Raw genomic sequence first — 53,206 nt, 5'->3', positions numbered from 1 at the left:
CATCGACCTCCTGGCCCAGCCCTCCATCAGCTATCGCCTGCGCATGAAAGAGCAGGACATCCCGCTGGCCGCCTTCGAGCCGGCCTTCCGCATTGCCGAACTCAGCCAGCCCCTGTGGCTGGTGGCCAGCAAGAACAGCGACCCGCGTTTTATCGAGCAGCTGCGCCGCTGTCTCGACAAGCTCAAGGCCAATGGCCGCTGGCAGGCACTGCAACAGACCTATCAGTTGGATACAACCGCCAAGCTGCCCAACTGAGTTCAGATCGCCGGATAACGCGTCGCCAGACTGCGCCACCAGTCATCGAGCAAGGCCTGCTCGTGACGCAGATCGCGATACAGCCGGATCTCCATAGCCAAGGACCACTCCTCGCCGCCGGCCGCCAGCAACTGGCCGCTGGCCAGCTCGCGCTGCACGGTACTCTGCGGCAGAAACGCGAGTCCATGCCCTTCCAGTACCAGCGCCTTTTGCACCTCGGCCATATCGGTTTCGAAACACTCCTGCAGCGCACAGGCTGCCGGTGCCCGCTGCAGGATCAGCTCGACCATGCGGCGCAGATAGGCATTGGCCCCATAGGCAATAAAGGGCAAAGGCGCGGCGGCATCGCCCGGCAGACACCAGCGCGGCCGGCCCCCGTCCACCACGCTATAGGGGCGGAACACCTCCTCACCCAGCAAGAGGCCGGCATAACGGCCTGGTGGCAGCTCGACCGGATGGCGCGGATGGTGGTAACACAGCAGCAGATCGGCCTGGCCTTCGGTCAGCGCCAGCACGGCATCGTGCACATTATGGGTCAGCAGCTGCCAGCTGATGCCGGCCAGCGCCGGCTGCTCGCGCGCCAGCCAGCCGGGCACGAAACCGAAAGACAGGGTATGCGGCATGGCCAGTGTCAGCTGCTCCTTGCCGGCTTGCAGGCCGCGCAACTGGTTGCGGGTGGCCGACAACTCGCCCACCAGCAATCTGGCCTTGTCGCGCAGCATCTCGCCAGCCGGCGTCAGCCGCGTCGGCCAGGTGGTACGGTCGATCAGATCCGCTCCCAGCCAAGTCTCCAATGCCTTGATACGGCGCGAGAACGCCGGCTGCGTCAGATGCCGCAGCTCGGCCGAACGGGTAAAACTGCCGGTTTCGGCCAATACCAGAAAGTCTTCCAGCCAACGCGTATCCATCACAGCCCCCGGCAAGTTTGATGGCGCATGCTAACGCAAGCCACAAGAAAAAACCGCCCGGTAAGGGGCGGTTTTGCTCTGTCGATCAAGCCTGCTGGCTGACCGCAATGCCGTGCGGCACGTCTTCGCGGCGTGGCTCGGGATCGATATCGTCGTCCTCGTCCAGCTGCGGCTGGGCAGCACCCAGTTGCTTCTCGCTCTTGGCTACCACGCAAGAGGCAATCGCATTGCCCAGTACATTGGTTGCCGAGCGGCCCATATCCAGGAAGTGATCCACGCCCAGCAACAGCAGCAGGCCGGCTTCCGGAATATTGAACTGCGCCAGCGTCGCGGCAATCACCACCAGCGAAGCACGCGGTACACCGGCCATGCCCTTGGAGGTCACCATCAGGATCAGCAGCATGGTGATTTCCTGCGACAGCGTCAGGTCGATGCCGTAAGCCTGGGCAATGAAGATGGTCGCGAAGGTGCAATACATCATCGAGCCATCCAGATTGAACGAATAACCCATAGGCAGCACGAAGCTGGCGATACGGTCGTTACAACCGAAACGCTTCAGGCGGTCCAGTGTCTTCGGATAGGCGGCTTCGGAACTCGCGGTCGAGAAAGCCAACAGCGCCGGCTCGCGAATCGCGGCCAACAGCTCGAGCACGCGACGGCCGAGGAACAGCGAACCCATCGCCAAGAGCGCAATCCACAACAGGCCCAGCGACAGATAGAACTGCGCCATGAAGCTGCCGTAGGTCGACAGAATGCCCAGACCCTCTTTCGCCACCATGCCGGCAATCGCGGCAAACACGGCAAACGGAGCAAAGTTCATCACATAGCCGGTGACTTTCAGCATGATGTGCGCCACGGCGTCCATCGCGTCGATCAGGCCCTTGGCCTTGTCGCCAATCGCGGCAGCGGCACTACCGAAGAACAGCGAGAACACCACGATGGCCAGAATCTCGTTCTTGGCCATGGCTTCGAAAATGCTCTTCGGAATCAGGTGGCTGATGAAGTCCTTCAGCGTCAGCGCGCCCTTCTCGATGCCCGAGCTGGCGGTCACCTCCGGAATCGGCAGGCCCAGGCCCACGCCCGGCTGCAGCATGTTGACCATGACCAGGCCCAGCAGCAGCGACACCAGCGAGGCGGTCAGGAACCACGCCATCGCCTTCATGCCGACGCGGCCAACAGTGGCCGAGTCGCCCATGCGGGCAATGCCCACCACCAGGGTGGCGAACACCAGCGGCGCGATGATCATCTTGATCAGGCGCAGGAAGATATCAGTCAGGATGGAGAGCTGATCGGCAAACGTCTTGATTGCCTCGGGGCCGCTCGCCATCTCACGGTAGCCAAATCCGACAATGACACCCAGCAGCATGGCCAGCAGGATCATCGCGGTCAGTTTATTTATTTTCATAGAGAGGTTTCCCTGTATTGCACGGTGAAATCCTCCTTTGTAGTCGGGCTCGTGCGGTCTTTGCCGCTTGCGAGGGGCAATAAATTAGCAAAAGCCGTGCCAATATACAAATTCACATATCAACAATGCAGAAACCACTGTCAATACAGACACTTGCCAAAAGCATGACCTGCCCGGCCGCCTGCGGCCAACATCGCCACTGATCGGCAATCCGTGCAGCCATGAAAAAAGCGTCCGGAAATCCGGACGCTTTTCGCTATACAGCCCGATAATTCAGCGCGCCTGCACCAGCCAGTCCGCCGTTGCCTCGGCCGCCTGAAACTCGTGCACCACGGCCTGCAGCTCGCTGAAAGCACGCGGCGCATCCAGCGCATCACAGGCACTGCGCAGCTCGGCCAGATGCGCGGCCAGCGTGGGCTGTGGCAGGTGATACTCCTGCGCCCGCATGATGCGCGGGTGATTGGTCGGCAACACGTTGTCGCCGATCAGCAGCTCCTCATACAGCTTTTCGCCGGGGCGCAGGCCGGTGCAGCGAATCTCGATATCCCCCAGCGGGTTGGCCGCATCGCGCACGGTCAGGCCGGATAGGTGAATCATGCGTCGTGCCAGATCGATGATCTTCACCGGCTCGCCCATATCCAGCACAAACACATCGCCGCCCTCGCCCATCGCGCCGGCCTGGATCACCAGCTGCGCCGCCTCGGGAATAGTCATGAAGTAACGGGTGATGTCGGTGTGGGTGAGCGTCACCGGCCCGCCGCTGGCAATCTGCTGGCGGAACAGCGGCACCACCGAGCCAGAGCTGCCCAGCACATTGCCAAAACGCACCATCACGAAACGGGTGTGACTGCCGGCCGCATGCCGTGCCTGCAAGGTCAGCTCGGCCAGCCGCTTGGTCGCGCCCATCACATTGGTTGGCCGCACCGCCTTGTCAGTCGAAATCAGCACGAAAGTCGCCACACCGGCAGCCTCCGCCGCACGGGCGCAAGTGTCGGTGCCAAAGGCATTGTTGAGAATGCCGGCCACCGGATTGTGCTCCACCAGCGGCACATGCTTGTAAGCCGCCGCGTGGTACACGGTCTCGACGGCAAAGGTTTGCATGATGGCCGTCAGCCGCGGCAAATCGGCCACGCTGCCCAAGAGCGGCACCCGCGGCACGCCGGGCGCGAGCTTGGCCAGTTCCTGGTCAATCGCATACAGCGCAAACTCGGTCAGCTCGAACAACACGATGCGGCTCGGGCGTTGGCGCACGATCTGGCGACACAGCTCGGAGCCGATCGAGCCACCCGCACCGGTCACCATCACCACCTTGCCCTTGATGTTGGCCGCAAGCAGCGCCTCTTGCGGCGGTACCGGATCGCGCCCGAGCAGATCGTCGATCTCCACCTGACGCAGCTCGTCCACCCGCACCTCGCCCGATACCAGATCAGCCATGCCCGGCAGGCGCTGGATGGCGATGTGCAAAGGCTCCAGCTGCTCCAGAATCTGCCGTTGGCGACCGGCTGCCACCGACGGCATCGCCAGCAGAATCACCTCGGCCTCGGTGTCTTCCACCAGTGCGGCCAAGGTGGCCGGGTCGTGCACCATCAGCCCGCGGAAGGTGCGGCCCCACAGCTGCGGGTTATCATCGACAAAAGCCATCGGCCGGTAGTCGCGCCCCGCCTGCAAGGCCGCCATCAGCTGCAAACCCGCCTGCCCCGCACCGTAGATGATCACCGGCCGGCGCGGCGCATCTATCGCGTCGATCCGGCGCACGAGGCCACGCAACAAGAAGCGGCTGCCGCCGATATAGGCCATCGCGAACACCCAGAAAATCACGATGGAGGTGCGCGGGAAAGCATTGATGCCGGCCATCAGCAAGATCGCCATCAACACCAGCGTGGCCAGGCTCACGCCGGTGAACACGGTGTAGACGATGCGGTCATCGAGAAACTTCAGCACCGCGCGATACAGACCCAGCTTGATGAACAGCGGAATCACCCACAGCGCCGGAATCACGAAGATCCACCAGTAAGGATCGAGCTTGGCATCCCAGCTGCCACCGAGGCGCAGGAATACCGCGCACCACATCGCCAGCGGCAGCAGCAGCGCATCGAGCAGCATCAGCAAAGCCATCTTGTGATGGCGGGAGAAGGAAAGCAGTTTTTCCAGCATGTGAAACCTTAATATGGCCACGAAATCAATATTCAGCGCGACACGATCTTGAGCAGCGTCGCCAGAATGATCTGCACATCCCCCAGCAGCGAATAACTGCGCGCATATTGCACGTAATAATCCAGTTTCTGCGGCAAGATTGTCCGGATATACATCTCTTCAGGGTTGGCCGCACGGCCGAGAATCTCGTTCTCGTCGATCATGCGGATCGACGCCCAGTCGGTAATACCGGGGCGTACCGACAGCACGATCTCGCGCACAGCATCCGGATAGTGCGCGACATATTTCGGCACCTCGGGGCGCGGGCCGACCAGGCTCATATCGCCAAACAGCACATCCAGCAGCTGCGGCAATTCGTCCAGCTTGGTCTTGCGCAAGATGCGCCCTGCCCGCGTGACGCGGCTGTCTGCGCCCACGGTCAGCTGGCCTGCGGCTTCGGCATTCATCTTCATGGTGCGGAACTTGTGAATGCGGAACAGCTGCCCGCCACGGCCAACCCGCACCTGGCGGAAAAACACCGGCCCCGGCGAATCCAGCTTGATCCACAGCGCAATCGCCAGCAGCAGCGGCCAGATCAGCCACAGGCCGGCCAGCACCGCCGCAAGGTCGAATAATCGCTTGAGCAGCGGCGAGCCGTGAGTCACAGCCAAGGTTGGCCGCAGCGTGTCGGGGACTTGCTTGTTATCTTGCTGATCCATCACTTGCCCAGAATCTCGCGCACCGCCGCAATCACGCGGCTCTGGTCATCGTCGCTCATGCGTGTGTACAGCGGCAGCGTGACTTCGGCCTCGAACGCCGCATCCGACACCGGAAAGTCCTCGCGCTTGAGTTCATAACCGTCGCGCCACACCGGCTGGCGATGCAGCGGAATGAAATGCACCGAGCAGCCAATGCCGCGCTCTGCCATCGCCACGATGAAATCATCACGGCTGATACCGGCTTCCGGCTTCAGCCGTACCGGATACAGATGCCAGGCGTGGTTGCTGCCCTCGTGCACCGGACGCGCCGGCAAGATCAGCGGCAAATCGGCCAGCTCCGCATCAAAGCGTGCGGCCAAGGTTTCGCGCTTTTGCAGGAAGGCATTGATCTTTTTCAACTGGTGAATGCCCATCGCCGCCGCGGTGTCCGGCATGTTGTACTTGAAGCCCGGCGCGACCACTTCGTAAAACCAGGCTGGCGTCTTCGAGGTGTAGCGGTCAAACGCATCGCGGCTGATGCCGTGCAGGCGCATGATCTTGCAGCGCGCGATGATGTCCTTGTTCTTCGACACCACCATGCCGCCCTCGCCGGTGGTCATGGTCTTGTTGGCGTAGAAGCTGAACACCGTCACGTCGGTATCCAGCGTACCGATCAGCTTGCCCTTGTAGTAAGTCGGCATCGCGTGGGCGGCGTCTTCGACAATCTTCAAACCATGCTCACGCGCAATGGCGATGATCTCGTCCATCTCGCAAGCGAGGCCGGCAAAATGCACGGGCATGATGGCCTTGGTCTTCGGCGTAATCGCGGCGCGAATCGCCTCGGGACGGATGTTGAAAGTCACCGCATCGACATCGACCACCACCGGATGCGCACCCAGATAACGCACCACCTCGGCGGTGGCGGTAAAGGTGTAACTCGGCACAATCACCTCGTCACCCGCACCGATGCCAAGCGCCTCCAGCGCCAAATGCAGGCCGGATGTGGCGGAATTCACCGCAATCGCCTCGACGCCATCACCGATAAACGCGGCAAAATCGGCTTCGAATTGCTTGGTCTTCGGGCCGGTCGTCACCCAGCCGGAACGCAGCGCATCGACGACTTCATTGATTTCTTCTTCGCCGATGTCAGGCAGGGCGAAGGGGAGGAATTTTTGTTGGGTCATTTCACTTTTTTCCATTTCGACCAGCAGCACACGCTACCGGTCACGTCTGATTGCGGCCAACCTTGGCCTTTATCCTGATACGACGGCAACCGCCGCCGCAATTTCGTCGGCCAATCCGATCGGGTTATTGATCGCCATATTATGACCGGCGGCCTTGACCACACCGATGCGAATGCCGTGCTGCGGCAATATCCTCACGTCTTCATCCGGCAAGGAGTACTCGCCGAACAGGAAGCTGCGCGGAAAGCCAAAGCCGGACAACTGCTCGCGCCAGCTTGGTGTACTTCCTGCCACCAGATCACAGGCACCAGCGTAAACCGCCAACGGATCTGCAACGCGCATGCTGGCTGCCCAACTAGGCGCACCGGCATCCGTAGCGGCACGAATCATCTCGGCATGCCCTGTAGACACATAGTCATCCACTGTCTGTGCGGCAATGCGCTTGCTGAAAAATCCGCCACCCACATCCAGATTGGCCTCTGCCAGCGTCAGGCTCAATATCTTGTCTTGCAGCCTTGCGGCCAGCATCACCGCAATAGCGCCGCCCATGCTATGGCCGAACAAATGCAATTGTTGAATATCCAGCGAGGTGAGCAAGCGGTACAAGGCATCGACCTGATTAGCCAGGGTGTAACTCGCGAGATCGGCATGATCGCTATAACCAAAGCCCGGCAGATCAATAACGATGCGGCGGTAACCCTGCAAGACCGGCTGCATTGCTACTGCTGGATAAACCAGCGATCCGGCACAACCCAGGCCATGTATGAACACGATGGCCGGCTTATCACCAGCAAAGTCATGAAAACGCAGCTTTACGCCACTGCCTGTCAGTTGAAATTCTTTCATGGTCTCTCTTTACCAGCCACGTAGCCCGTAGCCCGTAGGTTGGGCTAAGCCTGCGCGCCCAACGTTTACCGCGCACCATTCACATACTCAAATAACCCGGTGAACGTTGGGCTTCATTTCATTCAGCCCAACCTACCCCCGTCTCATCACCACCATCAAGCCACGCCAACGCTGGCCGCAACATCAACAACGCGCCCCGCCCCGTCAGACGCGAGCCGGACAAACCGTTCGCAGCAAGGGAAAAAGCCGCCGTTTGTCCGAGCGCAGCGAGTTTGGCGGCGCCTTGCTGCGGGCGGGCTTGGCCGGGAATTCTCGCGGCTTCGGGTCGCCTTTTCTTTGCTTACTTTCTTTTGGCGAAGCAAAAGAAAGTGAGCCGCCGCCGCGCGGAAAGCGGCACATCAAACAAAACCCCGGATGCGCCTGCGGCTTATCCGGGCTACGCGATCGGCAACGATGCGGCCAACCTTTACCGCGCACCATGCCCACATTCAAATAACGCTGTGAACGTTGGGCTTCATTCCATTCAGCCCAAGCTACCTGTCACATCACAACCATCAAGCCACGCCAACCTTGACCGCATCACTTCAACTTATCCGCCAGCCGCTTGCCGATCTGCTGCGTCGGCAACTCGACAAAACGGTTGATCGCCAGCGCGACAAACCACGTCACCACGATGGCCACCGCCACCATCAGCCACCACGGCAGGCCGTATTGTGCCAGTGCAAACAGGATGGCGTAACCGGCCACCGAGTGGCACACATACCAGGCATAGCTGACACTGGCGACGCGGCTAAACAGCGGCAGCGCCACCAGCTGCGGCCAACGTGCGCCCAGCAAAAACAGCGCCACACCAAGGCCGTAGCTGGAGTACAGCTCGACACTGTTCCAGCCGGTCAGCCACACGAACAGGCCCAGCATCAGGCTGAACACCAGCGCCGTTTCGACACGGCCAGCCTGAGCGGTGTGACGGAAATACAGCCAGCAGCCGGCAAACATCAGCGGGAAGTAACAGACAATGGTCTGGAAACTGTTGACCGGCGCAAAGCGGCACAGCCAGATAATCAGCGGCAGCAGCAGCCAGATCGCCCATTTGATGCGGCGGCCGCTCAGCGCAAAGGCGGTGCCCAGCATGGCGTAAAACCACAGCTCGACTTTCAGCGTCCACATCACCGGGTCAATATTTTTGCCGCCCAGCCAATCCTGAAACGCAATGCTGGCGTGGCCGATCACATCGCGCGTGCTCACCGCAAATGCGCCACCGGGCAGTTGCGCGGCCAACCATAACGCCGCCACCGTCACCGCCAGACCCGCCAGATACGTCGGGTAGATACGGAAGATGCGCGATACGGCAAAGCGCAGCGCGCCCATGCGGGTGAGCGATAGCGGAATCAGCAGGCCGGAAATCAGCAAGAACAGCCCCACGCCCACCGCGCCCAGATTGAATGGCAACACGAAGGACTCGCCCTCGTAGCCGCCAATCGCCGGCAGCTGCATGACTTCGGCGATGCGGTCGCGCCGCTGCCAGAAGGTCTGGGTGAAATGAAAGATCACCACCGCCAGCATGGCCACGCCGCGCAGGCCATCGGCAAAATCAAAACGGATGTGGGCTTGGCTCATGTCTGGCACTCAAGGTTGGCCGCAGCCTGCTTAACGCAGGCCCTGCAAAAAGCGTTTCGCCAGCACGCGGTAATCGTGCTTGGCCAAAACATAAGCCTTGCCCGCCGCGCCCATGCGGCCGCGCTCGTTTGGCGTCAGCGCCATCATGCGGGCAATCGCGTCGGCAATCGCCGCCGGGTCTTCCGCGCCGACACTGATGCCGCAAGCCGCATCGGCCACCATATCGTTGCCCGCTTCCACCGAATGCACCACCGGCTTGCCCGCCATCATGTAATCGAACATCTTGTTCGGGTTGATGCCGAAACGGTAGATAGGCAGCTTGCGCCAGCCGATATACAACGCGTCGCACTCGGCCAGAAAAGCCGGCACCGCACGCTTGGCAATGGATGGCAGGAAGCTGACGTTGGCGAGGCCAAGCTCGGCCGCCTGCGACTGCAGCGCCGCCTTGTCCGGGCCATCGCCCACCAGCACCACCTGCAGCTTGTCGGCCAGCCCGGCATTTTGCTGGACAAGCTTGGCTGCAGATAGCAGGAAGTCCAGCGCATTAGCCAGGCCATGTCCACCGGCATAGCCGAGGATGAAACGCTTTTGTGCTTTCAGTGCCGCCAAGGTTTCGCGGTGAGTATCCGGCAGCGGCAGCTTGTCGCCCTGCCATTCGGCCACATCCACGCCGTTCGGGATCACCACGTATTTTTCGGCAGCCATGCCGTGCGCCATCATGTAGTCCTTGGCGCAAGGCAGCATCGACACCACGGTATCGGCCTTGCTGTAGCCAAAGTCCTCGGCCCATTGCAGCAGGCGGATAAACGGGTGCTTGGCCGACATGCCGCCGACTTCGACCGGCGTCAGCGGCCACAGATCATGCACTTCGTACACCAGTTTGGCTCCGGTCTTACCGGCGATGAAGGACGCGACCACGGTATCCAGTGGATAGGTGGACGAGGCAATCACCACGTCCGGCCGCCACTCTTTCATATAACGTTTGCTGAGACCGAGCACGCGCGACAGGAAGCGGAAGATATTGATCACCCGCTTCACGCCATTGCCCTCATAGCGCGGCGTCTTGCACCAGGTGTAGCGGATGCCGTCGATGTCTTCGTCGGCGTAGTTTGCGGCCAAGGTCGGATTATGCTGGCGCAGGTGCGAGTAATCGGCCGCCACGATATGCACCTGATGGCCGGCCTTTACCCATTCGCGCGCCAGGTAATAAGGGCGAAACTCCATGCCGTGGCGCGGGCTGCCTGCGTAGTGATTGATGTAGAGAATGTTCATGTTATGCACCGCGCAGGGACTTTTTCCATTGCCGCAATCGCTTGCGGGCATTGCTATAGGGTGAAGATGTATTGAACTGGATCATGCGCCCCAGTGGCCATTTGTCGTACCAAGGCTGGCCATAAAGGGCGGCATCATCGTAACTTTCGATCAGCTGACGGATGCGGCTAACCACGTCGGCCAGCTGTGTCTGCAGGCTGGCAAAATCGGCAGTGGCGTAGTCGGCATAGAATTTCTGCGCCAGCGCGCCAAGCTGGTTCCAGCGGTAGCCAGTGTCGGGGAAATCCACCGAAAGGCCGGCCTGCTTGCGGGCGTGCCATTTAAGCACCAGCTCGCCCCAGCCCACCAGATACGCCAGCAGATTGCACACGCTCATCTGTGTGCCCGCCGCGTGACCGGGCAGTTCGACACGCTGGCTATCGGCAGGTGCAATATCGGCCAGCTCGGCACACAGCTTGTCGTACTCGCTGTCGATAGCGGCTAATAACGCCGTCTTGTCAGCGGGAACTGCCATCAGTCGTCCGGCTTTCATAAGACAAACGCTGCCAGTCGCGATGGGCGAAGAACAGGCCCAGCACCACAAACAGCATGAATTCGGCGACGACTTTCTCGGCCGGTGGCAGCACGCCGCTGTACGCCCAGTCGAGGCCCGGCAGCACGATGGCCAGCATCAAGGTATTGCGGGCAAGGCCATGCTGCAGGAAAAAGCGCGGACGACCGGCGGCGGCAACGGTCAGCCAGCCGCTGTATTCGTTGGCACGCATGCGCTCGAACCACTGCTGGCGCAGCACATGCCACACCGCGTAAACCGCCGCCACCAGCAAGTGGCGCAGCACGTTCAGCGGGCTGGGTTCGATATCGTTGACCGCCCAGCGCAAGGCAACAAAGCCAAGGCCCAGCAGCAGGGTAATCAGGACAAATTGTTGTGGCAGACCGCGCCAGTTCATGGGTATTTCCTTGTTTATTGCTTGAGTAAAGATTCGTTATGGCCAGCGGCCTGCGCCGCCTCGCCTTGCAGGCGCTGCCATTCGTCGTGTGCCAGAAACAGGCCGGCAGCGCTCCATACCGCGAGGCTGATCAACAGCCGCTGCAGTGTCAGCGGCTTGCCGGCAGCCAGATCCAGCATCAGCATGAAAACCGCCAGACTCCAGCCACGCAGCGGCATGCCGTACAGCAAGAGATAACGCCACTTGCCGCCTGCGGCCAACCTTTGCCAGCCGGCGTAATCATGGCGGATCAAACCATCGCGCCAGTAAGCGTAGCTGCGCAAAAACAGCAAGAGCAGCAACACCGGCAGCGCAAAACAGGCCAGATTGACCGGCCGTAACGCCGCCTCGGCAAGGCCGTAATGCAGCGACGAAAACAGCAGTGCCAACGGTGGCACCAGACAAAGTTGCTGCCACAGCGGCCAACGTTTTGTCGGCATGGCTTTGCGTTCAGGCAACTTCACGCTCCAGCTTTTGCCAGTCGTAATGGGCAAACAGCGCGCCCAGCAGCCCCATGGCCACCAGATCCGCCAGCAGGCTGCCGACACCCGGCATCACGCCGGTGGCCGCCCATTCAGCGGCAGTAATCAGATAAGCCAGCGCGAGGCCCTGCCCCAGCGCGCCGTGACGCAGCAAAAAGCGTGGCTTGCCGGCGGCAATCAGCGCCTTCAGGCCGGCGGCGTTGTCTTCGCGCAGACTGTTGAGCCAGCCTTCGCGATGCAGCATCCACCAGGCGTACACCAGCGAAATCACGATATGGGTGGCCAGCATGCCGAAGCTCAGCTCGGCGTTATCAAACAGCCAGCCCAGCAAGGCCAGCAAGGTGCCCAGCGGCACGGCGATTTTCAGCAGCGCCAGCGCGACGGTGTTCATATTCACTTGTTTTGCTCCAGTTCCAGATACAGCGCGGCCAACTTGTCGGCCTCGGCGGCCCAGCTGTACTTTGCCAGTACCGCCTGCTTGCCGGACAAGCCCATCAGTCGCGCGCGTTCGTCATCGCCCAGCAGCTCGGCAATCGCATCGGCAATCGCCTGCGGGTCTTCGGGGTTTACCAAGAGGCCGCAATCGGCGTCCTCGATAATCTGCCGCCACAGCGGAAAATCACTGGCAATCACCGGCATGCCGGCGGCCATGTATTCAAACAGCTTGATCGGCAGCGACTCGACATAACTCGGCGTCGGCAACAGCGTGACGAGGCCGATCTTGCTTTCGGCCAGCACCCGCGCCACACCGGCGCGATCGAGCACGCCCAAGTCATTCACGCGGCTCCAGCCGGCTTCGCGCTCAAGTTGAGCTTTCAGGTCCGGCTCGCTCCAGATACCGGCCAGATTCAGCCGCGTATCGGTGTCCGGCAGCGCGGCGATAATCGGCGCGATGCCGCGTGTACGGCTGATGCCGCCGAGGTAACACACCTCGTTGCGGCGGCAGGCCCACGGCGTGTCGCGCACGAGTTCGGCCAGAATCGGATAGTTGCAGACGTCGATCACTTTCTTCGCGCCGGCACGGGCGAAACGGTCGCGGATCACCGGCGTGGCGGCGACAATCGCGTCAAAGCGCCGCGCCGCGTAGTCTTCCAGTGTCTCGACGCCACGCGACACCCACGGCCGCGCCAGCTCCGGAATCCAGTGTTTGGCCAGCACCTGACGCGGCACGTCTTCGTGCACGTCGTAGACGATGCGGATACCGGCCTGCTGCAAGCGCAGCGCGGCGGGGATCAGCTCCGGGTCGTGAAAATGCGCGACATCCGGCATCAGCTGCAGCGTCTTTTCGTACACGCGCTTGACGGTGCCTGTCATGCGCGAGAAGCGGCCACCCGATTTGGGGCCGACATCATGCAGGCGCACGTCGCGGTTGATCTCGTCGCCCAGACCGTCGGCGACAATCAGATGCACCTCGTGGCCCGCGGCGGCGAGGCTCGCGCACTCCTTCACGAAGATGCGGATATCGTGGCGCGGATGCGCGCTGGTGAGATGGGCGATTTTCATTCGGTAACCTTATGGCGAGCCGGTCAGCTCGCGGTAAATCTGCGCAAAACGCGCCATATTCGGCTGGTGCAGGCCTTTGTCGGCCACCAGCTGGCGGTTAAGCCTGGCCGCAGCCTGCAGTTGTTCATCGTCGGCCGCGCGCAGCAGCTGGCTTTTCAGCGCCTCGCCCAGCCGGTTCACGTCTTCGACAATCGCGCCGTTGACGCCGTCCAGCACCCATTCGAGGTTGGCCGGCAGGTTGGACAGCACCGGCAGGCAAGCGTGCCCCATTGCCTCCAGCAGGCTGATGCTGGTGGCGTCCGAGCGCGGCACGCTGACAAACACGCGTGCGTCACGGTAGCACTGCGCCAAGACTTCGGGCGCGACAAAGCCGGTGAAGTGCACGCGTTGCAGGCCCAAGCTTGCGGCCAAGGTTTTCAAGGCTTCGGTCTCGCTGCCGCTGGCGGCAACCGTCAGCGTCCACGCGGCAAAGCGCGCATCGGCCTCGATATCGCGCCAGGCGCGGATAATCGCGTCAATGCGGTACAGCGGTTTGTGCAGGCGGCAGGACAGCACGTTCAGCGGCTTGGCGGCGATATCGGGTTCATCAGGCAAGGCATCCATGCCGAAATTCAGAACCTCCATGCGGTAGACGTCAGCCAGCTCGCGGCACACCGCAGCCATATTGAGCGAATCACTGGTAATCGCATCCGCCGCGGCAAGGTTGGCCGCGACCATCTTTTTCATCAGCCGGTTTTGTTTGGGCAGCAGCAGCACGTCCGAGCCCCACACCGTCAGCACCTGCGGGATGTTCTTGCCGGCCAGCGCCCGCCGCGCATGCCAGGCCACGCTATTGGCCTGATGCACATGGGCGATGTCGGGCTGGATCTCGTCTATCAGCTGCGCGATGCGCCGCGCGGTGCCGATGGCCTTGAGGCTGAAATCCACCTTCAGCACGCGACCAAGCTTGGCCACACGGTAGCGCTCGGGCAGCTCGCCACTGGTGACGAGGTGAATCTCGCTGACATGCGGCGCGATGCCGGCCAGATAGCGGAAGGTGTGTACCGAGGCCGAGCCGATCAGCAGCAGCTTCATGCGTCTTGCTCCAGTTCGTGTTGCAGGGCGGTGCAGAGCTTGGCCAGCTTGCGCTCCAGCGCCGCATCAGCGCCTACCGCGATATTCATCGGCAGATTCAGCACCGTTGCGGCCAACCTTTCACCGCTGGGCGCATCGCCAGGCCGATAGCCGTGGCGGTAGCTGCCAGCCGGGTGGATCACATCATCAAACCACACGCCGATATTCAGGCCGCTGGCCGCTGACAAACGTCGCGCCAGCGCGGCCTTGTCCGCCACCGGCCGTGGCAGGGCAAAGGGGTAACGCACCCAGTGCGTGTCGGGCGCATCCCACTGCCGCAAGCGTGGCAACTGCGCCAGGGCAGCGTGGTAACGGCGGGCCAGTTCGCGCTTGTGTGCCAGCACGACAGGCAGGCTGGCCAGCTGACGGCGCAGCAGCACCGCCGACAAAAGCGGCATGGCACGGGCCGGATGCGGCTCGCCGTGAATCACCTCGCCATCGCCGGAGCGGTACACCAGCCCCAACCTGCGGGTAATGGCCATGCTGATACGGCCGATTTGCGGCCAACGTGCGCTCAAGAGATGCGCTTTCAGCGTGGCCAGCAGCCGCCATTCGTCGAGACAAGGCAGCTCGGGCAAGTCTGCTTCTGGCAAGCTGCTACCGGCCGGCAACAGCGCAAAACCGCCAATGCCGCCGGTAAGATTCTTGGAGTATTCAAAGCTGAAAAATGCGCCATCGTGATAAGTGCCCAGCCACTGGCCGGTGCATTTCGAGGCAAAGCCATGCGCCGCGTCATCGACAAAGCGCACCAGCCGGTGTTTTTCGCGCAGCCAGGTCGGCACTTCGCAGGCCACACCAAAATTATGCGGCACCACCACCACGCGGGTATGGCGGCTGATGGCATCGTCCAGCGCAAACCAGTCCAGATTCAGGCTGTCGCGGCCAACATCGACAAAGCGCACCTTCGCACCGGTGGGCGGCACCTGATTGGGTACCACCACGCAGGTGAAGGCCGGAATCAGCACCTCGTCACCGGCCTGCACGCCGTGCAATTTCAGCAAGGCGGCAAAGGCGGCGCGGCCGCTGTCAAACAGCACGATGCGCGCGGCCTCGACCTCAAACAGATTGGCCAGCTCGAAGCGCAAGGCCGCACGATGGTGGCGACGGCCACGCAGCATGGCAGGCAGCGCCGACACCAGCTGCCACAGCGTCAAGGAATTACCGGTCAGCATAGCGGCTTCACCTTGCGTGCCGGTTGGCCGGCATACACCCAGCCGCGCTCGATCACGCCCTTCACCACACTGCCCGCGCCGATGGCCACGTTGTCGCCGATCACCGTGCCCGGCAGCACGATGCAGCCCGCGCCGATGAACACATTATTGCCAATCACGATATCGCCATCGACATGGCTGTGGATAAACGGCGTAGCCGACACCTCGGCCGGAATGCTGTTGCTGTGACAAAAAAACTGGCAACGCGGGCCGATGGCGACCTGATCGCCAATCTGCAAGCGATTGCGGCCGATCAGCGCATAAAAATACGGCGCGAGATGGCTGTGCGCGCCCAGCTGCAAACGGCCGGCAGCGGAGGTCAGCACATCGCCGCCCCAGTACAGCCGCGCATGTGCGCCCAGCTGCAAGGCCGCCGGCCTCACCCGCACCGACGGATTCACCCGCGCCGATGCGGCCAACCTTGCGCCGCGCAGCTGCAGCCAGATACGCCACAACAACAGCAAAATACGATCAGACATGCTTGATTTCCCTTGGCCGCAACAGGCGGAACACCCACGCCACATAGGCGGCAAAATAAATGGTCATCACGCCGGACATCACCGCCAGCGCCAGCATCGCCTCGCGGCTGGCCAGATAAACCGCAGCAAACACGGCCAGATTGACGATCACGCCAATCAGCACAAACACAAACGATGCCCGCTGGCGATTGATCACCATCGGCACCATGAAAGCCGGCCCGGCGACAAAGGCCGCCGCGAAATACGGCGTCAGCAGCGCCGCGATCTCGCCCGCGCCGCGCCACGGCTCGCCAAACACCAGCGCAAACAGCGGCCCGCCCCACAAGGCCAGCAGCGAAAACGGCACCACCGCCAGCGCCGCCAGCATCAGCAAGGCACGCTTGAGCATGCCGGATAGCAGCCGGCCATCGCCCGCCGCCTCGGCCAGATCACGAAACACCACCTGCGACACCGCCTGCCCCACCATCGCAGCCGGCAGCTTCAGCACCCGCAACACCAGCGCGTACTGGCCGACGATCGCCGCGCCGGACAAGCTGGCCAGCAATGCCAGCATCAGCGAATCCTGCAAGGCCACCACAAAGGCGTGCGGCGTGTTTACCAGCGGAAACTCGCGATAACGGCGCGCCTCGGCCAGTACTTCCGGCCGCGCAGGCCCACGCAAAAAGGCAAAACGCGCGGCGATATCGGCACGCGCCAGCGTCAGCAGCGCCAGCGCCTGCCCCGCCAGCTGCGACACAATCAAGCCGCCAGCCGCAAGGCCAGACCAGCCCGCCGCCACTTGCAGCAAGGACACACCCAGCGACTGCACCACCCGCCCCTGCGCGTTGGCCGCATAACGGCGCTGGCGGTTATTCCACGCCGTCCACGCCGCCACCCCACCGGCCAGCCACACACCAACAGGCAAAAGCGGCAGCCAGTTGGCCAGCGCCGGCGCCTTGAGCAAGGCGGCGATATCGTCATGCCACGGCCAGAACAGCAGCAGGCACAGCACCAGCAGCACGGTATTGATAGACAGCGACAACAGCATCAGCCGCGCCGCTTCCGGCTCGGTCTTGGGCAGTACCACCGCCATGTCGTAACGGCCGGTGGAGATCACCGCCAGATTGGACAGCCAGGCGACAAATACCGCCAGCACGCCAAAATCGGCCGGCGAATACAGCCGGGTAAGCAGCGGCGCAAACAGCAAGGGCAGCAACTGTGCCAGTGCCGCCCCGCTTGCCAGTGTGGCCACATGACGGGCAAAACCGCCTGCGGCCAAGCTTTGCCAGAGACTACTCAATTAAGCCAGCGCCTTCTTGACTGCCGCCACGATCGCATCCTGCATTTCTTCGGTCAGGAATGGATGCATAGGCAGGCTCATCACGCGCTTGCCCGCAGCCTCGGCCACAGGGAAGCTGCCCTCGCCCAGCCCCAGATGGGCAAAGGCCGGCTGCAGATGCAGCGGGATCGGATAATGCACGGCTGTCGGGATGCCCATTTCCTGCAGCGCCTTCTGCACCGCCTCGCGATTGTCCACTTCGATGGTGTACTGCGCATAGACGTGGGTATTACCGGCGGCAATCACCGGTACGCGCGCGACATCGGCCAGCAGCTCGCTATAACGCGCGCCGATACGCGCACGTGCCACGACTTCGGGCTGGAAGCTCGGCAGTTTGGCCAGCAGTACGGCGGCCTGGATGGTATCCAGACGACCATTCAGGCCGATCACCGGATGGTGGTAGCGGCGATCCTGGCCGTGCACGCGGATCTCGCGCATTTTCTTCGCCAGCTCGTCGTCATTGGTGAACACCGCACCACCGTCGCCGTAGCAGCCCAAAGGCTTGGACGGGAAGAAACTGGTGGTGCCGATGGTGCACAGATTGCCGGAACGCTTGCCGTGCTGGCTCGCGCCAAAGCTCTGCGCGCCGTCTTCGATCACCGGCAGATTGTGCTTCTCTGCAATCGCGTTGATCGCGCTGAAATCGGCACACTGACCGTACAGGCTCACCGGCATGATCGCGCGGGTGCGTGGCGTGATGGCGGCTTCGAGCTTGGCAGGATCGAGGTTGTAAGTCACCGGGTCGATATCGACAAACACCGGCACCGCACCCAACAGCGCAATCATCTCGCCGGTGGCGATAAAGGTGAACGGCGTGGTGATTACCTCGTCGCCCGCCTTCACGCCCAGCGCCATCAGCGCGATCAACAGCGCCTTGGTGCCATCGCACACGCCGATCGCGTGCTTGGCGCCGGTGTAGGCCGCCAGCTGTTCTTCCAGCTGCTTCACTTCCGGCCCCATGATGTACTGGCCGTGATCGAGCACCGCGTGGATGCGCGCGTCGATATCGGCTTTCAGATGCTGGTACTGCGCTTTCAGATCAATGAACTGGATGGACATATCTCAACCTTGAATCAGGATCAAACCGGCGCGCAGTGATTGCCGCCGATATCGTAACGTTGGCCGCAAGCCGCGCATTCGTGCTCGCCGATGCTGTCGGGCAGACGCTCGCCGCACTGGCACATCCAGCCGATGCGTTTGGCCGGGGTCCCGACCATCAGCGCATAAGGCTTCACATCGCGGGTCACCACCGCGCCGGCACCGATGAAGGCGTATTCGCCGATCTCGTGGCCGCAAACCACGGTGGCATTGGCACCGATGGTCGCGCCGCGTTTTACCACCGTGCGGCGGTATTCGTTCTTGCGGCTGACGTGGCTGCGCGGGTTGTTGACATTGGTGAACACCATGGACGGGCCGCAGAACACATCGTCTTCCAGCGTCACCGCGTCGTAGATCGACACATTGTTCTGCACTTTCACGTTGTCGCCGATGATCACATCGTTGCCGACGAACACGTTCTGCCCAAACGAACAACGCGCGCCGATGCGCGCCTGGCTGCAGATATGCACCCAGTGCCAGATGCGGGTGTCTTCGCCGATCTGCGCACCGTCATCGACGATGGCGCTGGGGTGGACGGTGTAGGCAGCCATCTCAGTACTCCAGCGGCAGGCAAATGCGCTTGCCGTCACGGGCCGAGCGGTACAGGCCGATCAGCAGTTCCAGCGACTTCAGGCCTTCGCGGCCATCAGTTTCCGGATCGGCTTCGCCACGCATCACATTGATCACATTGTCGTAGTACAGCGGATGACCAAAACCGTAGACGCTGGTGGTGGCGTAGCTGGCGTTCTTGATCTCGTCATCCATCGCGTGCGGCTCGGCGAATTCCCAGTGCTGAATTTCGTTGACGGCCACACCGCCGATGCGCACGGTGCCCTTCTCGCCGAGGATGGTGATCGAGCCTTCGAGGTTTTTCGGGTAGGTCAGCATGGTCACGTTCATGCTGCCCAGCGCGCCGGAGCGCCACTTGAGGCTGACCACGCCGCTGTCTTCGACTTCGATATCACGCGCCAGCGTCGCAGTGTAAGCCTGCATGCTCTCGACCGGGCCGACGATCCAGTCCAGGAGGTCAACATAGTGGCTGGCCTGATTCATGAAGGCGCCGCCGTCGTATTCCCAGGTGCCACGCCATTCGGCCTGATCGTAGTAATCCTGCGGGCGCGTCCAGAACACATTGACGTTGACCATGTAGATGCGGCCGAAGCGCTTTTCCTTCACCGCGCGCTTGAGCAGCTGCAGCGTGGCGTTGCGACGGTTCTGCTTGACCACGAACAGGCGCTTGCCGGCTTTGTCGGCAGCTTTCACCATGTCCACGCCATCCTGCCAGCGGGTAGCCATCGGCTTTTCGGTCATCACATGAAAGCCAGCCTCGAAGCTGTCAATCGCCTGTTGCGGATGCAGGCCGGACGGGGTGGTCAGAATCACCACGTCAGCTTTGCTTACCGCCAGCATGTCTGCCAGCGTGGCGTGGCCTGTCGCACCGGTGCGTGTCACGGCTGCCGCCAGTGCGGCCGGGTCGGTATCACACACGTCTACCAGCTCGCAGCGCTCGGCATGCTTTTCGATGGCGCCGAAATGGTTGGCCGCAATGCGGCCGCAGCCGACCAGCGCGAAGCGGATCTTGCGGTCGGTAATGGTTTCGTAACTGATCATGATGCTCGCAACCTCGGTTGTCTTGTGTCCGCCACCACGTGGCGCTGGCTGCCAGCCCGCATCTTGCGGCCAACTCTCGCCACAAGCCCCCGGGCAGCGGCAGCCGGTATCAAATCAGCAAGCGGTTCTTGCTGTGCAGATTGTGTTCTTTCAGGCGTTTGACGAAGTCGCCAAACTCCAGGCCGTACAGCCCTTCGAGCTGTTCGGCTTTCTTTTCCAGCTTGTCCCAGCTGGTCGGCGACGGCTCACCCTTGAAGGCAAACACCGCGACATTGCCGTGGGTGGCCGCCGGCAGCTCGATCACGCGGCCTTCGAACACCGCCAGCAGGCGCTCGATAAACTGCTGGTAACGCTTGTCGCCGCTCCACCAGTTGGTGGCAAACACGCCATGGGCGGTCAGCGCACGGTGGCAATCAGCGAAGAAATCTTCGGTAGTCAGCGCGTCGATGATCTGCAGGCCGTCAAAGCCGTCCACCATGATCACATCGGTCGATTCGCGAAACACCTTCACATACTCGGCACCGTCGGCCTCGACAATCTCGAAGAAATCGCCCTCGGGCGGCAGCTGGAAAAACGCGCGCGCCACGGCAATCACTTGCGGGTTGATGTCAACCGCCACGCTGATGGCATCGGGCAGGTATTCGTCTATCCAGCGCGCAAACGAGCCGCCACCCAGGCCGATCTGCAGGATATGGCGCGGATCGTCCTGCCACAGCAGAAAGCCCATCATCGAGCGGGTGTAGCTGAGCACCAGCTCGGTCGGGTCGTCGAGGCTCATCGAGCTCTGGATGGTTTCCGAGCCCAGATGCAGCGAACGGATGCCGTCCTGCTCGGAAATATCGACTTCCGGCATGTCTTCGACGCTATTGCGCACGCGACGGCGGAAAGGGTGGACCGCTCTATGCGCCACAGCCATCCTCCTTGTCGGCCACTTTCGGACGCGAATCCAGAATGCTGATGGTGCGACGCGGTGCGGCCAACGTTGCGCCGTCTTCGTCGTCTTCAACCATTGCTACCGGATCGCGGAATTCTTCCTTGTCGAAGGCCATATCGCCATCGGCAAACGGCGCATCGCCGGTCTTCAGGCCGACAAAGTCGAACAGTTTCGGGTCAGCCAGATGCGAAGGGACGACATTCTGCAGCGCGCGGAACATGCTCTCGACGCGGCCGGGGAAACGCTTGTCCCAGTCGTTGACCATTTCCTTCACCACCTGGCGCTGCAGATTCGGCTGCGAGCCGCACAGATTGCACGGAATGATAGGGAATTCGCGCAGATCGGCGTAGCGGATCAGGTCCTTCTCGCGGCAGTAGGCCAGCGGGCGGATCACCATATGCTTGCCATCGTCCGACACCAGCTTCGGTGGCATGGACTTGAGCTTGCCGCCGTAGAACATGTTCAGAAACAGCGTGTGCAGGATGTCGTCGCGGTGGTGACCAAGCGCGATCTTGGTCGCGCCCAGCTCGTCGGCCACGCGGTAAAGAATGCCGCGACGCAGGCGCGAGCACAGGCTACAGGTGGTCTTGCCTTCGGGAATCACGCGCTTGACGATGCTGTAGGTGTCTTCCTCGATGATGCGGTACTCGACACCGATGGATTCGAGATACGCCGGCAGAATGTGCTCGGGGAAGCCCGGCTGTTTCTGGTCGAGGTTGACGGCAACGATGGAAAAGTTGATCGGGGCCGATTTCTGCAAGCCCAGCAGGATGTCCAGCAGGCTGTAGCTGTCCTTGCCACCGGACAGGCAGACCATCACGCGGTCGCCCTCTTCGATCATGTTGAAATCATTGATGGCGGCGCCAACGTGGTGACGCAGGCGCTTGGCCAGTTTATTGCCCTCGAACTGGGCCTTTTTGGCCTTGTCTTCGGTGCTCAGGGACATCTCGCTCATGGCTTGCTGCTAAGAAATTGAAAAACCGGACATTTTAGTCGCAATCTGCCGGCCTTGGCCATGCGTGGCGGCGGCAATTCTGCAAATATTTCTGACAAGCCGGCGGCCATGCGATGGCCGCCTGCGACACTTTGTCGCATCGACGCACCCGCCCCGCTCGCCTAGCATGCGCACGCCCCGAAACCGAGATTCCCGATGAAAACCGTGCGCCTTGCCTTCAAGCTTCACCGCTATCTGTCTTATCTGCTGTTTGCCCAGCTGCTGTTCTGGATACTCGGCGGTGCGATTTTCGCCATCATTCCTTTCGATGACATTACCAAGAGCGGCAATGTCGTCGCCAAACCAGCCGTTACCCTGCCGCAGGGCTGGTCACATCAACTGGCCACCGTCACTGCGGCCAACATCAGCCAGATCAGCGCAATCCAGACGCCGGCCGGCGCAGCCTTCAAGCTCAAGGGCAAGGATGAGACCTTGCTGATCCAGGCCCGCAATGGCCAGCCCCTGCCCAAGGCCGAGCGTATGGCCATCGCCCGTTTTGCGCTGACCATCTACAAAGGCGAGGGTCAGCTTGTCGAGGTGAAACGGATTGACGAGACAGAAACCCGCCTGCTGATTGTCGACGAGTTGTATGGCCAGACCGGCGTGTGGCAGGCGAGCTTTGACGATGCCTACGGCACGCGCCTGTATTTTGACGGCAACAGCGGCGAATACCTGAAGGCACGCAATAATTACTGGGTGCTGTTCGACCTGTTCTGGCGACTGCATGTGATGGATTACAGCGCGGGAGAAAACTTCAACAACTGGCTGCTGCGCATTGCCTCGGTGCTGGCACTGCTGTTCTCGATCTCCGGCCTGATCCTGACCTGGAATGCCGCAAGGCGCGAGCTGTCACGCCAGCCGGCCAAGGCGGTGGCGCAGGCGGCAAAACAGGGCGTTTAAGGGGTCATGCCCCACTTGCGGCCAACGTTGGCCGCAAGCTCATTCCTGCCACCAGTGGCCCGCCTCGCGCAGCTGCTGCCATTCTTCGCGGCTCAGCTGCAGGCGGCAACCGACACCGGCCGCATCCGGATACACATCGGGCTTGCAGGTTTCCACCGTCACCGCCTGCACACGCAGATGGCTGAAGGCGATATCGACCAGCTTGCCCAGCAGGTATTCCTGGGTATCAAACACGCGATCGGCCACCAACTGCTGCGCGCCCAGACGCAGATAGTCATAGTCGATCACCAGACCGATATCGTCGCGCAGCGGCACCAGCTGGTCGACCTCCAGCGTGAAGTTGAAACGCATACGCTGGCGTACGCCACGTTCGAAATCGTGAATGCCGATAAAGCACGGCAGCGCCAGATCGCGCAGGAAAATCTCGGCTTTCATCAGCCCTCCACCACAAACATCACATCACGCGCCAAGGGCAGCAGGTGCTGGCCGTCGTCCACATTCAGAATCTGGCCGGTAATCTGCGCCGCTTCGGCCAGGAAGTGCACCGCTGCCGCCACCGACTCGGGCCGGGTGCCCTGCCCAAGCGCCGTCATCCGGTGGGCGCGGTCAAAGTTGGCCTGCGTCTGCTCGCCGCTGAGCAAAGTCAGCCCCGGTGCGACGGCGTTGACGCGCAGATGCGGCGCAGCCGACATCGCCTGCATGCGGATACTGCCTTTCAGCGCCAGCTTGGACAGCGTGTAGGAGTAGTAATCCGGATTCAGATTATCCAGCTTCTGGTCGAGGATATTGACCACGCTGCCGCGCGCATCATGCGCACGCAGATAATCGCCAAAGGCGGCGGCCAACCTGATTGGCGCGTGGAAGTTCACCCGCTGCTGCTGCTCGAAGGCTTCGGGTGAAAAGCTGGTGAATCCGTCTTCGACAAACAGCGCAGCGCTGTTGACGATGCAATCGAGCCGGCCAAAGTCGGCCACCACTTGCGTAATCAGGCCGGCAAAATCGACATCGGCCGCGCCCAGATCCAGCGGGTAACAACGTGCCTGCGGCAGGCTGGCGGCAAAGCTCGCCGCCTCCGTGGCCGAATGATGGTAATGCACGGCTACCGCCCAGCCGGCGGCGGCAAAAAATTCGGCAATATTGCGCCCCAGACGCTTGGCTGCGCCGGTGACCAGAACCACCTTCATGCTTGTCCTTTCGATGCTTTGACTGTCTGCGCCGCGCCGGCAGCAGCGGCAGCACAAGGAGCCCTGTTATATACTCGACATCCCCGAGACTGACAACGATCGCACCATGAATCTGCCGCAACCCTCTGCCGAAGCGCTGGCCGTCAGCCAGCAACTTAGCCTGACCATCGCCGCCGAAGTGGCGGCCAACGAGGGCTGGCTGCCTTTTTCGCGTTTCATGGAGCTGGCGCTGTACGCGCCCGGCCTCGGTTATTACAGTGCCGGCAGCCGCAAATTCGGCGAGGCCGGCGACTTTGTTACCGCACCGGAGCTGACGCCGCTGTTTGCGCAGACACTGGCGCGCCAGCTGGCCGAACTGCTGCCGCAGACCAGCGGCGAGATCATCGAATTCGGCGCCGGCAGTGGCAGGTTGGCCGCAGACCTGCTGAGCGCGCTTGATGCGCTGGGCTGCCTGCCGCGTCGCTACGCGATTATCGACCTGTCACCGGATCTGATCGAGCGCCAGCAGGCGACCATCGCCAGCCTGCCCGAGCATCTGCGCACTCGCGTCGAGTGGCTGTCCAGCCTGCCCGGACAGGTTGACGGCATTCTGCTGGGCAACGAAGTGCTCGATGCCATGCCGTGCGAACTGGTATTCCGCGACGAACAGAAACAGCTGAAGCAGCGCGGCGTCACCATCCGCGACGGGGCTTTCTGCTACGAGGATCGCGACTTTGCCGATGCCGCGCTAGCCGAGCTTGCGGCCAACCTTGTGCCGGACATTCCGCGTTACGAAAGCGAAATCAGCCTCGCCAACCGCGGCTTCATCCACACCCTGGCCGGCGTGTTGCAGCGCGGCGCGATCATCATGATCGACTACGGCCACAGCGCCGGCGAGTACTACCACCCCGAACGCAGCATGGGCACCCTGCTTGGCCACTATCGCCACCATACGGTGCAAGACCCGTTCTATCTGCCCGGCCTGATGGATCTGACCTGCCATGTCGACTTCAGTGCGGTGGCGCAAAGTGGCATCGATGCCGGGCTGGACCTGATCGGCTACACCAGCCAGGCACAATTCCTCGTCAATGCCGGCATCACCGATTTGCTGTCACATCTGGATGCCGACAATGTCAAAACCTATCTGCCGCTGGCCAAGGCGGCACAACGCCTGCTGTCGCCACAAGAGATGGGCGAAACCTTCAAGGTGATCGGCTTTGGCAAGGACATTGCCATAGACTGGTGCGGCTTTGCCGACGGCGATCGCTGCTACACGCTGTAAGCTGCACAAAAATTTCATCACAAGCGTTGACAGCCCGGAATCGCCTGCGTATAGTTCGCGTCTCCGGTGCAGACGCGCCGGTAGATGTGGCGAATTAGCTCAGTTGGTTAGAGCGACGGAATCATAATCCGCAGGTCCGGGGTTCGAGTCCCTGATTCGCCACCACACAGTTTGCGAAGTCTGATTTGTCAGATTTCACGGCGAATTAGCTCAGTTGGTTAGAGCGACGGAATCATAATCCGCAGGTCCGGGGTTCGAGTCCCTGATTCGCCACCAAAACGAAAAAAGCCAGCGCAAGCTGGCTTTTTTCATTCCTCTTTCGCATCGCCCCTCCCCTCGCACTTCAGCCCCGTTCGGCAAGTAAGCCATACTCAGCACTCACCCATCATCAGCTCTTGCACCACCACCTGCCCGGCAAATCGCACCGCGATAAACCTCGCATCAATATCATCACTTTGCGTCACGCAAGCGGCATGTTACGGTGAATAATCCGGTCACAGACTATCGCCAGCCAGGCCGAATTCCACACTTGCAAAATGACTGAAATTTTCAAAATCACGTATTTCTAACAAAATATTTAGCGATATTACACATTTTGCGGAACCATCTTTGGCTGACGGCTTCGTATCAGAAACAACTTACAGGAGACTGATATGCACGCAACCCCACTGATCTCCACGCTGGTCGGCGCGCTGCTGGCAGCCTTTGCCCTCGGCATGCTGGCCTTGCGCCTCAAGCTGCCACCGCTTTTGGGCTTTCTCTGCGCCGGCATTATTGTCGGCCCCTTTACCCCCGGCTTTGTTGCCGATGCCCACCTGGCCGCGGAGCTGGCCGAGCTGGGCGTGATCCTGCTGATGTTTGGCGTCGGCCTGCATTTTTCGATCAACGACCTCTTGTCGGTGCGCCGCGTCGCCCTGCCCGGCGCCATTGCCCAGATCGGCGTGGCGATTGCGCTCGGCTATGGCATGTCGACCTTTCTCGGCTGGAGCATGGCCGAGGGTCTGCTGTTCGGCATGGCGCTATCGGTTGCCAGCACCGTGGTGCTGCTGAAGGCACTGGAAGACCTCGGCCAGGACAATAGCGAAGGCGGCAAGATTGCCATTGGCTGGCTGGTCACCGAAGACCTCGCCACCATTCTGGCGCTGGTGATGATTCCTGCGCTGGCCGGACAGTCTGCGGCCAACCTTGGTGACACCCTGCCGGCGCTGCTGCTGACGCTGGGCAAGGTCGCCGCCTTTGTCGCGGTGATGATGCTGGTCGGCAAGCGGCTGATTCCTTGGCTGCTCGAATACATCGTTTACACCGGCAGCCGCGAGATGTTCCGCCTCGCCGTGCTCGCCATTGCGCTGGGCGTGGCCTTTGGTGCCTCGGTGCTGTTTGATGTGTCGTTTGCACTGGGCGCTTTCTTTGCCGGCTCGGTGCTGGCCGGCTCGCCCTTCAGTCATCGCGCCGCCGAAGAAGCCATGCCGCTGCGCGATGCTTTCTCGGTGCTGTTCTTTGTCGCCGCCGGCATGCTGTTTGACCCGAAAATCCTGCTGACCGATACCTGGGCGGTCCTTGCCACGCTGGCCATCGTGATTGTCGGCAAAGGCTTGGCCGCCTGGCTGTTGATGGCGCTGCTGAAACGCCCGCACGAGCAACGCTGGCTGATTGCGGCCAGCCTTGCGCAGATTGGCGAGTTTTCCTTCATTCTCGCCGGCCTCGGTCTGCAGCTGGAAATCCTGTCGGCACGCGCCCACGGTCTGGTGATTGCCGCGGCCATCCTGTCCATCTTGCTGAATCCCTTCCTGTTCCGCCTGCTGCACAAGCATTTGCCGGCCCGCCCGCCACAGTCTGCCTGAGCGCGGACCGCCCCGCCCGCGGGGCTCCGCAGCGGCCGGCACACTGTGCTAGAATCGCAAGCTATTCATTTGCCAGCGAAAACCCTGAAAGCGGTGTGTGATCCCGCGGTAATCGCTGGCCTTTATTTTTCTGGCGGCCATCGCGCAGCCAAGCAGGGCAGATACAGCAGGCATGAAAAAGGTTTACATCAAGACATTCGGCTGCCAGATGAACGAGTACGACTCGGACAAGATGGCAGATGTACTGGGCAATAGCGAAGGCATGGTCAAGACCGATAATCCGGAAGAGGCCGACGTCATCCTGTTCAACACCTGTAGCGTGCGCGAAAAGGCACAGGAGAAAGTGTTCTCCGACCTTGGCCGCATCAAGCCGCTGAAGGAAGCCAATCCCAATCTGATCATCGGCGTCGGCGGCTGTGTGGCCAGTCAGGAAGGCGAAACCATCGTCAAGCGCGCGCCGTATGTGGACGTGGTATTCGGCCCGCAAACCCTGCATCGCCTGCCGGAGCTGATCAAGAGCCGCCAGAACAGCGGCGCCTCGCAAGTCGATATTTCCTTCCCCGAAATCGAGAAGTTCGACCACATTCCGCCAGCCAAGGTCGAAGGTGGCGCGGCCTTTGTCTCCATCATGGAAGGCTGTTCCAAGTACTGCACCTTCTGTGTGGTGCCTTACACCCGCGGCGAAGAAGTGTCGCGTCCGTTTGATGACGTGCTGACCGAGATCGCCGGCCTGGCCGCACAGGGCGTGAAGGAAATCACCCTGCTGGGCCAGAACGTGAATGCCTATCGCGGCGTGATGGCCGATGGCGAGATTGCCGACTTCGCCCTGCTGCTGGAGTACGTACACGAAGTGCCGGGCATCGAGCGCCTGCGCTTTACTACCAGCCATCCGCGCGAATTCAGCCAGCGCATCATCGACTGCTACGCCAAGCTGCCGAAGCTGGTTTCGCATCTGCATCTGCCGGTACAGAGCGGCTCAGACCGTGTGCTGTCGGCGATGAAGCGCGGTTACACCGGCCTCGAGTACAAATCCATCATCCGCAAGCTGCGCGCGCTGCGCCCGGATCTGTGCCTGTCGTCCGACTTCATCGTCGGCTTCCCCGGCGAAACCGAGGCTGATTTCGAAGCCACGCTGAAGCTGGTGAAAGACATGGAGTTCGACTTCAGCTTCGTCTTCATCTACAGCCCGCGCCCTGGCACGCCTGCGGCCAACCTCAGCGACGATACCCCGCACAAGGAAAAGGTACGCCGCCTGGAGGCACTTAACGAGGTAATCGAGGCCAAGGGCTTCGAGATCAACCAGAGCATGGTAGGCACCGTGCAGCGCGTACTGGTGGAAGGCGTCTCGAAGAAAGACCCGGCGATGTTGGCCGCACGTACTGCCAACAACCGCGTGGTCAACTTCTACGGCCAGCCACGCCTGATCAATCAGATGATCGAGGTTGTCATCACAGAAGCACACCCGCATTCGCTGGGTGGCGAAGTGCTGACCATGGAAAGCGCCTGAGCATGAAAGCCCTGCTGTTACCTGCCCTGTTGCTGCTGGCCGCCTGCGCGACCACACCGCCAGTCGCGCAGATGTCCTGCCCGCAACTGGCCGAGGACATCCTCAGCACCCATGCCGCCCTGCAGCAGGCACGCAACAGCAAGGAAAGCCCGGTCAAGCTCAATATCGGCCTGGGCCGTATCATTGGTAATGGCAGTATTGCCATCGACTTCGGTGTGCCACTCGGCACACCGACGGTTGATGCACAGCGGGTGGCCGGGCTGGAAAACCGCCTGGCCGAACTCAAACGCTGGCACGCCCAGAAGGCTTGCCCGGGCAGCCAGTCCAAACCCTAAGACACAGCATGCATTGCGATTATTCCTTTCTGCCGGTAGACAATGAACGCCTGGCCCGCCTCTGTGGCGTGCTGGACGAAAATCTCAAACAGATCGAAACCGGGCTGGATGTTGTGATCCAGCACCGCGCCGAGCAATTCAGCATTCGTGGCGAACAGGCCGCCAAGGCCTTGCAGCTGCTGCAACGCTTTTACCAGCTGGCGGAAAAACGCGATCTGGCCATCAATGATGTGCAGCTGGGCCTGGTCGAAATTCGCAGCCAGCCGGAGCCTTCCGCCGCGGGCGAGGCCGAGGAAGAGCACGTGGTGCTGCACACCCGCCGCCGCGACCTCAAGGGTCGCACGCCGCGCCAGCGCCAGTACATCCGCAATGTTTTCGCCCACGACATCACCTTCGGCATCGGCCCGGCCGGTACCGGCAAGACCTATCTGGCCGTCGCCTGTGCCGTGGACGCGATGGAGCGTGACCTGATCAAGCGCATCGTGCTGGTACGCCCGGCGGTCGAGGCCGGCGAGAAGCTGGGCTTTTTGCCCGGCGACCTCGCACAGAAGGTCGACCCTTACCTGCGCCCTTTGTACGACGCACTGTATGACCTGATGGGTTTTGACAAGGTGGCACGGCTGTTTGAAAAAGGCCTGATCGAGATTGCGCCGCTCGCTTACATGCGCGGCCGCACGCTGAACAACGCCTTCATCATTCTGGATGAAGCGCAGAACACCACGCCGGAACAGATGAAGATGTTCCTGACCCGTATCGGCTTCGGCTCGAAAGCGGTCATCACCGGCGACATCACCCAGATCGACCTTGCGCGTCACCAGAAGAGCGGCCTCGTCGAAGTCGAGCGCATTCTTAACAAGGTGCGCGGCATCTGTTTCCATCATTTCCAGAGCGAAGACGTCGTGCGCCACCCGCTGGTGCAGAAGATCGTTGACGCCTACGACCAGTATCACGCCAAAGACAATGAAAAAAGCCAAGCGTAATCATGTATTGCAAAGGTTGGCCGCAAGGCTGGAGCTGACGCTCGAAGACCGCCTCGAAACCGAACAGGCGCTGCCGGAAGGCAAGCTCTGGCGCCGCTGGTGCCAGGCAGCGCTGCAGCGCGAGCATCGCAAGGCGCAGATCTCGCTCCTGGTGGTGGACGAAGCTGAAGGCCGCCAGCTCAACCGCGATTATCGCGGCAAGGACTACGCCACCAATGTACTGTCCTTCGCGCTGAACGAGGGCGATACCGTTGCAGGCTTGCCATTGTTTGGTGATCTGGTATTTTGCGCCCCGGTCGTGGCACGCGAGGCCGCCGAACAGGGCAAGAGCCTCGAAGCGCACTACGCGCACCTGGTGGTACACGGCATGCTGCATCTGCAGGGCTTTGACCACGAGGCCGACGACGAAGCCGATATCATGGAAAATCTTGAAACTGTGATCCTGGCAAAGCTAGGATATGCAGACCCTTACGCAGCGGAGAAACACTAAGCCATCATGGAAGATTCCAGTAAACCCTCGCCCAACTGGTTCGAGAGACTGCTGAACCGTTTTACCCACGAACCGGAAGACCGCGAAGAACTGGTATCCCAGTTGCACGCCGCCTTCGAGCGCAATGTGCTGGATGCCGAGTCGCTGGCCATGATCGAAGGCGTGCTGTCCTTCTCCGAGCGCTGCGTACGCGAAGTCATGGTACAGCGCAGCCAGATGGACGTGATCCGGCTGGAAGACCCGATAGACAAGGTCTTGCCGCATGTGATCGAGCTTGGTCACTCGCGCTTCCCGGTCATTGGCGAGGATAAGGATGACGTCAAGGGCATCCTGCTGAGCAAGGATCTGCTGCGTTACTGCCTGCAACCGCAACAGTTCAGTCTGGAAAAATCACTGCGCCCGGTCGTCTTCGTGCCGGAAACCAAGCGGCTGGACAGCCTCTTGCGCGAATTCCGCACTACCAAGACCCATATGGCCATCGTCGTTGACGAATACGGCGGCGTCTCCGGTCTGATCACCATTGAAGACGTGCTGGAAGAAATCGTCGGCGATATCGACGACGAGCACGATCTGATCGAATCCGAAGAAGACATCGTGCCGGTACGCGGCGGCCGCTTCCGCGTGCTGTCCACCACCTCGATCGAGGACTTCAACGAGTATTTCGAATCGGCGCTGCCCGACGATGAGGTTGACACCATCGGCGGTCTGGTGACGGCCAACCTCGGCTATGTGCCGACTCGTGGCGAAGGGCTGCAGCTCGAAGACTGGCATTTCACCGTGATCCGCGCCGACAGCCGCCGCCTGCAGGCTTTGCTGGTCGAGCGCCGCGCGGCACCCAAGGACTAATCATGCTGCAAGCCACCGCCTTGCTGGGCCTGGTGCTGGCAAGCGGTGCTGCCAGCAGCCTCGCCTTTGCCCCCTATCGTCTGTTCCTGCTGATGCCGCTGCTCTTGGCGGCACTGCTGTTTGCGGTACAACGTTGGCCGCAACGCACCTTTCTGCTCGGCTGGCTATGGGGCCTCGCCGCCTATACCAGCCAGTTTTACTGGATCTACATCAGCCTGCACGATATTGCCGGCCTGCCGTGGCCACTGGCCGGCACGCTGACCCTGCTGCTGCCCGCCTATCTGGCGCTGTTCCCCGCGCTGGCAGTCTGGCTCAGCCAGAAACTGGGCAGCGGGCAGACCAGCCGCTGGCTCTTGTTGTTTCCGGCCTTCTGGACAGTAGGAGAATGGCTGCGCAGCTGGCTGCTGACCGGCTTTCCGTGGGGGGCTATCGGCTACAGCCAGATTACCGAAAGCCCGCTGGCCGGCCTTGCCGCGGTCACCGGCATTCACGGTGTCAGCTATGCGGTGGCGCTGTCGGCCAGCCTGTTCTTGCTGATCATGCAGTGGCAGCGCAAATGGCAGCTGGCGCTGTTTGCCAGCCTGCTTGCCGGCCTGTGGAGCGGCAGTCACTGGCTGAAGCAGCAGCAATGGACCACACCAGCCGGCGAGCCGCTGAATGTCACCCTGCTGCAGGGCAATATTCCGCAGTCGCTGAAATGGGATCCGGCCATGTTCGAAGAAACGCTGGCCACTTATTACCGCATGGTGGCCACCGCCCCGCCAAGCGACCTGATCCTGCTGCCTGAAACGGCGCTGCCGGTCTTCCTTGGCGATTTGCCATCGGGCTTTCTGACCATGATCAATGGCGAAGCCGAGCGCAACAACAGTGTGCTGATCAGCGGCATTCCTCGCCGCACCCAGGATGGCAGCGGCTATCTGAATGCCGTGGTGGTGCTGAATGACCCGAGCGCACCCTACTACGCCAAGAATCACCTGGTGCCGTTTGGCGAGTTCATTCCGCTGCCGGCGATTACCGGCTGGCTGTACCGCTATATGAATATGCCGCTGTCGGGCTTCAGTCGCGGTGGCGACATGCAAGCGCCGCTAGCAGTCAAGGATCAGCGCATTGCCTTCAATATCTGTTACGAAGACGGCTTTGGCGAAGAGCTGATCGGCCCGGCGGCCAAAGCCACCATGCTGGCCAATGTCAGCAATCTGGCGTGGTTTGGCCAGAGCAATGCCATGAGCCAGCAGCTGCAGCTGTCACAGGCACGGGTGCTCGAGACCGGCCGCCCGATGCTGCGCGCCACCAATACCGGCATGACCGCCATCATTGCGGCCAACGGTGAGGTGCAGACCGTCGCCGCCCCGGACTTGCGCCAGAGCCTGAGCAGCCGCGTGCAAGGCATGCACGGGCTGACGCCGTATATGCAGTACGGCAATCAGCCGGTGCTGCTGTTCTGCGCTGCCCTTCTAACATTTGGCCTCGTCTTGCGGCTGTGGCGACATTACCGCACCGAGCGCCAGCTGGAGCGCTGACATGAAAAAAGGCAGATCCGCGGATCTGCCTTTTTCTTGCCTAGTGTCCCTGAGGGGTGCCTCAGACGTGGAAGCGCGACGCCATCTGCCGCAAATCCTTGGTCAGGCCGTTCAGCTCGTTGATAGCTTCAGACGCCCGCGAGGACGACTGGGCATTATCCGCTGCCGCCAACGCAATCTGCTCGACATGGCGGGTGATTTCCTCACTGGCATGGCCCTGCTCGCTCAAGGCCTGCGAAATATCGTTGACCACCGTCACCACGCTGCTGGCACTTTCGCGGATCTGGCGAATCGACTCGCCGCCCTGCTCGGCCAGCGCGAGGCCGGACTTCACGCGGCCAACCGCTTCTTCCATATTGCGCCGCGAGGCTTCCGAGCCACTCTGGATCTCGTTGATCATGCCGGCAATTTCCTGGGTAGCCGAGGCGGTACGCTCCGACAACTTGCGCACTTCATCCGCCACCACGGCAAAACCGCGGCCCAATTCGCCAGCACGTGCCGCCTCGATGGCGGCGTTCAGCGCCAGCAGATTGGTCTGGTCGGCAATATCCTTGATCACCTGCATAATGCTGGAGATGGTCTGGGTTTTTTCGACCAGATCGGCAATGGTGACAGCCGCCTGATCAACCGCCGTGTTGATGCGCTGCATCTCGCCAACCGCCTGCGAGATCACCTCGCCACCTTCACTCGAGGTCTTGCCGGATGAGCGCGAGACATCGCGTGCATGTTCGGCCAGCTCGGCAATCTGGCGAATGCTGGCACTCAGCTCTTCGATCGAGGCGGCCATATCGGTAGCCGAGCGGCTTTGCTGATTCGAGCTTACCGCCACCGCGTTGGCATTGCTGCTGATCTGGTTACCCATGCCGGCAAGGCGATCGCTGCTATCAACAATACCGCCGACCAGACCACGCAAATGCTGCTGCATATTGGCTACGGCAGCCAACAGACTGTCGTTATCACCCTGACGCAAAGGCACCGGTACATTCAGATCGCCCTCGGCAATCTGGCTGACGATCTGGCGCGTCAATGCCGGCTCGCCGCCCAGCTGGCGCATCACTACACTGCCGGTACGGAAACCGACCAGGATCACCACGGCCACCGCCATACCGATAACGGCCAGCAACAGCAATGCCGACTCGACAATCGCAGCCTGCACATCATCAAGATAAACACCGGTACCCACCACCCATTTCCAGCGCGGTGTAGTTGCCAGATAAGACAACTTGGGCTGCGGCGTATCAAAACCCGGCTTGTCCCAGACATACTGGGCAAAACCCTTGCCGCTGGCCTGGGTCTCGCGCTTGAACAGTTCACCCAGATTGACACCGGTCGGATCCTTGATATCGAACAGATTCTTGCCGGTCAGCTGCGGCTTGACGCCGTGGGCGACCCAGCTCCACTGGGTATCAAAGGCAAAGAAGTACTCGTTGACGTCATAGCGCATGGTATTGAGCACAGCGGCTGCCTGGGCCTTGGCCTCGGCATCAGACAACTTGCCGGCTGCGGCAAGGTCTTCGAAGCCTTTCAGTACTGTCATCGCGGACTCGGTCAGGTTGCGCACCTTGTCTTGCCTATCCTGGATCAGCGTCTGACGCTCGAAATACAAGGTAATCCCGCCAACCAGAAATAGCAGGATGGTGACCAGAATAACCTGCCATTGCAGCCGTCTTTTGAGAGACATTCCCTGTTGCTGACTCATGCGTCCTCCGCTTGCTGACAACACTTATTAATATCGTGGTCTGCAAGATGTAACAGCTTATCTACAAAGCGACAAGTAGCACTTACCCAAGACGGGAATAAAAATGCCCGGCAAATGCCGGGCAAAACCGCTCACTCAAAGGAACAGTGGACTTTATTTCATGGTCGGCATCACGAATTCGGCGGTCAGCTTTTCCGGCCAGCGCGTGGTGATGGTCTTCATGCGGGTGTAAAAGCGCACGCCTTCCGGGCCGTGCATATGATGATCACCGAACAATGAAGCCTTCCAGCCACCAAAGCTGTGGAAAGCCATCGGCACCGGAATCGGCACATTGATGCCCACCATGCCGACCTGAATGCGATGGCTGAACTCGCGTGCCGCCGCCCCCGAACGGGTAAACAGGCTGGTACCGTTACCGTAAGGATGATCATTGATCAGCTGCACCGCCGTCTCGAAATCGGGTACCCGCACGATAGCCAGTACCGGCCCGAAGATCTCCTCGCGATAGATGGTCATCTCCGGGGTGACATGATCAAACAGGCTGGCCCCAAGGAAGAATCCATTCTCATGGCCGGCATGGCGGTAGCCACGACCATCCACCACCAGTTGCGCGCCTTCGGCCACGCCCTGGTCGATATAGCCTTGCACTTTCTGTTGATGCGCACGGCTAACCAGCGGGCCCATTTCCGCCGCGGCATCATCGCCGACACCGATTTTCAATGCCCGCGCCCTTGCGGCCAACCTTGCCACCAGCTCGTCACCCACATCGCCAACCGCCAAGGCCACCGAGATCGCCATGCAACGCTCGCCAGCCGAACCGTAAGCCGCACCGATCAGCGCCTCGACCGCGCCATCCAGATCAGCATCCGGCATCACCACCAGATGATTCTTGGCACCGCCCAGCGCCTGTACCCGCTTGCCGTGACGGGCACCGGTTTCGTAGATGTATTGTGCAATCGGTGTCGAACCGACAAAGCTGATCGCCTGTACATCGGGGTGGGTCAGCAGGCCATCGACGGCCTGCTTGTCGCCATGCAAGACATTGAACACACCATCGGGCAAGCCGGCCTGCTTCAGCAGATCAGCGAGGAACAAGGCTGCTGAAGGGTCGCGTTCGGATGGCTTGAGCACGAAAGTATTGCCGCAGGCCAGTGCCACCGGAATCATCCACAGCGGCACCATGGCCGGGAAGTTGAACGGCGTAATGCCGGCCACCACGCCCAGCGGTTGACGCATGGAGTGACTGTCGATGCCGCCGCCGACCTGCTCGGTAAACTCGCCTTTCAGCAACTGCGGAATGCCGCAGGCGAACTCGACAACTTCCAACCCGCGAGTGACTTCACCCATCGCGTCAGACACCACCTTGCCATGCTCACGCGAGATGATCTCGGCCAGTTGGCGCGCATTGTCTTCCAGCAACATCTTGAATTTGAACATCACCCGCGCACGCTTCAGCGGCGAGGTCTCGGCCCAGGCCGGAAACGCACGGCGGGCCGCCGCCACTGCGGCGTTGACTTCATCATCATTGGCCAGCGGCACACGAGCGATCACCTCGCCGCTTGCCGGATTGTAGACATCAGAAAATCGCTCGCTGAGGCCAGCGTGCTGTTCGCCTGCGATCAGATGGGGAATGCTATGCATGTTCGGCTTTCGTACTGATGGTGTTGCGGCCAACCCTGGCCACAACACTATGGTTTATTCGGTTTCCTGAATCGCGGCGGCAATCGTGGCAAACAGCTGGTCGATTTCGCTTTCGCTGATAATCAGCGGTGGCGACACGGCAATGATGTCGCCGGTAAAGCGCACCAGCACACCCTTTTCCCAGCACTTCAGGAACACATCCATACCGCGTGCGCCAGCGGCACCCGGGCGCGACTCCAGCTCGATCCCGGCCACAAGGCCAAGGTTGCGGATGTCTTTCACATGACGTGTACCGCGCAAGGCATGTGCCTTGTCTTCAAAGCGCGGAGCAAGGTTCGCCGCACGCTCGAACAAGCCTTCATCACGATACAGATCCAGCGTAGCAATCGCGGCGGCACACGCCAGCGGGTGGGCGGAATAGGTATACCCGTGCGGGAATTCGATGGCGCGCTCGGCAGCCGCAGCCATGAAGGCATCGTGTATCGCCGGTTTGACAATCAACGCACCCATCGGCACAACGCCGTTGGTCAAGCCTTTGGCGCAGGTAATGATGTCGGGCAACACATCAAACTTGTTGGCCGCCCAGTCGGCACCCAGACGACCAAAACCGGTAATCACTTCATCAAAGATCAGCAGAATGCCGTATTTGTCGCAAATTTCGCGCAGGCGCTGCAGATAGCCTTTGGGCGGAATCAGTACACCGGTCGAGCCGGCCATCGGTTCGACAATCAGCGCGGCAATCGTGCTCGGATCGTGCAAGGTGGTAATACGGGCCTCGAGATCATCGGCAAACTCGGCACCGAATTCCGGTTCACCGCGCGTGAAGGCATTACGCCCCAGATCATGGGTCGAGCGGATATGGTCAGTTGCCGGCAAGGCCAGCGGGAACAGCTTGCGATTGCCGGCAATGCCGCCGACTGAAATACCGCCGAAGTTCACCCCATGATATCCACGCTCGCGACCGAGCAGCTTCACCCTGCCGGCGTCGCCACGCACGCGGTGATAGGCAATCGCCATTTTCAGCGCCGTGTCGGCGGCTTCGGAGCCGGAGTTCACAAAGAACACCTTGTCGAGACCGGCCGGGGCCATTGCGGCCAACTTCTCTGCGGCCTCGAAGGCCTTCGGATGCCCCATCTGGAACGGCGGCGCATAATCCAGCGTCGCCGCCTGTTGTTGAATGGCGGCGACGATGGACTGGCGATTATGACCTGCGTTCACACACCACAAGCCTGCGCAACCATCCAGGATGTTGCGACCGGCGTCATCTTGGTAATACATGCCATCAGCGCTGACCAGCATGCGCGGATTAGCCTTGAAATGACGATTGGCCGTAAACGGCATCCAGAAAGCATCCATTCCTTGTGTACTCATGACGAACTCTCCTCTGCGCCATGCTGATCAGATGCTGTCAATGTAGAGCGCAAACCAGTACAGTTACAGGTACAGTTAATGTCAATTCATACCAAACCGTACTGGTAAAAAAGTAGATACAGTTATGTCCCGCTATGCCCATTTACTAGACGCTAGCCAGCGCACCAAGGTCGAGCAGATCGTGCACGGCATTCAGCAGGCGATACGCGATAACCGCCTTGCCAGTGGCAACAAGCTGCCATCGATCCGCCTTCTGGCCAAAGAAATCAACGCCAGCCCGTTCACCGTCAGCGAAGCCTATGATCGACTGGTACAAGAAGGATGGTTGGCCGCCAGACAAGGTGCAGGCTTCTACGCGCAGCGCAAACAGCTAACGGCAGCCTCGGTGAGACAACAGCTTGCCGAACTGCCACTGGATAGCGACTGGCTGCTCAGCGGCATTTATCGAGGCGAGCAACAAGGTGTGCTGGCTGGTTGCGGCTGGCTACCCGCCAACTGGTACGACGAAGAGGCTCAGACGCGAGCACTCAGGAAAATTGCCCGCGAGCAGCGCATCAACATCGGCTATGGTCATCCGCAAGGCTTGCCGGCATTACGAGAATTTCTGGCAGAAAAACTGGGGAGACAGGGCCTACGCTGCCAGGCGGAAGATATTTTGCTGACCCAGGGGGCAACACATGCACTGGATCTCGTCTGCAACAGCCTGAGACTCGACAATAACGATGTGCTGGTCGACAACCCCGGCTACTGCAACCTGCTGTCAGCCCTGCGCTTTCGCGGCTGTCGACTGCATGGCGTCGACTGGAATGCGCAAGGTCCAGACTTGACGCAATTGGAACAGCTGATTCGTGAACATCAGCCCAAGGTATTCTTTACCAATCCATGGCTGCACAATCCCACGGGTGCCAGCTATGCGCCACATATCGCACATGGCGTACTCAGGCTGGCACAACAATACGGCGTGTTGATTATCGAAGACCATGTATCGGCTGACTTGCTCGAAACACCGGTGACCACCCTCGCCGCACTTGATGGCTTGCAGCAGGTAATCCACATCAGCAGCTTCAGCAAGGCAATCAGTCCGGCATTAAGAGTCGGCTATATGCTGGCACCAACACGTTGGCAAAATGTTCTGACTCGCGCCAAGATGTTGGCCGCACTGACCAGCTCCAGCTACACGGAGACACTTGCCCTTGAACTGGCCAGTGACAGCAAGTACAAAAAGCACAACAGCCGCCTGATCACCCGCATCATGCAAGCCAGCAGTGAGGCCGCCAATTTATTCGAGCAAGCCGGCTGGCAATTATTCGATAACGGTGCCAGAAGCATGTTTGTCTGGGCCAAGCCGCCAGAGGGCATCAGCATCAATGTGGCTGAAGCAAGAAAACGGCAAATCTATCTGGCGCCGGGATCTCTATTCAACTGCCAGCAACAAGAAAACAATTATTTCAGATTCAATACGGCCTACCTTAACAACCCTCAGTTCTGGCAATGGCTCAGGCAGAAATGAAAAAAGCCAGCGCGAACGCTGGCTTTTTCAGTGAAGGCTGTCGATTACTCGGCAGCTTCTTCAGCAACTACTTCACCTTCCGGACGGTCCACCAGTTCAACCAGTGCCATCGGAGCGTTGTCGCCCTGACGGAAGCCGTACTTCAGGATGCGAACATAGCCGCCGTTACGAGCTGCGTAGCGCGGGCCCAGAACGTCGAACAGTTTGCCTACGATCTCACGATCGCGAGTACGGTCGAAAGCCAGACGACGGTTAGCCAGAGAAGGCTTCTTACCCAGGGTAATCAGCGGCTCGGCAACACGGCGCAATTCTTTGGCCTTCGGCAGAGTAGTTACAATAACTTCGTGCTGCAGCAGCGAGTTAGCCATATTGCGAAGCATGGCCAAGCGGTGGCTGCTGGTACGATTCAGTTTACGATTGCTATTACGATGACGCATTGTAGTGTCCTTTATCCCGGCTTAGGGCTTCTCAAGACCAGCCGGTGGCCAGTTCTCAAGTTTCATGCCCAAGGTCAGGCCTTTAGAAGCAAGAACTTCCTTGATCTCGTTCAGAGACTTGCGACCAAGGTTCGGGGTCTTCAGCAGCTCGGTTTCCGTACGCTGAATGAGATCACCGATGTAGTAAATGTTCTCTGCCTTCAGACAGTTGGCGGAACGTACCGTGAGTTCGAGGTCATCTACCGGGCGCAGCAGGATCGGATCGATCGGCGGAGCCTTTTCAACGACTTCTTCAACTGCGGTGCCTTGCAGATCTGCAAAGATCGACAATTGATCCATCAGAATACGTGCGGAGATACGCACGGCTTCTTCAGGCTCAATCACGCCATTCGTCTCGATATCCAGAACCAGACGGTCCAGATCAGTACGCTGCTCTACACGAGCGCTCTCTACATTGAAACTGCAGCGAGCAACCGGGGAGAACGAAGCATCGAGTTGGATGGTGCCAATGGTACGGTTGTCATCGTGATTGATACGAGCCGAAACTGGCTGATAGCCACGGCCTTTCTCAACTTTGACTTCCATATCAATCTTGCCGCCTACCGACAAGTTGCAGATAACGTGATCAGGATTGATCACTTCTACATCATGTGGCAGCTCAAGGTCACCAGCCAAAACAGCGCCTTCGCCTTCCTTCTTCAAGGAAAGGATTACACTGTCACGACCATGCAGTTTAAGTACCACACCCTTCAGGTTCAGGAGAATGTCAACAACATCCTCCCGAACACCGTCAAGTGCGGAATACTCATGCAAAACGCCAGCAATAGTAACTTCGGTCGGTGCGTAGCCAGGCATCGAAGAAAGCAGAATACGACGCAGGGCATTACCCAAAGTATGGGCATAGCCACGCTCGAACGGCTCCATCGACACACGGGCGTGTGTAGCCGAAACCGGCTGCACATCGATCAGACGCGGTTTCAGAAATTCCGAAGCGCTGTTTTGCATAGTCATTCCTTAAAGTCTAGCGATTACTTGGAGTAGTATTCAACAACGAGCTGTTCGTTGATATCGCTAGACAGCTCGGAACGCTCAGGAGCGGACTTGAAGACACCTTCCATCTTCTTGGTGTCAACGGCAACCCAAGAAGGGAAGCCGATCTGCTCAGCCAGAGCCAGACCTTCCTGAATACGAACTTGCTTCTTGGACTTTTCGCGGATAGCGACAACGTCACCTGCCTTCACCTGGAAGGAAGGGATGTTCACTTGCTGACCGTTAACGGTGATAGCTTTGTGGCTTACCAGCTGACGAGCTTCGGCGCGAGTAGAGCCAAAACCCATGCGATAAACTACGTTATCCAGACGTGCTTCCAGCAGTTTCAACAGGTTTTCACCAGTAGAGCCTTGACGGCGGGCTGCTTCAGCAAAGTACTTGCGGAACTGACGTTCCAGAACGCCGTAAATACGACGAACTTTTTGCTTTTCACGCAGCTGGGTACCATAGTCAGACAGACGGCCTTTTTTAGCACCGTGCTGACCTGGAGGGGTGTCCAGCTTACACTTGGTATCAAGTGCGCGACGAGCGCTCTTCAGGAAGAGATCAGTCCCTTCGCGACGAGCAAGTTTACATTTTGGGCCAATATAACGTGCCATGTTCTCAGACTCTCCGGATTAGATACGACGTTTCTTAGGAGGACGGCAGCCGTTGTGCGGAACTGGCGTCACGTCGGAGATACTGGTAACTTTGAAACCAAGGGCGTTGAGGGCACGCACGGAAGATTCACGACCTGGGCCTGGGCCCTTGATGCGAACTTCCAGGTTTTTAACGCCGTATTCTTGGGCAACTTTACCAGCGTGCTCTGCAGCTACCTGAGCTGCAAACGGTGTACTCTTACGCGACCCTTTAAAACCAGCACCACCGGAGGTAGCCCAAGACAAAGCATTCCCTTGACGGTCGGTGATGGTGATGATTGTGTTATTAAAGGAAGCGTGAACGTGGACGATGCCATCGCTTACGCTTTTGCGTACTTTTTTGCGTACACGCACTGCTGTGTTTGCTTTAGCCATTATCTATCTTCCTTATTACTTCTTGCCAGCGATTGGCTTGCGCGGACCCTTACGGGTACGTGCATTGGTGCGGGTGCGCTGACCACGGCAAGGCAGACCGCGACGATGGCGGAAACCACGATAAGAACCCATGTCCATCAAACGCTTGATGCTCATGGTAATTTCGCGGCGCAAATCACCTTCAACGGTGAATTTGCTAACTTCTACGCGCAAGGTTTCCATTTCAGCTTCTGTCAGGTCCTTGATCTTTGCAGATGGACTAACGTTGGCTGCCGCGCAAATTGCTTTAGCGCGGGTGGCACCAATACCGTAGATAGCCTGCAGGCCGATAACGGCATGCGCATGATTGGGGATATTTACCCCTGCAATACGGGCCATTCTCTTTCCTTAAGCTTTACTAGCTTGAAAAGGTTGCGATTGTAACATACGAAAAACAGGCAAACAAATATTAGCCTTGTTTTTGTTTGTGACGAGGGTCGGTGCAGATCACACGTACAACACGGTTGCGACGAATAATCTTGCAGTTACGGCAAATTTTCTTTACCGAAGGTTGAACACGCATTTCAGTTCCTTTCTATCTGAAAAGAGCAAGTGCGACTACTTCGCACGGAACACGATTCGAGCACGGGACAAGTCATAAGGTGTCATTTCAACTGTCACCTTATCGCCTGGCAGAATACGGATGTAATGCATCCGCATCTTGCCAGATATGTACCCAAGAACGATGTGTCCATTTTCGAGCTTGACTCGGAAAGTTGCACTAGGCAGGTTTTCCAGAATCTCACCCTGCATCTGGATGGTATCTTCTTTAGCCATAAATACTGCTACCGTTTACCGTCAGCGAGCGGATACGCCCTTGAAATTGGCCTTCTTGAGCAAGCCATCATACTGGTGCGACAGCACATAAGACTGAACTTGTGCCATAAAGTCCATCGTTACCACGACCATGATCAGCAAAGAGGTACCGCCAAAATAGAACGGAACATTCCACTGAAGGATGAGGAACTCAGGAATCAGACACACCAGAGCAATGTACAGGGCACCAACCAGCGTCAATCGAAGAATGATCTTCTCGATATAGCGGGAAGTATGCTCACCAGGACGAATACCAGGGATAAATGCGCCACTCTTCTTGAGGTTATCTGCGGTCTCCTTCGGATTGAATACCAAAGCAGTGTAGAAGTAACAGAAGAAGATGATTGCAGCAGCATACAGCAGCACGTACAACGGCTGTCCCGGATGAAGCTTGTCAGCGACAGACTTCAGAAGGCCCAAGCCTTCGGTATTCCCGAACCAACCCAGTACAGTAGCCGGGAACAGAATGATACTCGAAGCGAAAATCGGCGGAATAACGCCAGCCATATTCAGCTTCAGTGGCAAGTGCGTAGACTGCCCTTGCATCACTCGATTACCAACCTGACGCTTGGCATAATTAACAAGAACTTTACGTTGGCCGCGCTCTACAAACACAACCAGGTAAGTAATCGCAATCACACCGATAAACAACGCGATTGTCAGCAGGATTGACAAGGAACCTTGGCTGGCCAAGGTAAGTGTCTTGCCGATAGAACCAGGAATACCAGCAGCAATACCTGCGCAGATAATCAGGGAAATACCGTTGCCCAAACCACGCTCGGTAATTTGCTCGCCCAGCCACATCAAGAACATGGTTCCAGTGACCAGCGTTACCACTGTCGTCACATAAAACTCAACCTGGCTTGATGTAACAAGCTCAGGCTGCTTGAAGAGCATCACGGCGATACCGAAACTCTGGAAGGTTGCCAACAAAAGCGTTGCATAACGCGTGTACTGGGTGATCTTGCGACGACCAGCATCCCCCTCTTTTTTCATCTGCTTCAGCGAAGGAACAATCTCACTCGCCAGCTGCAAAATGATAGAGGCCGAAATGTACGGCATGATGCCCAAGGCAAATACCGAGAAACGAGACAGGGCACCGCCCGAAAACATGTTAAACATGTCGAGCAGGCCCGTCTGGGACGTCTGGAACAACTTCGCTAGTTCAATCGGGTTGATACCGGGAACAGGAACATGCGCACCGATTCGATAAACGATCAGAGCACCAAGCAGAAAAAAGATTCGCTGCTTGAGGTCACCGAACTTACTGGTATTTCCAACTAGAGAAGCATTCGCCACTTGATGTACCTTATTCTACGAAGCTGCCACCGGCGGCTTCAATTGCAGCCTTGGCACCAGCGGTCGCAGCTACACCGCGCAGTTTGTATGCGCGATCAACAGTACCGGACAGGATAACCTTGGCGCCCAGCGACTGAGCAGGAATCAGACCAGCTTGCTTGAGAGACAGCAGATCGATTTCTTCAACAGGCAGCAGAGCCAGTTCGGACAGGCGAACTTCAGCAACAGAACCAGCAGTCAGCGACTTGAAGCCACGCTTCGGCAGACGACGCTGCAGAGGCATCTGACCACCTTCAAAGCCTACCTTGTGGAAACCACCAGCACGGCTTTTCTGACCTTTGTGACCGCGACCAGCAGTCTTGCCCAGGCCGCTACCGATACCACGGCCAACACGACGCTTGGCGTGCTTAGCACCAGCACCTGGCTTGATAGTATTCAACAGCATATTAACCCTCGCTCTTAACCAGGTAGCTGATCTTGTTGATCATGCCACGGTTAGCAGGAGTATCGATCACTTCAACGGTCTGATTGATTTTCTTCAGACCCAGACCTGCAGCGCAAGCCTTGTGAGATTCGATACGACCAATCAGGCTCTTAACCAGAGTCACGCGGATTTTCTTGTCACTCATGATCAGCCCCCAGAATCTGAGCAACAGTCAGGCCACGCTTGGCAGCGATTTGTGCCGGGGTAGCAATCTTGCTCAGCGCATCAATCGTAGCGCGAACTACGTTGTACGGGTTGGTAGAGCCATGGATCTTGGCAGTCACGTTGTGAACGCCAAGTGCTTCGAATACCGCACGCATCGGGCCGCCAGCCTTAACACCGGCACCTTCATTTGCAGGCTGCATGTAAACGGTAGTAGCACCATGCTTGCCAAAAACTGGATGATGGATGGTGCCGTTCTTCAACGGAACCTTGATCATGTTACGGCGAGCCTGTTCCATACCTTTTTGCACGGCAACTGGGACTTCTTTCGAACGACCCTTGCCCATGCCAATACCACCATCACCATCACCAACAACAGTCAGAGCGGAGAAGGCCATGATACGACCACCCTTCACCACTTTGGTGACGCGGTTTACGCCGATCATCTTCTCGATCAGACCATCGCCACGATCTTCGATCTCGTGCTTAGCCATTCTTAACTCCGATTAGAATACAAGACCGTTTTCACGAGCTGCGTCAGCCAGAGCCTTGATACGGCCATGGTATTTGAAGCCCGAACGGTCGAAAGCTACCTGGGTAACACCGGCTGCTTTAGCCTTCTCAGCAATAGCCTTGCCAACAACTGCAGCTGCTGCAGTGTTGCCACCATTGCTCAGGTCAGCGCGTACCGCAGACTCCAGAGAAGAAGCACTGGCCAGCACCACGCTACCGGTAGCGTCAATTACTTGAGCATAGATGTGGCTGTTAGTGCGATGTACGCACAGACGAGCCACCTTGAGCTCCGCAATACGAGCACGGGTTTTGCGTGCGCGGCGGAGTCGAGTCTGTTTCTTGTCCATTTCAGGGCCTCAATTACTTCTTCTTGGTTTCTTTCAGAACCACAACTTCATCAGCGTAGCGAACACCCTTGCCTTTGTATGGCTCAGGAGCGCGGTATGCGCGGATTTCAGCTGCAACTTGACCAACCAGCTGCTTGTTAGCGCCTTTGATCAAGATCTCGGTCTGAGTCGGGGTCTCACACTTGATGCCAGCAGGCATAGCGTGAGCAACTGGGTGCGAGAAACCCAAAGACAGGTTCAGGACATCGCCCTGAGCCTGGGCACGGTAACCCACGCCAACCAGGTTCAGTTTCTTCTCGAAACCCTTGCTAACACCGATAACCATGTTATTCAGCAGTGCACGCAGAGTACCGGACATTGCACGGGCAAACTTGCTGTCGTTGTTGGCAGCAAATTGCAGCTGGTTATCAACCAGCTTAACATCTACATCAGCGCACAGAGCTGTGCTCAGGGTGCCCAAAGTACCTTTAACAGTAACTTCAGCAGCACCGAATTTCACTTCAACGCCAGCAGGAATGACTACCGGGTTTTTGGCTACGCGAGACATTCAACCCTCCTGATTAAGCAACGATGCAGAGCAGTTCGCCGCCGATACCAGCAGCGCGCGCTTTGCGATCAGTCATTACACCGCTAGAAGTCGAAACGATAGCAACACCCAAGCCATTCATGACTTTAGGAATATCGTTCGAGCCTTTGTAAACGCGCAGACCTGGACGCGAAACGCGCTCGATCTTCTCGATTACAGGGCGGCCAACGTAGTACTTCAGTTCGATTTCCAGAACCGGCTTTTTCTCTTCGCCAGCAACGGAATAGCTCTCGATATAGCCTTCTTCTTGCAGAACCTGGGCAATAGCGATCTTCAGCTTGGAAGAAGGCATTGCTACCGAGGTCTTCGCAGCGCGCTGGGCGTTGCGAATGCGAGTCAGCATATCGGAGATAGGATCTTGCATGCTCATACTTTATCTCCCAATTACCAGCTGGCTTTTACAACGCCAGGAATCTCACCCTTCATGGCGAGCTCACGCAGCTTGTTACGCGCCAGACCGAACTTGCGGAACACACCGCGCGGACGGCCGGTCAGTGCGCAACGGCGACGCTGACGAACTGGGCTGGCATTGCGAGGCAGAGACTGCAGTTGCAGACGAGCAGCAAAACGCTCTTCTTCAGAAACGCTCTGGTTATTGATGATAGCAATCAGAGCTTCACGCTTGGCGGCAAACTTCGCTACCAGCTTAGCGCGCTTCTCTTCACGATTAATCAAAGCTAGAGTTGCCATTGAGCTTAGCCTTTAAACGGGAATTTGAACGCAGCCAGCAGTGCGCGGGCTTCTTCATCAGTCTTGGCGGTGGTAGTAATAGTGATATTCATACCACGCAGAGCATCAATCTTGTCGTACTCGATTTCCGGGAAGATGATCTGCTCTTTAACGCCCATATTGTAGTTACCACGGCCGTCAAAAGACTTGCCGGATACACCACGGAAGTCACGTACACGCGGCAGGGAAATCGTCACCAGACGATCCAGGAACTCATACATACGCTCGCGACGCAGAGTTACCTTGCAACCTACCGGGTAGTGATCACGGATCTTGAAGCCAGCGATGGACTTACGTGCAGTAGTCACAACAGGCTTTTGACCGGCGATCTTCTCCAGATCGGAAACAGCGTGATCCATTACTTTCTTGTCAGCAACGGCTTCGCCTACACCCATGTTCAGGGTGATTTTCTCGATACGAGGCACTTCCATGGAGGACTTGTAACCAAACTGCTTGATCAGCTCAGGTACAACAGTGCTTTTGTAAAAATCGTACAAACGTGCCATTTTTACCCCTTACGCGCCAATGACTTCGCCAGAAGACTTGAAGATGCGAACCTTGCGGCCATCATCAAGTACTTTAAAGCCAACGCGGTCAGCTTTCTGGGTAGATGCATTAAAAATGGCAACGTTAGAAACGTCGATCGGCATGGTCTTCTCAACGATACCACCGGCAACACCGCGAACCGGATTCGGCTTCTGGTGCTTCTTAACCAGGTTGATACCCTCGACAACTACTTTGCCTTCCAGCACGCGCAGAACGGAACCACGCTTGCCCTTGTCTTTACCGGTGATTACTACGACTTCATCACCCTTGCGAATCTTGCGCATCAGTGAACTCCTTACAGTACTTCTGGAGCGAGCGACACGATCTTCATGAAGCGCTCGGTACGCAGCTCACGAGTCACCGGCCCGAAAATACGGGTACCGATCGGCTCCAGCTTGTTATTCAGAAGAACTGCAGCATTACCATCAAACTTGATCAGCGAACCATCTGGACGACGAACACCCTTAGCAGTACGAACCACTACGGCATTGTATACATCACCCTTCTTTACGCGACCACGCGGAGCAGCATCTTTGATGCTTACCTTGATGATATCGCCCACGCCAGCATAGCGACGCTTGGAGCCACCCAACACCTTGATGCACATTACGGAACGCGCACCGGTATTGTCAGCAACATCCAAAATGGACTGCATTTGAATCATTTGATTACCTTTCTATCCAACTTAATTCCGTCACTTTCTTTCACCATCAAGATGAAAGAAACGCCACCAAAGGTGGCGTATCTAACGGCCAGTCTTGGACCCCGTAAGGGATGACTTCGGCGAACACCGAAGACACACATTATACAGAGGCCCGAAGGCCCCTGCAAGTCAATCGCGCAAAAATTATACTGCGCGCTCAACCAGTGAGGTCACAACCCAGGTCTTGGTCCGCGACAGCGGACGAGATTCAGTGATCACGACAACATCACCAACCTGATACTGGTTGGATTCGTCATGAGCATGAAACTTCTTGGAACGACGAACAACCTTGCCGTAGATAGGGTGCTTAACTTTGCGCTCTACCAGAACGGTAACGGTCTTGTCCATCTTGTCGCTGACTACTTTGCCAACGAGCGTACGGATTACTTTAGATTCGCTCATTTCAGGCCGCCTTTTCTTTCAAGACAGTGCGAGTACGGGCGATATCGCGGCGTACCTTCTTCAGCTCGCTGTTTTTTGCCAGCTGCTGAGTTGCATGCTGCATACGCAGAGCAAACTGCGCTTTCAACAGGCTCAGCAACTCGGCTTTCAGCTCTTCAACACTCTTGGCTCTCAGTTCGGATGCTTTCATTGCTGACCCACCTGCTTAATTACAAAAACTGTCGGGATTGGCAACTTGGCAGCAGCAAGACGGAATGCTTCGCGCGCCAGCTCTTCCGCCACGCCATCCATCTCGTACAACATCTTGCCAGGCTGAATTTCAGCCACGTAGTACTCAGGACTACCCTTACCCCCACCCATACGAACTTCTGCAGGCTTGGAAGTGATTGGCTTGTCCGGGAATACGCGGATCCAAATGCGACCACCACGTTTGATGTGACGGGTCATCGCACGACGAGCAGCTTCAATCTGACGAGCAGTGATACGGCCGCGGCCAACTGCTTTCAGACCGAAATCACCAAAGCTAACCTTATTACCACGGGTAGCGATACCGGTGTTGCGGCCCTTCTGCTGTTTACGATACTTCAGTCTAGTTGGCTGCAGCATTTCGAGCTCCTGCCTTTCTGGATTTCTTCTCAGGTGCTACCGGAGTGGCCTGAACCTGACCAGGCTTAATATCACCCTTGTATACCCAAACCTTGATACCGATCACACCGTAAGTGGTGTGAGCTTCGGAAGTTGCGTAGTCAACATCCGCACGCAGAGTGTGCAGTGGAACGCGGCCTTCGCGGTACCATTCGCTACGAGCGATATCGATACCATTCAGACGACCGGAGCTCATGATCTTGATGCCCTGCGCACCCATGCGCATAGCATTCTGCATGGAGCGCTTCATGGCACGACGGAACATAACACGCTTTTCCAGCTGTGCTGCAATACCGTCAGCAATGATCTGTGCATCGATTTCTGGCTTGCGAACTTCTTCGATGTTCACATGCACAGGCACGCCCATGCGACGTTGCAGTTCTTTCTTCAGAACTTCAATGTCTTCACCTTTTTTACCGATTACAACACCTGGGCGGGCGCTGTGAATGGTAATGCGGGCGGATTTGGCTGGACGCTCGATAATCACGCGACCTACGGAAGCGTGAGCCAATTTCTTCTTCAGGAAGTCGCGTACTTCGATATCCTGCTTCAGCTGGCCGGCGAAATCGTGGGAGTTAGCAAACCACTTGGACGACCAGTTTTTAGTAACTGCGAGACGGAAACCCGTCGGATGAATCTTCTGACCCATAGCTTACCCCTTAGTTGCCAACATACAGAGTGATGTGGCAGGTCTGCTTTTCAATGCGATTGCCACGACCCTTTGCACGGGCGGAGAAACGCTTCAGGCTAGGACCCTTGTCTACGAAGATGGATGCCACCTTGAGGGTATCGATATCAGCGCCTTCGTTATGCTCAGCATTGGCGATAGCGGATTCCAGTACCTTCTTGATGATGACAGCACCCTTCTTCGGGCTAAAAGTCAGAATGTTCAGCGCCTGCTCAACGGACTGGCCGCGAATCAGGTCTGCAACCAGTCGGCATTTCTGTGCAGACAGGCGTGCATTGTTCAATTTTGCAGAGACTTTCATCGCATCACCTTATTTCTTCTTGGCCTTCTTGTCAGCCGCATGGCCTTTGAAGGTACGAGTCAGCGAGAATTCACCCAGCTTGTGGCCAACCATGTTTTCGGACACATATACCGGCACGTGAGTGCGGCCGTTGTGTACAGCAATGGTCAGACCGATGAAGTCTGGCAGAATAGTAGAGCGACGCGACCAAGTCTTGATTGGGCGCTTGTCGTTGTTTGCACGAACTGCATCAACCTTCTTCAGCAGATGCAAATCAACGAACGGGCCTTTTTTCAGCGAACGTGCCATATCTCAATTACCCTTTATTCGAGAAGCGACGACGCACGATCATGTTGTCGGTACGCTTGTTGCGGCGAGTACGGAAGCCCTTAGTTGGAGTACCCCATGGGCTAACTGGCACACGACCTTCACCGGTACGACCTTCACCACCACCGTGCGGGTGATCGATCGGGTTCATTGCAGTACCACGGACGGTCGGGCGAATACCACGCCAGCGATTTGCACCGGCCTTACCAATCTTGCGCAGGCTGTGCTCTTCATTGCCAACTTCACCAACGGTGGCGCGGCAATCAACGTGTACGCGACGGATCTCACCGGAACGCAGACGCAACTGAGCATAAGCACCTTCACGGGCCAGCAGCATTGCAGAAGTACCAGCGGAGCGGGCAATCTGCGCGCCTTTGCCAGGCTGCAACTCGATGCAATGAATAGTGGTACCTACCGGGATATTGCGAATCGGCAGGGCGTTACCAGCCTTGATCGGCGCTTCGGAGCCGGACATGATCTCGGCACCAACCTGCAGACCACGCGGAGCAACGATATAGCGACGCTCACCATCTGCATAGCAAACCAGAGCGATGTTCGCGGTACGGTTAGGATCGTATTCGATACGCTCAACCTTGGCCGGGATCGCGTCCTTGTTGCGACGGAAGTCGACGATACGATAGTGTTTCTTGTGACCACCACCCATGTGACGGGTAGTGATGTGACCGTTGTTGTTACGGCCACCGGTAGAGGTTTTCTTCTCTACCAGCGCGGCGTGCGGGCGGCCTTTGTACAAGTCAGGGTTTACAACCTTGACAACTGCACGGCGACCTGCGGACGTCGGCTTAACTTTTACCAGAGCCATTGACTATCTCCTTATTCCGCAGCAGCCGGGGTAGCGGTCAGATCGATTTCCTGACCCTGAACCAGGCTTACATAAGCCTTTTTCCAGTCCTTACGCTTGCCGGTGAAACGGCCGAAACGCTTGGTCTTACCCTTGACGTTAACAGTAGACACACCTGCAACTTTAACGTTGAACAGCAGCTCAACAGCGGCCTTGATCTCAGTCTTAGTTGCGTCGGTAGCCACGCGGAGTACAACCTGCTCACCCTTTTCGGCAACCATGGTGCTCTTTTCAGATACCACAGGCGCCAGGATCACTTGCAGCAAACGTTCCTGATTCATGCCCATTGCTCCTCGAGTTGCTGGATGGCATCACGGGTGATAACAACCTTGTTGAAACGTACCAGGCTGAATGGATCAGCTTGATGAGCCTCGATAACCAGGATGTTCGGCAGGTTACGGGAAGACAGGTACAGGTTTTCGTCCAGTTCACGAGTAATGAACAGAGCACGATCCAGACCCAGACCCTTGACCTTGGCAACGAACTCTTTGGTCTTAGGCGTTTCAACAGTCAGGCTGTCAACAACGATCAGACGTTCGTCACGCACCAGCTGGGACAGGATAGTCGCCATACCGGCACGATACTGCTTACGGTTCACCTTGTGAGAGAAGTTCTCATCAGGGGAGTTCGGGAATGCACGGCCACCACCACGCCACAGCGGGGAGGAAGTCATACCAGCACGAGCACGACCGGTGCCCTTCTGGCGGAATGGCTTCTTGGTGGAATGCTTCACTTCGGCACGAGTCAACTGAGCACGATTACCGCTGCGAGCATTCGCCAGGAATGCGGTTACTACCTGATGCACCAGCGCTTCGTTGTAGTCACGTGCGAAGAGTGCCTCAGAGGCTTGCAGGGCTTCGACTTGCTGGCCCTGAGCATTGATCACTTTCAATTCCATCATGCACCTGCCTTCACGCTCGGACGCACCACAACGTCACCATTCTTGGCACCAGGAACTGCACCCTTAACCAGAATCAGTTGACGCTCCACATCAACACGGACAACTTCCAGGCACTGAACGGTGCTCTTGGTATTACCGTACTGACCAGCCATACGCTTACCCGGGAATACACGACCCGGATCCTGCGCCTGACCGATAGAACCGGCCGAGTTGTGGGATACGGAGTTACCGTGGGAAGCACGGTTGGAGGAGAAGTTATGGCGCTTGATGGCACCGGAGAAACCCTTACCCTTGGAGGTACCGGTTACATCAACCAGCTGACCAACAGTGAAGATTTCAACAGACAGTGCATCACCGGCTTTCAGGGAAGCCAGAGCCTCGGCAGTCAGCGGGAACTCACGCAGAACGCGGGCGGCTTCAACGCCAGCCTTTGCTACGTGGCCAGCTTCAGCCTTGTTAACACGATTTGCTTTACGCACACCTGCAGCTACCTGAACGGCGGTGTAGCCATCAGTTTCTGCAGTCTTGATTTGCGATACGCGGTTTGCAGACATATCCAGCACAGTTACCGGGATGGTTGCACCATCTTCGGCAAAAATGCGGGTCATGCCGACTTTGCGACCGACCAGACCTAAAGTCATGTTTATTTCCTTTACAGGCGCCGATTACGATTGACCGGCTTGCTCAAAGAAAAGCGGACTCACCAGGATTGGTGAGTCCGAGAATGTATCACAATTTTTTCAAGCATCGCAAGTACTTAGCCCGCGACACCTGATTATTTGCGATTACTGCAGCTTAATTTCTACATCCACGCCAGCTGGCAGATCCAGCTTCATCAGCGCATCAACAGTCTTGTCAGTCGGATCAACGATATCCATCAGACGCAGATGGGTACGGATCTCCAGCTGATCGCGGGAAGACTTGTTAACGTGCGGGGAACGCAGAACGTTGAAACGCTCGATCTTGGTCGGCAGCGGAACTGGGCCTTTAACAACAGCACCAGTGCGCTTGGCAGTTTCAACGATTTCTTGCGCGGAACGGTCGATCAGGCTGTAGTCGAACGCCTTCAGACGGATGCGGATTTTTTGGCTTTGCATATCAGTATCTCGTCAAAAGGTTAAGCGATGATCTTGGCAACGACGCCAGCACCAACGGTACGACCACCTTCGCGAATCGCGAAGCGCAGACCATCTTCCATGGCGATCGGAGCGATCAGTTCAACAGTGATCTCTACGTTGTCGCCT

General features: G+C 58.6%; 68 protein-coding genes and 2 tRNA genes (1 of these 70 cut by a window edge). 13 read left to right on the top strand and 57 right to left on the bottom strand.

Annotation, left to right across the window (positions count from 1 at the left end; all coding sequences use genetic code 11):
* Positions 1 to 256, top strand: partial view of a substrate-binding periplasmic protein gene (locus tag ACZ9W6_RS16470; RefSeq protein ID WP_465192268.1) — the 3' end only. 518 nt of this gene lie to the left of the window's left edge; only the last 256 of its 774 coding nucleotides appear in the window; the start codon falls outside the window, past its left edge; the stop codon is at positions 254 to 256.
* 2 nt (positions 257 to 258) lie between these two features.
* Here the strand turns inward: ACZ9W6_RS16470 and ACZ9W6_RS16465 are convergent, their stop codons facing one another.
* From ACZ9W6_RS16465 to ttcA, 22 genes are all read right to left on the bottom strand, one after another.
* A complete protein-coding gene (locus tag ACZ9W6_RS16465; RefSeq protein ID WP_465192267.1) occupies positions 259 to 1,164 on the bottom strand; it encodes a LysR family transcriptional regulator in 906 nt (301 codons plus the stop codon).
* A gap of 85 nt (positions 1,165 to 1,249) precedes the next feature.
* Positions 1,250 to 2,569, bottom strand: a complete 1,320-nt coding sequence (locus tag ACZ9W6_RS16460) for a dicarboxylate/amino acid:cation symporter (protein ID WP_465192266.1) — start codon at positions 2,567 to 2,569, stop codon at positions 1,250 to 1,252.
* 273 nt (positions 2,570 to 2,842) lie between these two features.
* The gene (locus tag ACZ9W6_RS16455; protein WP_465192265.1) at positions 2,843 to 4,723 is read right to left on the bottom strand and encodes a polysaccharide biosynthesis protein; all 1,881 of its coding nucleotides are present in this window, start codon (positions 4,721 to 4,723) and stop codon (positions 2,843 to 2,845) included.
* 32 nt (positions 4,724 to 4,755) lie between these two features.
* Complete coding sequence (locus ACZ9W6_RS16450) at positions 4,756 to 5,421, bottom strand: sugar transferase (RefSeq protein ID WP_465192264.1); 666 nt, start codon at positions 5,419 to 5,421, stop codon at positions 4,756 to 4,758.
* Positions 5,421 to 6,584 (bottom strand): DegT/DnrJ/EryC1/StrS family aminotransferase, encoded by a 1,164-nt coding sequence (locus ACZ9W6_RS16445; RefSeq protein WP_465192263.1) that lies wholly within the window; start codon positions 6,582 to 6,584, stop codon positions 5,421 to 5,423. Before ACZ9W6_RS16445 ends, ACZ9W6_RS16450 begins: the two co-directional genes overlap by 1 nt.
* 69 nt (positions 6,585 to 6,653) lie before the next feature.
* Positions 6,654 to 7,430: an alpha/beta fold hydrolase gene (locus ACZ9W6_RS16440; protein ID WP_465192262.1), complete on the bottom strand. Its 777-nt coding sequence runs from the start codon at positions 7,428 to 7,430 to the stop codon at positions 6,654 to 6,656.
* A gap of 579 nt (positions 7,431 to 8,009) precedes the next feature.
* Positions 8,010 to 9,047 (bottom strand): acyltransferase family protein, encoded by a 1,038-nt coding sequence (locus ACZ9W6_RS16435; protein ID WP_465192261.1) that lies wholly within the window; start codon positions 9,045 to 9,047, stop codon positions 8,010 to 8,012.
* A gap of 30 nt (positions 9,048 to 9,077) precedes the next feature.
* Entirely contained in the window at positions 9,078 to 10,319 is a 1,242-nt protein-coding gene (locus ACZ9W6_RS16430) for a glycosyltransferase family 4 protein (RefSeq protein WP_465192260.1), read from the bottom strand.
* Between the two features lies 1 nt (position 10,320).
* A complete protein-coding gene (locus ACZ9W6_RS16425; RefSeq protein ID WP_465192259.1) occupies positions 10,321 to 10,833 on the bottom strand; it encodes a ClbS/DfsB family four-helix bundle protein in 513 nt (170 codons plus the stop codon).
* Positions 10,817 to 11,266: a hypothetical protein gene (locus tag ACZ9W6_RS16420; RefSeq protein WP_465192258.1), complete on the bottom strand. Its 450-nt coding sequence runs from the start codon at positions 11,264 to 11,266 to the stop codon at positions 10,817 to 10,819. The genes ACZ9W6_RS16425 and ACZ9W6_RS16420 overlap by 17 nt, the downstream gene beginning before the upstream one ends.
* A gap of 14 nt (positions 11,267 to 11,280) precedes the next feature.
* Positions 11,281 to 11,763 (bottom strand): hypothetical protein, encoded by a 483-nt coding sequence (locus tag ACZ9W6_RS16415; protein ID WP_465192257.1) that lies wholly within the window; start codon positions 11,761 to 11,763, stop codon positions 11,281 to 11,283.
* Complete coding sequence (locus tag ACZ9W6_RS16410; RefSeq protein ID WP_465192256.1) at positions 11,756 to 12,184, bottom strand: hypothetical protein; 429 nt, start codon at positions 12,182 to 12,184, stop codon at positions 11,756 to 11,758. The genes ACZ9W6_RS16415 and ACZ9W6_RS16410 overlap by 8 nt, the downstream gene beginning before the upstream one ends.
* Entirely contained in the window at positions 12,181 to 13,290 is a 1,110-nt protein-coding gene (locus tag ACZ9W6_RS16405) for a glycosyltransferase family 4 protein (RefSeq protein WP_465192255.1), read from the bottom strand. Before ACZ9W6_RS16405 ends, ACZ9W6_RS16410 begins: the two co-directional genes overlap by 4 nt.
* 9 nt (positions 13,291 to 13,299) lie before the next feature.
* Entirely contained in the window at positions 13,300 to 14,364 is a 1,065-nt protein-coding gene (locus ACZ9W6_RS16400) for a glycosyltransferase (RefSeq protein ID WP_465192254.1), read from the bottom strand.
* Positions 14,361 to 15,575, bottom strand: coding sequence for a DegT/DnrJ/EryC1/StrS family aminotransferase (locus ACZ9W6_RS16395; RefSeq protein ID WP_465192253.1), 1,215 nt, complete (start codon positions 15,573 to 15,575; stop codon positions 14,361 to 14,363). The genes ACZ9W6_RS16400 and ACZ9W6_RS16395 overlap by 4 nt, the downstream gene beginning before the upstream one ends.
* Positions 15,569 to 16,093 (bottom strand): acyltransferase, encoded by a 525-nt coding sequence (locus ACZ9W6_RS16390; protein WP_465192252.1) that lies wholly within the window; start codon positions 16,091 to 16,093, stop codon positions 15,569 to 15,571. The genes ACZ9W6_RS16395 and ACZ9W6_RS16390 overlap by 7 nt, the downstream gene beginning before the upstream one ends.
* Positions 16,086 to 17,372, bottom strand: coding sequence for a lipopolysaccharide biosynthesis protein (locus ACZ9W6_RS16385; RefSeq protein ID WP_465192251.1), 1,287 nt, complete (start codon positions 17,370 to 17,372; stop codon positions 16,086 to 16,088). Before ACZ9W6_RS16385 ends, ACZ9W6_RS16390 begins: the two co-directional genes overlap by 8 nt.
* Positions 17,373 to 18,470, bottom strand: coding sequence for a DegT/DnrJ/EryC1/StrS family aminotransferase (locus tag ACZ9W6_RS16380; RefSeq protein WP_465192250.1), 1,098 nt, complete (start codon positions 18,468 to 18,470; stop codon positions 17,373 to 17,375).
* Between the two features lie 20 nt (positions 18,471 to 18,490).
* Complete coding sequence (locus ACZ9W6_RS16375; protein ID WP_465192249.1) at positions 18,491 to 19,060, bottom strand: acyltransferase; 570 nt, start codon at positions 19,058 to 19,060, stop codon at positions 18,491 to 18,493.
* A gap of 1 nt (position 19,061) precedes the next feature.
* Positions 19,062 to 20,120: a Gfo/Idh/MocA family protein gene (locus tag ACZ9W6_RS16370; protein WP_465192248.1), complete on the bottom strand. Its 1,059-nt coding sequence runs from the start codon at positions 20,118 to 20,120 to the stop codon at positions 19,062 to 19,064.
* 109 nt (positions 20,121 to 20,229) lie between these two features.
* The gene (locus ACZ9W6_RS16365) at positions 20,230 to 21,036 is read right to left on the bottom strand and encodes a polyamine aminopropyltransferase (RefSeq protein WP_465192247.1); all 807 of its coding nucleotides are present in this window, start codon (positions 21,034 to 21,036) and stop codon (positions 20,230 to 20,232) included.
* Positions 21,020 to 22,009, bottom strand: coding sequence for a tRNA 2-thiocytidine(32) synthetase TtcA (gene ttcA / locus ACZ9W6_RS16360; protein ID WP_465192246.1), 990 nt, complete (start codon positions 22,007 to 22,009; stop codon positions 21,020 to 21,022). Before ttcA ends, ACZ9W6_RS16365 begins: the two co-directional genes overlap by 17 nt.
* Before the next feature lie 195 nt (positions 22,010 to 22,204).
* On the opposite strand from ttcA, the gene ACZ9W6_RS16355 reads away from it, so the two are divergent.
* Positions 22,205 to 22,948, top strand: coding sequence for a PepSY domain-containing protein (locus ACZ9W6_RS16355; protein WP_465192245.1), 744 nt, complete (start codon positions 22,205 to 22,207; stop codon positions 22,946 to 22,948).
* A gap of 39 nt (positions 22,949 to 22,987) precedes the next feature.
* Here ACZ9W6_RS16355 and ACZ9W6_RS16350 read toward each other — a convergent pair whose 3' ends face one another.
* Together ACZ9W6_RS16350 and ACZ9W6_RS16345 are read right to left on the bottom strand one after the other, a co-directional pair.
* Positions 22,988 to 23,383: a dihydroneopterin aldolase gene (locus ACZ9W6_RS16350; protein WP_465192244.1), complete on the bottom strand. Its 396-nt coding sequence runs from the start codon at positions 23,381 to 23,383 to the stop codon at positions 22,988 to 22,990.
* Positions 23,383 to 24,132, bottom strand: coding sequence for an SDR family oxidoreductase (locus ACZ9W6_RS16345; protein ID WP_465192243.1), 750 nt, complete (start codon positions 24,130 to 24,132; stop codon positions 23,383 to 23,385). Before ACZ9W6_RS16345 ends, ACZ9W6_RS16350 begins: the two co-directional genes overlap by 1 nt.
* A gap of 106 nt (positions 24,133 to 24,238) precedes the next feature.
* On the opposite strand from ACZ9W6_RS16345, the gene ACZ9W6_RS16340 reads away from it, so the two are divergent.
* From ACZ9W6_RS16340 to lnt, 10 genes are all read left to right on the top strand, one after another.
* Positions 24,239 to 25,393 (top strand): class I SAM-dependent methyltransferase, encoded by a 1,155-nt coding sequence (locus ACZ9W6_RS16340; RefSeq protein ID WP_465192242.1) that lies wholly within the window; start codon positions 24,239 to 24,241, stop codon positions 25,391 to 25,393.
* A gap of 88 nt (positions 25,394 to 25,481) precedes the next feature.
* Positions 25,482 to 25,558, top strand: a tRNA-Met gene (locus ACZ9W6_RS16335).
* Between the two features lie 34 nt (positions 25,559 to 25,592).
* A tRNA-Met gene (locus ACZ9W6_RS16330) sits at positions 25,593 to 25,669 on the top strand.
* A gap of 377 nt (positions 25,670 to 26,046) precedes the next feature.
* The gene (locus ACZ9W6_RS16325; RefSeq protein WP_465192241.1) at positions 26,047 to 27,234 is read left to right on the top strand and encodes a cation:proton antiporter domain-containing protein; all 1,188 of its coding nucleotides are present in this window, start codon (positions 26,047 to 26,049) and stop codon (positions 27,232 to 27,234) included.
* A 172-nt stretch (positions 27,235 to 27,406) separates the two neighbouring features.
* Entirely contained in the window at positions 27,407 to 28,741 is a 1,335-nt protein-coding gene (gene miaB / locus ACZ9W6_RS16320; protein WP_465192240.1) for a tRNA (N6-isopentenyl adenosine(37)-C2)-methylthiotransferase MiaB, read from the top strand.
* A gap of 2 nt (positions 28,742 to 28,743) precedes the next feature.
* The gene (locus ACZ9W6_RS16315) at positions 28,744 to 29,076 is read left to right on the top strand and encodes a hypothetical protein (RefSeq protein ID WP_465192239.1); all 333 of its coding nucleotides are present in this window, start codon (positions 28,744 to 28,746) and stop codon (positions 29,074 to 29,076) included.
* Positions 29,077 to 29,084: 8 nt separating this feature from the next.
* Positions 29,085 to 30,056, top strand: coding sequence for a PhoH family protein (locus tag ACZ9W6_RS16310; protein ID WP_465192238.1), 972 nt, complete (start codon positions 29,085 to 29,087; stop codon positions 30,054 to 30,056).
* Positions 30,037 to 30,546 (top strand): rRNA maturation RNase YbeY, encoded by a 510-nt coding sequence (gene ybeY / locus ACZ9W6_RS16305; RefSeq protein WP_465192237.1) that lies wholly within the window; start codon positions 30,037 to 30,039, stop codon positions 30,544 to 30,546. The genes ACZ9W6_RS16310 and ybeY overlap by 20 nt, the downstream gene beginning before the upstream one ends.
* A gap of 6 nt (positions 30,547 to 30,552) precedes the next feature.
* Complete coding sequence (locus tag ACZ9W6_RS16300; RefSeq protein WP_465192236.1) at positions 30,553 to 31,392, top strand: HlyC/CorC family transporter; 840 nt, start codon at positions 30,553 to 30,555, stop codon at positions 31,390 to 31,392.
* A gap of 2 nt (positions 31,393 to 31,394) precedes the next feature.
* A complete protein-coding gene (lnt, locus tag ACZ9W6_RS16295; RefSeq protein WP_465192234.1) occupies positions 31,395 to 32,912 on the top strand; it encodes an apolipoprotein N-acyltransferase in 1,518 nt (505 codons plus the stop codon).
* Positions 32,913 to 32,973: 61 nt separating this feature from the next.
* Here lnt and ACZ9W6_RS16290 read toward each other — a convergent pair whose 3' ends face one another.
* The 3 genes from ACZ9W6_RS16290 to aptA form a co-directional block, all read right to left on the bottom strand.
* Positions 32,974 to 34,593 (bottom strand): methyl-accepting chemotaxis protein, encoded by a 1,620-nt coding sequence (locus tag ACZ9W6_RS16290; protein WP_465192233.1) that lies wholly within the window; start codon positions 34,591 to 34,593, stop codon positions 32,974 to 32,976.
* Positions 34,594 to 34,764: 171 nt separating this feature from the next.
* Entirely contained in the window at positions 34,765 to 36,252 is a 1,488-nt protein-coding gene (locus ACZ9W6_RS16285) for a CoA-acylating methylmalonate-semialdehyde dehydrogenase (protein ID WP_465192232.1), read from the bottom strand.
* A 54-nt stretch (positions 36,253 to 36,306) separates the two neighbouring features.
* Entirely contained in the window at positions 36,307 to 37,623 is a 1,317-nt protein-coding gene (gene aptA, locus ACZ9W6_RS16280; protein ID WP_465192231.1) for an omega-aminotransferase AptA, read from the bottom strand.
* Between the two features lie 124 nt (positions 37,624 to 37,747).
* Between aptA and ACZ9W6_RS16275 the strand changes: the two genes are divergently transcribed.
* Positions 37,748 to 39,133 carry an aminotransferase-like domain-containing protein gene (locus ACZ9W6_RS16275; protein ID WP_465192229.1) on the top strand — a complete coding sequence of 462 codons (1,386 nt, stop codon included), beginning with the start codon at positions 37,748 to 37,750 and terminating at the stop codon, positions 39,131 to 39,133.
* Between the two features lie 44 nt (positions 39,134 to 39,177).
* On the opposite strand, the gene rplQ is transcribed toward ACZ9W6_RS16275, so the two are convergent.
* The 30 genes from rplQ to ACZ9W6_RS16125 all read right to left on the bottom strand — a co-directional run.
* On the bottom strand, positions 39,178 to 39,570 hold the full coding sequence (rplQ, locus tag ACZ9W6_RS16270) for a 50S ribosomal protein L17 (protein ID WP_465192228.1): 393 nt from the start codon (positions 39,568 to 39,570) through the stop codon (positions 39,178 to 39,180).
* A gap of 21 nt (positions 39,571 to 39,591) precedes the next feature.
* Positions 39,592 to 40,575, bottom strand: a complete 984-nt coding sequence (locus ACZ9W6_RS16265; RefSeq protein WP_465192227.1) for a DNA-directed RNA polymerase subunit alpha — start codon at positions 40,573 to 40,575, stop codon at positions 39,592 to 39,594.
* Positions 40,576 to 40,598: 23 nt separating this feature from the next.
* On the bottom strand, positions 40,599 to 41,219 hold the full coding sequence (gene rpsD / locus ACZ9W6_RS16260; protein ID WP_465192226.1) for a 30S ribosomal protein S4: 621 nt from the start codon (positions 41,217 to 41,219) through the stop codon (positions 40,599 to 40,601).
* An 18-nt stretch (positions 41,220 to 41,237) separates the two neighbouring features.
* Entirely contained in the window at positions 41,238 to 41,633 is a 396-nt protein-coding gene (gene rpsK / locus ACZ9W6_RS16255; RefSeq protein WP_017507353.1) for a 30S ribosomal protein S11, read from the bottom strand.
* 15 nt (positions 41,634 to 41,648) lie between these two features.
* The gene (gene rpsM, locus ACZ9W6_RS16250; RefSeq protein ID WP_465192224.1) at positions 41,649 to 42,011 is read right to left on the bottom strand and encodes a 30S ribosomal protein S13; all 363 of its coding nucleotides are present in this window, start codon (positions 42,009 to 42,011) and stop codon (positions 41,649 to 41,651) included.
* A 70-nt stretch (positions 42,012 to 42,081) separates the two neighbouring features.
* Entirely contained in the window at positions 42,082 to 42,195 is a 114-nt protein-coding gene (rpmJ, locus tag ACZ9W6_RS16245; RefSeq protein ID WP_011137711.1) for a 50S ribosomal protein L36, read from the bottom strand.
* 35 nt (positions 42,196 to 42,230) lie between these two features.
* Positions 42,231 to 42,449 (bottom strand): translation initiation factor IF-1, encoded by a 219-nt coding sequence (infA, locus tag ACZ9W6_RS16240; RefSeq protein WP_189375503.1) that lies wholly within the window; start codon positions 42,447 to 42,449, stop codon positions 42,231 to 42,233.
* Between the two features lie 21 nt (positions 42,450 to 42,470).
* Positions 42,471 to 43,787 (bottom strand): preprotein translocase subunit SecY, encoded by a 1,317-nt coding sequence (gene secY / locus ACZ9W6_RS16235; RefSeq protein WP_465192223.1) that lies wholly within the window; start codon positions 43,785 to 43,787, stop codon positions 42,471 to 42,473.
* A 10-nt stretch (positions 43,788 to 43,797) separates the two neighbouring features.
* On the bottom strand, positions 43,798 to 44,232 hold the full coding sequence (gene rplO, locus ACZ9W6_RS16230) for a 50S ribosomal protein L15 (RefSeq protein ID WP_465192222.1): 435 nt from the start codon (positions 44,230 to 44,232) through the stop codon (positions 43,798 to 43,800).
* 1 nt (position 44,233) lies between these two features.
* Positions 44,234 to 44,416, bottom strand: coding sequence for a 50S ribosomal protein L30 (gene rpmD, locus ACZ9W6_RS16225; RefSeq protein ID WP_465192221.1), 183 nt, complete (start codon positions 44,414 to 44,416; stop codon positions 44,234 to 44,236).
* Positions 44,409 to 44,927: a 30S ribosomal protein S5 gene (gene rpsE / locus ACZ9W6_RS16220; RefSeq protein ID WP_465192220.1), complete on the bottom strand. Its 519-nt coding sequence runs from the start codon at positions 44,925 to 44,927 to the stop codon at positions 44,409 to 44,411. The genes rpmD and rpsE overlap by 8 nt, the downstream gene beginning before the upstream one ends.
* Before the next feature lie 12 nt (positions 44,928 to 44,939).
* The gene (rplR, locus tag ACZ9W6_RS16215; RefSeq protein ID WP_465192219.1) at positions 44,940 to 45,293 is read right to left on the bottom strand and encodes a 50S ribosomal protein L18; all 354 of its coding nucleotides are present in this window, start codon (positions 45,291 to 45,293) and stop codon (positions 44,940 to 44,942) included.
* A 13-nt stretch (positions 45,294 to 45,306) separates the two neighbouring features.
* Entirely contained in the window at positions 45,307 to 45,840 is a 534-nt protein-coding gene (rplF, locus tag ACZ9W6_RS16210; RefSeq protein WP_465192218.1) for a 50S ribosomal protein L6, read from the bottom strand.
* 13 nt (positions 45,841 to 45,853) lie between these two features.
* Entirely contained in the window at positions 45,854 to 46,249 is a 396-nt protein-coding gene (rpsH, locus tag ACZ9W6_RS16205) for a 30S ribosomal protein S8 (RefSeq protein ID WP_465192217.1), read from the bottom strand.
* A gap of 14 nt (positions 46,250 to 46,263) precedes the next feature.
* Positions 46,264 to 46,569, bottom strand: coding sequence for a 30S ribosomal protein S14 (rpsN, locus tag ACZ9W6_RS16200; protein WP_465192216.1), 306 nt, complete (start codon positions 46,567 to 46,569; stop codon positions 46,264 to 46,266).
* A 5-nt stretch (positions 46,570 to 46,574) separates the two neighbouring features.
* The gene (gene rplE / locus ACZ9W6_RS16195; protein WP_465192215.1) at positions 46,575 to 47,114 is read right to left on the bottom strand and encodes a 50S ribosomal protein L5; all 540 of its coding nucleotides are present in this window, start codon (positions 47,112 to 47,114) and stop codon (positions 46,575 to 46,577) included.
* 9 nt (positions 47,115 to 47,123) lie between these two features.
* Entirely contained in the window at positions 47,124 to 47,438 is a 315-nt protein-coding gene (rplX, locus tag ACZ9W6_RS16190) for a 50S ribosomal protein L24 (protein WP_465192214.1), read from the bottom strand.
* 11 nt (positions 47,439 to 47,449) lie between these two features.
* Positions 47,450 to 47,818 carry a 50S ribosomal protein L14 gene (rplN, locus tag ACZ9W6_RS16185; RefSeq protein WP_047967699.1) on the bottom strand — a complete coding sequence of 123 codons (369 nt, stop codon included), beginning with the start codon at positions 47,816 to 47,818 and terminating at the stop codon, positions 47,450 to 47,452.
* A 183-nt stretch (positions 47,819 to 48,001) separates the two neighbouring features.
* Entirely contained in the window at positions 48,002 to 48,259 is a 258-nt protein-coding gene (gene rpsQ, locus ACZ9W6_RS16180) for a 30S ribosomal protein S17 (protein ID WP_465192213.1), read from the bottom strand.
* A 1-nt stretch (position 48,260) separates the two neighbouring features.
* Entirely contained in the window at positions 48,261 to 48,449 is a 189-nt protein-coding gene (gene rpmC / locus ACZ9W6_RS16175) for a 50S ribosomal protein L29 (protein WP_465192212.1), read from the bottom strand.
* Positions 48,446 to 48,865, bottom strand: a complete 420-nt coding sequence (gene rplP, locus ACZ9W6_RS16170) for a 50S ribosomal protein L16 (protein ID WP_465192211.1) — start codon at positions 48,863 to 48,865, stop codon at positions 48,446 to 48,448. The genes rpmC and rplP overlap by 4 nt, the downstream gene beginning before the upstream one ends.
* Positions 48,849 to 49,553 (bottom strand): 30S ribosomal protein S3, encoded by a 705-nt coding sequence (rpsC, locus tag ACZ9W6_RS16165; RefSeq protein WP_465192210.1) that lies wholly within the window; start codon positions 49,551 to 49,553, stop codon positions 48,849 to 48,851. Before rpsC ends, rplP begins: the two co-directional genes overlap by 17 nt.
* A gap of 10 nt (positions 49,554 to 49,563) precedes the next feature.
* A complete protein-coding gene (rplV, locus tag ACZ9W6_RS16160) occupies positions 49,564 to 49,893 on the bottom strand; it encodes a 50S ribosomal protein L22 (RefSeq protein ID WP_465192209.1) in 330 nt (109 codons plus the stop codon).
* Positions 49,894 to 49,902: 9 nt separating this feature from the next.
* Positions 49,903 to 50,181, bottom strand: coding sequence for a 30S ribosomal protein S19 (gene rpsS, locus ACZ9W6_RS16155; RefSeq protein ID WP_465192208.1), 279 nt, complete (start codon positions 50,179 to 50,181; stop codon positions 49,903 to 49,905).
* A gap of 7 nt (positions 50,182 to 50,188) precedes the next feature.
* The gene (gene rplB / locus ACZ9W6_RS16150) at positions 50,189 to 51,022 is read right to left on the bottom strand and encodes a 50S ribosomal protein L2 (RefSeq protein WP_465192207.1); all 834 of its coding nucleotides are present in this window, start codon (positions 51,020 to 51,022) and stop codon (positions 50,189 to 50,191) included.
* A gap of 11 nt (positions 51,023 to 51,033) precedes the next feature.
* The gene (rplW, locus tag ACZ9W6_RS16145) at positions 51,034 to 51,342 is read right to left on the bottom strand and encodes a 50S ribosomal protein L23 (protein ID WP_465192206.1); all 309 of its coding nucleotides are present in this window, start codon (positions 51,340 to 51,342) and stop codon (positions 51,034 to 51,036) included.
* Positions 51,339 to 51,959, bottom strand: a complete 621-nt coding sequence (gene rplD, locus ACZ9W6_RS16140; protein ID WP_465192287.1) for a 50S ribosomal protein L4 — start codon at positions 51,957 to 51,959, stop codon at positions 51,339 to 51,341. The genes rplW and rplD overlap by 4 nt, the downstream gene beginning before the upstream one ends.
* Positions 51,959 to 52,603, bottom strand: coding sequence for a 50S ribosomal protein L3 (rplC, locus tag ACZ9W6_RS16135; protein WP_465192205.1), 645 nt, complete (start codon positions 52,601 to 52,603; stop codon positions 51,959 to 51,961). Before rplC ends, rplD begins: the two co-directional genes overlap by 1 nt.
* 144 nt (positions 52,604 to 52,747) lie before the next feature.
* A complete protein-coding gene (gene rpsJ / locus ACZ9W6_RS16130) occupies positions 52,748 to 53,059 on the bottom strand; it encodes a 30S ribosomal protein S10 (RefSeq protein WP_465192204.1) in 312 nt (103 codons plus the stop codon).
* Between the two features lie 20 nt (positions 53,060 to 53,079).
* A partial coding sequence (locus ACZ9W6_RS16125) for an EF-Tu C-terminal domain-related protein (RefSeq protein ID WP_465192286.1) occupies positions 53,080 to 53,206 on the bottom strand: 127 nt, incomplete at its 5' end.

The organism is Vogesella lacus, from assembly GCF_979366295.1.
This window is presented reverse-complemented; position numbering and strand designations above follow the sequence as displayed.

Excerpts from the sequence above, each read along its gene's own strand:
- rplD (WP_465192287.1), bottom strand. The coding sequence starts at position 51,959 with ATGGAATTGAAAGTGATCAATGCTCAGGGCCAGCAAGTCGAAGCCCTG.
- rpsE (WP_465192220.1), bottom strand. The coding sequence starts at position 44,927 with ATGGCTAAGCACGAGATCGAAGATCGTGGCGATGGTCTGATCGAGAAG.
- rpmC (WP_465192212.1), bottom strand. The coding sequence starts at position 48,449 with ATGAAAGCATCCGAACTGAGAGCCAAGAGTGTTGAAGAGCTGAAAGCC.
- ACZ9W6_RS16355 (WP_465192245.1), top strand. The coding sequence starts at position 22,205 with ATGAAAACCGTGCGCCTTGCCTTCAAGCTTCACCGCTATCTGTCTTAT.
- ACZ9W6_RS16430 (WP_465192260.1), bottom strand. The coding sequence starts at position 10,319 with ATGAACATTCTCTACATCAATCACTACGCAGGCAGCCCGCGCCACGGC.
- rpmJ (WP_011137711.1), bottom strand. The coding sequence starts at position 42,195 with ATGCGTGTTCAACCTTCGGTAAAGAAAATTTGCCGTAACTGCAAGATT.
- rplW (WP_465192206.1), bottom strand. The coding sequence starts at position 51,342 with ATGAATCAGGAACGTTTGCTGCAAGTGATCCTGGCGCCTGTGGTATCT.
- rplO (WP_465192222.1), bottom strand. The coding sequence starts at position 44,232 with ATGCTGTTGAATACTATCAAGCCAGGTGCTGGTGCTAAGCACGCCAAG.
- ACZ9W6_RS16445 (WP_465192263.1), bottom strand. The coding sequence starts at position 6,584 with ATGACCCAACAAAAATTCCTCCCCTTCGCCCTGCCTGACATCGGCGAA.
- ACZ9W6_RS16455 (WP_465192265.1), bottom strand. The coding sequence starts at position 4,723 with ATGCTGGAAAAACTGCTTTCCTTCTCCCGCCATCACAAGATGGCTTTG.
- rpsM (WP_465192224.1), bottom strand. The coding sequence starts at position 42,011 with ATGGCCCGTATTGCAGGGGTAAATATCCCCAATCATGCGCATGCCGTT.
- ACZ9W6_RS16350 (WP_465192244.1), bottom strand. The coding sequence starts at position 23,383 with ATGAAAGCCGAGATTTTCCTGCGCGATCTGGCGCTGCCGTGCTTTATC.
- rplB (WP_465192207.1), bottom strand. The coding sequence starts at position 51,022 with ATGGCTCTGGTAAAAGTTAAGCCGACGTCCGCAGGTCGCCGTGCAGTT.
- ACZ9W6_RS16420 (WP_465192258.1), bottom strand. The coding sequence starts at position 11,266 with ATGAACTGGCGCGGTCTGCCACAACAATTTGTCCTGATTACCCTGCTG.
- infA (WP_189375503.1), bottom strand. The coding sequence starts at position 42,449 with ATGGCTAAAGAAGATACCATCCAGATGCAGGGTGAGATTCTGGAAAAC.
- ACZ9W6_RS16275 (WP_465192229.1), top strand. The coding sequence starts at position 37,748 with ATGTCCCGCTATGCCCATTTACTAGACGCTAGCCAGCGCACCAAGGTC.
- ACZ9W6_RS16300 (WP_465192236.1), top strand. The coding sequence starts at position 30,553 with ATGGAAGATTCCAGTAAACCCTCGCCCAACTGGTTCGAGAGACTGCTG.
- ACZ9W6_RS16375 (WP_465192249.1), bottom strand. The coding sequence starts at position 19,060 with ATGGCTGCCTACACCGTCCACCCCAGCGCCATCGTCGATGACGGTGCG.
- lnt (WP_465192234.1), top strand. The coding sequence starts at position 31,395 with ATGCTGCAAGCCACCGCCTTGCTGGGCCTGGTGCTGGCAAGCGGTGCT.
- ttcA (WP_465192246.1), bottom strand. The coding sequence starts at position 22,009 with ATGAGCGAGATGTCCCTGAGCACCGAAGACAAGGCCAAAAAGGCCCAG.
- aptA (WP_465192231.1), bottom strand. The coding sequence starts at position 37,623 with ATGAGTACACAAGGAATGGATGCTTTCTGGATGCCGTTTACGGCCAAT.
- ACZ9W6_RS16450 (WP_465192264.1), bottom strand. The coding sequence starts at position 5,421 with ATGGATCAGCAAGATAACAAGCAAGTCCCCGACACGCTGCGGCCAACC.
- ACZ9W6_RS16315 (WP_465192239.1), top strand. The coding sequence starts at position 28,744 with ATGAAAGCCCTGCTGTTACCTGCCCTGTTGCTGCTGGCCGCCTGCGCG.
- rplN (WP_047967699.1), bottom strand. The coding sequence starts at position 47,818 with ATGATTCAAATGCAGTCCATTTTGGATGTTGCTGACAATACCGGTGCG.
- ACZ9W6_RS16285 (WP_465192232.1), bottom strand. The coding sequence starts at position 36,252 with ATGCATAGCATTCCCCATCTGATCGCAGGCGAACAGCACGCTGGCCTC.
- ACZ9W6_RS16435 (WP_465192261.1), bottom strand. The coding sequence starts at position 9,047 with ATGAGCCAAGCCCACATCCGTTTTGATTTTGCCGATGGCCTGCGCGGC.
- rpsH (WP_465192217.1), bottom strand. The coding sequence starts at position 46,249 with ATGAGCATGCAAGATCCTATCTCCGATATGCTGACTCGCATTCGCAAC.
- rplP (WP_465192211.1), bottom strand. The coding sequence starts at position 48,865 with ATGCTGCAGCCAACTAGACTGAAGTATCGTAAACAGCAGAAGGGCCGC.
- rpmD (WP_465192221.1), bottom strand. The coding sequence starts at position 44,416 with ATGAGTGACAAGAAAATCCGCGTGACTCTGGTTAAGAGCCTGATTGGT.
- miaB (WP_465192240.1), top strand. The coding sequence starts at position 27,407 with ATGAAAAAGGTTTACATCAAGACATTCGGCTGCCAGATGAACGAGTAC.
- rplR (WP_465192219.1), bottom strand. The coding sequence starts at position 45,293 with ATGGACAAGAAACAGACTCGACTCCGCCGCGCACGCAAAACCCGTGCT.
- ACZ9W6_RS16290 (WP_465192233.1), bottom strand. The coding sequence starts at position 34,593 with ATGTCTCTCAAAAGACGGCTGCAATGGCAGGTTATTCTGGTCACCATC.
- rplC (WP_465192205.1), bottom strand. The coding sequence starts at position 52,603 with ATGACTTTAGGTCTGGTCGGTCGCAAAGTCGGCATGACCCGCATTTTT.
- rpsQ (WP_465192213.1), bottom strand. The coding sequence starts at position 48,259 with ATGAGCGAATCTAAAGTAATCCGTACGCTCGTTGGCAAAGTAGTCAGC.
- ACZ9W6_RS16325 (WP_465192241.1), top strand. The coding sequence starts at position 26,047 with ATGCACGCAACCCCACTGATCTCCACGCTGGTCGGCGCGCTGCTGGCA.
- rpsC (WP_465192210.1), bottom strand. The coding sequence starts at position 49,553 with ATGGGTCAGAAGATTCATCCGACGGGTTTCCGTCTCGCAGTTACTAAA.
- ACZ9W6_RS16380 (WP_465192250.1), bottom strand. The coding sequence starts at position 18,470 with ATGTCCATCCAGTTCATTGATCTGAAAGCGCAGTACCAGCATCTGAAA.
- rpsD (WP_465192226.1), bottom strand. The coding sequence starts at position 41,219 with ATGGCACGTTATATTGGCCCAAAATGTAAACTTGCTCGTCGCGAAGGG.
- rpsJ (WP_465192204.1), bottom strand. The coding sequence starts at position 53,059 with ATGCAAAGCCAAAAAATCCGCATCCGTCTGAAGGCGTTCGACTACAGC.
- ACZ9W6_RS16465 (WP_465192267.1), bottom strand. The coding sequence starts at position 1,164 with ATGGATACGCGTTGGCTGGAAGACTTTCTGGTATTGGCCGAAACCGGC.
- rpsN (WP_465192216.1), bottom strand. The coding sequence starts at position 46,569 with ATGGCAACTCTAGCTTTGATTAATCGTGAAGAGAAGCGCGCTAAGCTG.
- ACZ9W6_RS16395 (WP_465192253.1), bottom strand. The coding sequence starts at position 15,575 with ATGCTGACCGGTAATTCCTTGACGCTGTGGCAGCTGGTGTCGGCGCTG.
- ACZ9W6_RS16370 (WP_465192248.1), bottom strand. The coding sequence starts at position 20,120 with ATGATCAGTTACGAAACCATTACCGACCGCAAGATCCGCTTCGCGCTG.
- rplQ (WP_465192228.1), bottom strand. The coding sequence starts at position 39,570 with ATGCGTCATCGTAATAGCAATCGTAAACTGAATCGTACCAGCAGCCAC.
- rplF (WP_465192218.1), bottom strand. The coding sequence starts at position 45,840 with ATGTCTCGCGTAGCCAAAAACCCGGTAGTCATTCCTGCTGGCGTTGAA.
- ACZ9W6_RS16400 (WP_465192254.1), bottom strand. The coding sequence starts at position 14,364 with ATGAAGCTGCTGCTGATCGGCTCGGCCTCGGTACACACCTTCCGCTAT.
- ACZ9W6_RS16440 (WP_465192262.1), bottom strand. The coding sequence starts at position 7,430 with ATGAAAGAATTTCAACTGACAGGCAGTGGCGTAAAGCTGCGTTTTCAT.
- rplV (WP_465192209.1), bottom strand. The coding sequence starts at position 49,893 with ATGAAAGTCTCTGCAAAATTGAACAATGCACGCCTGTCTGCACAGAAA.
- ACZ9W6_RS16405 (WP_465192255.1), bottom strand. The coding sequence starts at position 13,290 with ATGAAAATCGCCCATCTCACCAGCGCGCATCCGCGCCACGATATCCGC.
- rplE (WP_465192215.1), bottom strand. The coding sequence starts at position 47,114 with ATGGCACGTTTGTACGATTTTTACAAAAGCACTGTTGTACCTGAGCTG.
- ACZ9W6_RS16345 (WP_465192243.1), bottom strand. The coding sequence starts at position 24,132 with ATGAAGGTGGTTCTGGTCACCGGCGCAGCCAAGCGTCTGGGGCGCAAT.
- ACZ9W6_RS16460 (WP_465192266.1), bottom strand. The coding sequence starts at position 2,569 with ATGAAAATAAATAAACTGACCGCGATGATCCTGCTGGCCATGCTGCTG.
- ACZ9W6_RS16265 (WP_465192227.1), bottom strand. The coding sequence starts at position 40,575 with ATGCAAAACAGCGCTTCGGAATTTCTGAAACCGCGTCTGATCGATGTG.
- ACZ9W6_RS16310 (WP_465192238.1), top strand. The coding sequence starts at position 29,085 with ATGCATTGCGATTATTCCTTTCTGCCGGTAGACAATGAACGCCTGGCC.
- rpsK (WP_017507353.1), bottom strand. The coding sequence starts at position 41,633 with ATGGCTAAAGCAAACACAGCAGTGCGTGTACGCAAAAAAGTACGCAAA.
- ACZ9W6_RS16340 (WP_465192242.1), top strand. The coding sequence starts at position 24,239 with ATGAATCTGCCGCAACCCTCTGCCGAAGCGCTGGCCGTCAGCCAGCAA.
- ACZ9W6_RS16390 (WP_465192252.1), bottom strand. The coding sequence starts at position 16,093 with ATGTCTGATCGTATTTTGCTGTTGTTGTGGCGTATCTGGCTGCAGCTG.
- rplX (WP_465192214.1), bottom strand. The coding sequence starts at position 47,438 with ATGCGCAAGATTCGCAAGGGTGATGAAGTCGTAGTAATCACCGGTAAA.
- ybeY (WP_465192237.1), top strand. The coding sequence starts at position 30,037 with ATGAAAAAAGCCAAGCGTAATCATGTATTGCAAAGGTTGGCCGCAAGG.
- ACZ9W6_RS16365 (WP_465192247.1), bottom strand. The coding sequence starts at position 21,036 with ATGGCTGTGGCGCATAGAGCGGTCCACCCTTTCCGCCGTCGCGTGCGC.
- ACZ9W6_RS16425 (WP_465192259.1), bottom strand. The coding sequence starts at position 10,833 with ATGGCAGTTCCCGCTGACAAGACGGCGTTATTAGCCGCTATCGACAGC.
- rpsS (WP_465192208.1), bottom strand. The coding sequence starts at position 50,181 with ATGGCACGTTCGCTGAAAAAAGGCCCGTTCGTTGATTTGCATCTGCTG.